This window comes from Streptomyces longispororuber (assembly GCF_014656095.1).
Classification (GTDB): Bacteria; Actinomycetota; Actinomycetes; order Streptomycetales; family Streptomycetaceae; genus Streptomyces; species Streptomyces longispororuber.
This window is the reverse complement of the sequence record NZ_BNBT01000028.1, coordinates 1-57671: the sequence shown is the minus strand read 5'-3', so window position 1 is coordinate 57671 and position 57671 is coordinate 1. Positions and strand designations below refer to the sequence as shown.

Annotated in this window: 53 protein-coding genes, 1 tRNA gene and 1 pseudogene (1 of these 55 running past the window's edge); 37 read left to right on the top strand and 18 right to left on the bottom strand. The window is 70.3% G+C overall.

Going from position 1 to position 57671, the window contains the following annotated elements; genetic code table 11:
• The 4 genes and pseudogenes from IE330_RS12330 to IE330_RS12315 all read right to left on the bottom strand — a co-directional run.
• Nucleotides 1-176, bottom strand: partial view of a replication initiator gene (locus IE330_RS12330; protein WP_190135981.1) — the 5' end (the start) only. 1198 nt of this gene lie to the left of the window's left edge; only the first 176 of its 1374 coding nucleotides appear in the window; the start codon lies at nt 174-176; the stop codon falls past the left edge of the window.
• 413 nt (nt 177-589) lie between these two features.
• Nucleotides 590-784: a hypothetical protein gene (locus tag IE330_RS12325; protein WP_190135980.1), complete on the bottom strand. Its 195-nt coding sequence runs from the start codon at nt 782-784 to the stop codon at nt 590-592.
• Between the two features lie 12 nt (nt 785-796).
• Nucleotides 797-1886, bottom strand: a pseudogene (locus IE330_RS12320) (FtsK/SpoIIIE domain-containing protein).
• 227 nt (nt 1887-2113) lie between these two features.
• Nucleotides 2114-2464, bottom strand: coding sequence for an SCO3933 family regulatory protein (locus tag IE330_RS12315; RefSeq protein ID WP_190135979.1), 351 nt, complete (start codon nt 2462-2464; stop codon nt 2114-2116).
• A gap of 206 nt (nt 2465-2670) precedes the next feature.
• Between IE330_RS12315 and IE330_RS12310 the strand changes: the two genes are divergently transcribed.
• Nucleotides 2671-3411 carry a GntR family transcriptional regulator gene (locus tag IE330_RS12310; protein WP_190135978.1) on the top strand — a complete coding sequence of 247 codons (741 nt, stop codon included), beginning with the start codon at nt 2671-2673 and terminating at the stop codon, nt 3409-3411.
• Nucleotides 3412-3876: 465 nt separating this feature from the next.
• Here the strand turns inward: IE330_RS12310 and IE330_RS12305 are convergent, their stop codons facing one another.
• The 4 genes from IE330_RS12305 to IE330_RS12290 form a co-directional block, all read right to left on the bottom strand.
• The gene (locus IE330_RS12305) at nt 3877-6735 is read right to left on the bottom strand and encodes a hypothetical protein (protein WP_190135977.1); all 2859 of its coding nucleotides are present in this window, start codon (nt 6733-6735) and stop codon (nt 3877-3879) included.
• A 533-nt stretch (nt 6736-7268) separates the two neighbouring features.
• Entirely contained in the window at nt 7269-7589 is a 321-nt protein-coding gene (locus tag IE330_RS12300) for a hypothetical protein (RefSeq protein ID WP_190135976.1), read from the bottom strand.
• A 4-nt stretch (nt 7590-7593) separates the two neighbouring features.
• Nucleotides 7594-7911: a hypothetical protein gene (locus tag IE330_RS12295; protein ID WP_190135975.1), complete on the bottom strand. Its 318-nt coding sequence runs from the start codon at nt 7909-7911 to the stop codon at nt 7594-7596.
• Nucleotides 7911-8450, bottom strand: coding sequence for a bifunctional DNA primase/polymerase (locus tag IE330_RS12290; RefSeq protein ID WP_190135994.1), 540 nt, complete (start codon nt 8448-8450; stop codon nt 7911-7913). Before IE330_RS12290 ends, IE330_RS12295 begins: the two co-directional genes overlap by 1 nt.
• A 272-nt stretch (nt 8451-8722) precedes the next feature.
• Between IE330_RS12290 and IE330_RS12285 the strand changes: the two genes are divergently transcribed.
• Nucleotides 8723-10108 (top strand): NsdA family TPR-like regulatory protein, encoded by a 1386-nt coding sequence (locus IE330_RS12285; protein ID WP_506005379.1) that lies wholly within the window; start codon nt 8723-8725, stop codon nt 10106-10108.
• 15 nt (nt 10109-10123) lie between these two features.
• Here the strand turns inward: IE330_RS12285 and IE330_RS12280 are convergent, their stop codons facing one another.
• Nucleotides 10124-11053, bottom strand: coding sequence for a phosphotransferase family protein (locus IE330_RS12280; protein ID WP_190135974.1), 930 nt, complete (start codon nt 11051-11053; stop codon nt 10124-10126).
• A gap of 109 nt (nt 11054-11162) precedes the next feature.
• On the opposite strand from IE330_RS12280, the gene IE330_RS12275 reads away from it, so the two are divergent.
• From IE330_RS12275 to IE330_RS12265, 3 genes are all read left to right on the top strand, one after another.
• Nucleotides 11163-11231, top strand: a tRNA-OTHER gene (locus IE330_RS12275).
• Between the two features lie 287 nt (nt 11232-11518).
• The gene (locus IE330_RS12270) at nt 11519-12163 is read left to right on the top strand and encodes a hypothetical protein (protein ID WP_190135973.1); all 645 of its coding nucleotides are present in this window, start codon (nt 11519-11521) and stop codon (nt 12161-12163) included.
• Nucleotides 12164-12746: 583 nt separating this feature from the next.
• Complete coding sequence (locus tag IE330_RS12265; RefSeq protein WP_190135972.1) at nt 12747-13214, top strand: hypothetical protein; 468 nt, start codon at nt 12747-12749, stop codon at nt 13212-13214.
• A gap of 111 nt (nt 13215-13325) precedes the next feature.
• Here IE330_RS12265 and IE330_RS12260 read toward each other — a convergent pair whose 3' ends face one another.
• Nucleotides 13326-14702: an MFS transporter gene (locus IE330_RS12260; protein WP_190135992.1), complete on the bottom strand. Its 1377-nt coding sequence runs from the start codon at nt 14700-14702 to the stop codon at nt 13326-13328.
• A 442-nt stretch (nt 14703-15144) separates the two neighbouring features.
• Between IE330_RS12260 and IE330_RS12255 the strand changes: the two genes are divergently transcribed.
• From IE330_RS12255 to IE330_RS12125, 27 genes are all read left to right on the top strand, one after another.
• On the top strand, nt 15145-15894 hold the full coding sequence (locus IE330_RS12255) for a TetR/AcrR family transcriptional regulator (RefSeq protein ID WP_190135971.1): 750 nt from the start codon (nt 15145-15147) through the stop codon (nt 15892-15894).
• Between the two features lie 44 nt (nt 15895-15938).
• Nucleotides 15939-16385 (top strand): response regulator, encoded by a 447-nt coding sequence (locus tag IE330_RS12250; RefSeq protein ID WP_229925582.1) that lies wholly within the window; start codon nt 15939-15941, stop codon nt 16383-16385.
• A 557-nt stretch (nt 16386-16942) separates the two neighbouring features.
• Nucleotides 16943-17995, top strand: a complete 1053-nt coding sequence (gene nrtL, locus IE330_RS12245; protein WP_190135970.1) for an ArgS-related anticodon-binding protein NrtL — start codon at nt 16943-16945, stop codon at nt 17993-17995.
• 22 nt (nt 17996-18017) lie between these two features.
• A complete protein-coding gene (lysA, locus tag IE330_RS12240) occupies nt 18018-19409 on the top strand; it encodes a diaminopimelate decarboxylase (RefSeq protein WP_190135969.1) in 1392 nt (463 codons plus the stop codon).
• 131 nt (nt 19410-19540) lie between these two features.
• A complete protein-coding gene (locus IE330_RS12235; protein WP_190135990.1) occupies nt 19541-20830 on the top strand; it encodes a homoserine dehydrogenase in 1290 nt (429 codons plus the stop codon).
• Between the two features lie 6 nt (nt 20831-20836).
• Entirely contained in the window at nt 20837-21895 is a 1059-nt protein-coding gene (gene thrC / locus IE330_RS12230) for a threonine synthase (RefSeq protein ID WP_190135968.1), read from the top strand.
• 378 nt (nt 21896-22273) lie between these two features.
• Nucleotides 22274-23191 carry a homoserine kinase gene (thrB, locus tag IE330_RS12225; RefSeq protein ID WP_190135967.1) on the top strand — a complete coding sequence of 306 codons (918 nt, stop codon included), beginning with the start codon at nt 22274-22276 and terminating at the stop codon, nt 23189-23191.
• 388 nt (nt 23192-23579) lie between these two features.
• On the top strand, nt 23580-25607 hold the full coding sequence (gene rho, locus IE330_RS12220; RefSeq protein ID WP_190135966.1) for a transcription termination factor Rho: 2028 nt from the start codon (nt 23580-23582) through the stop codon (nt 25605-25607).
• A gap of 375 nt (nt 25608-25982) precedes the next feature.
• The gene (locus IE330_RS12215) at nt 25983-27101 is read left to right on the top strand and encodes an LCP family protein (RefSeq protein WP_190135965.1); all 1119 of its coding nucleotides are present in this window, start codon (nt 25983-25985) and stop codon (nt 27099-27101) included.
• Between the two features lie 205 nt (nt 27102-27306).
• Entirely contained in the window at nt 27307-27531 is a 225-nt protein-coding gene (gene rpmE, locus IE330_RS12210; RefSeq protein ID WP_190135964.1) for a 50S ribosomal protein L31, read from the top strand.
• A gap of 161 nt (nt 27532-27692) precedes the next feature.
• Nucleotides 27693-28769, top strand: a complete 1077-nt coding sequence (gene prfA, locus IE330_RS12205; protein WP_190135963.1) for a peptide chain release factor 1 — start codon at nt 27693-27695, stop codon at nt 28767-28769.
• Nucleotides 28770-28811: 42 nt separating this feature from the next.
• On the top strand, nt 28812-29657 hold the full coding sequence (gene prmC, locus IE330_RS12200; RefSeq protein ID WP_190135962.1) for a peptide chain release factor N(5)-glutamine methyltransferase: 846 nt from the start codon (nt 28812-28814) through the stop codon (nt 29655-29657).
• The gene (locus IE330_RS12195; protein WP_190135961.1) at nt 29654-29860 is read left to right on the top strand and encodes a hypothetical protein; all 207 of its coding nucleotides are present in this window, start codon (nt 29654-29656) and stop codon (nt 29858-29860) included. Before prmC ends, IE330_RS12195 begins: the two co-directional genes overlap by 4 nt.
• Nucleotides 29861-30508, top strand: a complete 648-nt coding sequence (locus IE330_RS12190) for an L-threonylcarbamoyladenylate synthase (RefSeq protein ID WP_190135960.1) — start codon at nt 29861-29863, stop codon at nt 30506-30508. It begins immediately after the preceding gene.
• Complete coding sequence (locus IE330_RS12185; protein ID WP_373314629.1) at nt 30505-31227, top strand: arsenate reductase/protein-tyrosine-phosphatase family protein; 723 nt, start codon at nt 30505-30507, stop codon at nt 31225-31227. Before IE330_RS12190 ends, IE330_RS12185 begins: the two co-directional genes overlap by 4 nt.
• Before the next feature lie 317 nt (nt 31228-31544).
• Nucleotides 31545-32831 (top strand): serine hydroxymethyltransferase, encoded by a 1287-nt coding sequence (gene glyA / locus IE330_RS12180; RefSeq protein ID WP_190135959.1) that lies wholly within the window; start codon nt 31545-31547, stop codon nt 32829-32831.
• Nucleotides 32832-32933: 102 nt separating this feature from the next.
• On the top strand, nt 32934-34301 hold the full coding sequence (locus IE330_RS12175; protein WP_190135958.1) for an MraY family glycosyltransferase: 1368 nt from the start codon (nt 32934-32936) through the stop codon (nt 34299-34301).
• A 261-nt stretch (nt 34302-34562) separates the two neighbouring features.
• Complete coding sequence (locus tag IE330_RS12170; RefSeq protein ID WP_190135957.1) at nt 34563-35024, top strand: Cg1360 family ATP-synthase-associated protein; 462 nt, start codon at nt 34563-34565, stop codon at nt 35022-35024.
• 228 nt (nt 35025-35252) lie between these two features.
• A complete protein-coding gene (gene atpB, locus IE330_RS12165; RefSeq protein WP_506005378.1) occupies nt 35253-36071 on the top strand; it encodes a FoF1 ATP synthase subunit A in 819 nt (272 codons plus the stop codon).
• A 76-nt stretch (nt 36072-36147) separates the two neighbouring features.
• Nucleotides 36148-36384 (top strand): ATP synthase subunit C-like protein, encoded by a 237-nt coding sequence (locus IE330_RS12160; protein ID WP_190135955.1) that lies wholly within the window; start codon nt 36148-36150, stop codon nt 36382-36384.
• Between the two features lie 38 nt (nt 36385-36422).
• A complete protein-coding gene (locus tag IE330_RS12155; protein WP_190135954.1) occupies nt 36423-36980 on the top strand; it encodes a F0F1 ATP synthase subunit B in 558 nt (185 codons plus the stop codon).
• Nucleotides 36977-37798 carry a F0F1 ATP synthase subunit delta gene (locus tag IE330_RS12150; RefSeq protein WP_190135953.1) on the top strand — a complete coding sequence of 274 codons (822 nt, stop codon included), beginning with the start codon at nt 36977-36979 and terminating at the stop codon, nt 37796-37798. The genes IE330_RS12155 and IE330_RS12150 overlap by 4 nt, the downstream gene beginning before the upstream one ends.
• Nucleotides 37799-37918: 120 nt before the next feature.
• A complete protein-coding gene (gene atpA, locus IE330_RS12145) occupies nt 37919-39508 on the top strand; it encodes a F0F1 ATP synthase subunit alpha (RefSeq protein WP_190135952.1) in 1590 nt (529 codons plus the stop codon).
• A 21-nt stretch (nt 39509-39529) separates the two neighbouring features.
• Complete coding sequence (locus IE330_RS12140; RefSeq protein ID WP_190135951.1) at nt 39530-40447, top strand: F0F1 ATP synthase subunit gamma; 918 nt, start codon at nt 39530-39532, stop codon at nt 40445-40447.
• A complete protein-coding gene (gene atpD, locus IE330_RS12135; RefSeq protein ID WP_190135950.1) occupies nt 40447-41883 on the top strand; it encodes a F0F1 ATP synthase subunit beta in 1437 nt (478 codons plus the stop codon). Before IE330_RS12140 ends, atpD begins: the two co-directional genes overlap by 1 nt.
• Before the next feature lie 130 nt (nt 41884-42013).
• Nucleotides 42014-42388: a F0F1 ATP synthase subunit epsilon gene (locus IE330_RS12130; protein ID WP_190135949.1), complete on the top strand. Its 375-nt coding sequence runs from the start codon at nt 42014-42016 to the stop codon at nt 42386-42388.
• Nucleotides 42389-42562: 174 nt separating this feature from the next.
• Entirely contained in the window at nt 42563-43021 is a 459-nt protein-coding gene (locus IE330_RS12125; protein ID WP_190135948.1) for a DUF2550 domain-containing protein, read from the top strand.
• A 119-nt stretch (nt 43022-43140) separates the two neighbouring features.
• Here the strand turns inward: IE330_RS12125 and IE330_RS12120 are convergent, their stop codons facing one another.
• Both IE330_RS12120 and IE330_RS12115 read right to left on the bottom strand, forming a co-directional pair.
• Entirely contained in the window at nt 43141-43860 is a 720-nt protein-coding gene (locus IE330_RS12120; RefSeq protein ID WP_190135947.1) for a response regulator transcription factor, read from the bottom strand.
• Nucleotides 43857-45086 carry a sensor histidine kinase gene (locus IE330_RS12115; RefSeq protein WP_190135946.1) on the bottom strand — a complete coding sequence of 410 codons (1230 nt, stop codon included), beginning with the start codon at nt 45084-45086 and terminating at the stop codon, nt 43857-43859. The genes IE330_RS12120 and IE330_RS12115 overlap by 4 nt, the downstream gene beginning before the upstream one ends.
• 288 nt (nt 45087-45374) lie before the next feature.
• On the opposite strand from IE330_RS12115, the gene IE330_RS12110 reads away from it, so the two are divergent.
• Entirely contained in the window at nt 45375-47717 is a 2343-nt protein-coding gene (locus IE330_RS12110) for an MMPL family transporter (protein WP_190135945.1), read from the top strand.
• A 203-nt stretch (nt 47718-47920) separates the two neighbouring features.
• Here the strand turns inward: IE330_RS12110 and IE330_RS12105 are convergent, their stop codons facing one another.
• The 3 genes from IE330_RS12105 to IE330_RS12095 form a co-directional block, all read right to left on the bottom strand.
• Nucleotides 47921-49792: a glycoside hydrolase family 18 chitinase gene (locus IE330_RS12105; RefSeq protein WP_190135944.1), complete on the bottom strand. Its 1872-nt coding sequence runs from the start codon at nt 49790-49792 to the stop codon at nt 47921-47923.
• Between the two features lie 272 nt (nt 49793-50064).
• Entirely contained in the window at nt 50065-50712 is a 648-nt protein-coding gene (locus IE330_RS12100; protein ID WP_190135943.1) for a response regulator, read from the bottom strand.
• Nucleotides 50709-51929, bottom strand: coding sequence for a sensor histidine kinase (locus IE330_RS12095; protein WP_190135942.1), 1221 nt, complete (start codon nt 51927-51929; stop codon nt 50709-50711). The genes IE330_RS12100 and IE330_RS12095 overlap by 4 nt, the downstream gene beginning before the upstream one ends.
• Nucleotides 51930-52099: 170 nt before the next feature.
• Between IE330_RS12095 and IE330_RS12090 the strand changes: the two genes are divergently transcribed.
• A complete protein-coding gene (locus tag IE330_RS12090) occupies nt 52100-52681 on the top strand; it encodes a hypothetical protein (protein ID WP_190135941.1) in 582 nt (193 codons plus the stop codon).
• Between the two features lie 70 nt (nt 52682-52751).
• Here IE330_RS12090 and IE330_RS12085 read toward each other — a convergent pair whose 3' ends face one another.
• The 3 genes from IE330_RS12085 to IE330_RS12075 are packed head-to-tail and all read right to left on the bottom strand — an operon-like array spanning nt 52752 to nt 54953.
• Nucleotides 52752-53324, bottom strand: coding sequence for a cob(I)yrinic acid a,c-diamide adenosyltransferase (locus tag IE330_RS12085; protein WP_190135940.1), 573 nt, complete (start codon nt 53322-53324; stop codon nt 52752-52754).
• Between the two features lie 53 nt (nt 53325-53377).
• Nucleotides 53378-54127, bottom strand: coding sequence for an ABC transporter permease (locus IE330_RS12080; protein WP_190135939.1), 750 nt, complete (start codon nt 54125-54127; stop codon nt 53378-53380).
• 43 nt (nt 54128-54170) lie between these two features.
• The gene (locus IE330_RS12075; protein ID WP_190135938.1) at nt 54171-54953 is read right to left on the bottom strand and encodes an ABC transporter ATP-binding protein; all 783 of its coding nucleotides are present in this window, start codon (nt 54951-54953) and stop codon (nt 54171-54173) included.
• A gap of 84 nt (nt 54954-55037) precedes the next feature.
• Here IE330_RS12075 and IE330_RS12070 point away from each other — a divergent pair, with 84 nt between their 5' ends.
• The 3 genes from IE330_RS12070 to IE330_RS12060 all read left to right on the top strand — a co-directional run bounded on the left by IE330_RS12070 (nt 55038) and on the right by IE330_RS12060 (nt 57233).
• The gene (locus IE330_RS12070) at nt 55038-55673 is read left to right on the top strand and encodes a TetR/AcrR family transcriptional regulator (RefSeq protein ID WP_190135937.1); all 636 of its coding nucleotides are present in this window, start codon (nt 55038-55040) and stop codon (nt 55671-55673) included.
• A gap of 172 nt (nt 55674-55845) precedes the next feature.
• Nucleotides 55846-56694: a 3-hydroxyacyl-CoA dehydrogenase family protein gene (locus IE330_RS12065; RefSeq protein WP_190135936.1), complete on the top strand. Its 849-nt coding sequence runs from the start codon at nt 55846-55848 to the stop codon at nt 56692-56694.
• A gap of 215 nt (nt 56695-56909) precedes the next feature.
• The gene (locus IE330_RS12060) at nt 56910-57233 is read left to right on the top strand and encodes an STAS domain-containing protein (protein WP_190135935.1); all 324 of its coding nucleotides are present in this window, start codon (nt 56910-56912) and stop codon (nt 57231-57233) included.
• Nucleotides 57234-57671 lie beyond the last annotated feature (438 nt).

Here is a 57671-nt window from a genome sequence, read left to right as displayed (position 1 = left end):
CCGTACGAGAGCAGGGCCTCGCCGGTGGACGTGTCGTAGACGGTGGCCGCGCCGATCAGGTGGATCGGGTTGGCGCAGCCGCCGAGGCGGACGATGTTCCGGCGCCAGGCCGTGAACGTCGGCTCCGCTGCTCTGGCGACGAGTGTGGCGACATCTTTCGGAAAGGTAGTGGTCATCAGCGACCACCCCCGCTCCCGAACGCCTGCCCCATCACGGCCGAGATCCCTTCCAACCGGGTCTTGGCGCTGAAGCGGAGCGTCGGATCCGTGAGCCAGACGGCGGCGGCATGGGCGGGACACAGTCACTGCTCGGTCCCGTCGAGGCCGACGAGGACGATCTGCTCCCGTCCGTCGCAGGGCGAGCCCGGCGTGTCGTGCTGTCAAGTCACAGTCGGGCAGCGGGGATTTGCGCGAAGGATGCGCGTTGGACAAGGTGTGAGTACTCCCTTCACTACTTACGTGGCGGATGGAGTGGGTTCCTGACGGGGTCGGGTTTGGCGACTTCGCGCCCCGTCGGGAGCCCGTGATGTGAGTGATCTCTGAGGTTCCTGCGCAGGAGGTCTGCTCTGTGCGATGAGCGGCCAGGTGCTTCAGAGGCGGAGTTGGCCGAGGAAGCCGGTCACGCCGTCGAGGAAGGCCTGGACCGTCGGCGCGGCCGCCGTCTGGGAGAGCAGGAAGCCGAAGGCTCCGCAGAGCAGCACGCTGCCCCACCGCAGGTAGTGGATGTGCAGGAGAAACCAGATCAGCAGGCCGAGCAGGAACACGGCCGACATGGACACCAGCACGGCAGGCCCCTTTCATGGCGCTTCGACGTGGAGTTCGGACAGGACGGGAGCCAGGTGCGCGTACTCCGCGGCGACGGCTTCCGTCTCCGCTTCCGTGACCAGGTGGGACCGGGCGCGCTCCCAGCCGTCGCCGGAGGCCAGGACGGCCGTACCGGCCTGCTCCGGGGTGATGGCCTGCGCCGCCTTCAGCGCGTCGGGGTTGAGGTCTCCCAGGGCCATCTCGGCCGTGCCGGGGTCGGCGACGCGGTGGCACACCCGTCCGCCCAACTGCGCCCGCAGGGCGGTGACGCCGGGCCCCAGGTCGGAGCCGACGCGCTGGCCGGCCACGACTAGGAACACCCCCAGGGCCGTGCCGAGCTGGGCCAGCCGGATCAGCGCCGTATCGGCCGCATGTGCTTCGTCCTTCTCGCTGCGGCTCGCGACGAGGAACAGTTCCGCGATCTCGTCGACGATCACGACGACGGGGACGGGCCGCTCCTTATCCGACAGGCCCCAGATGTTTCGGACGTGAGCCGCCCGGCAGAGGCTCATCTGGTCGAGGGTCAGATCAACGAGCGCGGTCAGCAGACGGACCGCCTGCTCCCGATTCGTCGCGAGGGCGGACAACCTCGGCTCGTAGAGGGACAGCTCCATGCCGCCCTTGCAGTCGATCCCGACCAGGGCGACGGGTTGCGGTGCCAGGCCCGCAACGAGGGCATGGATCAGGGTCGACTTCCCGGAGCGGGTGGCACCGACGATTAGCCAGTGGGGCACGCGCCTCAGATCGATCACCCAGGCGACTCCGGTCTCCAGTACACCCACGGCCACGCGCAGCAGTTGGCCGGGCCCGCGCTGCTTCGGGATCTGGGGATAGGCCAGCGGGTCGGCCGCTGAGGCGACGATGCGTACGGTCGGGCTGCCAGGAGGTCACCCGCACTACGTGCACCTGCCAGTTCTCCGCCATGGCGGGCGCAGCCTTGACGAAGTCGTCGGGCACCTGCCCCGGCAGCAGCCGCACGTGCAGTACGAAGCCGCCGGTGGTCGGGCGGATGAGACCCCGGCGAGGCACCTGGGGTCGCGGCGGCGGAGCACCCTTGCCGACGAGCCCCGACACCACTGTCAGCGCGGGTCACCAGCTTACGGCGAGGCCGCAACCGGCCATCGGGGGCCGCCAGGTCCGCACGATGTGGAAGACTATGGCCGGGAAGCCACGTAACAGCCACCAAGCGGCGAGATAGCGGTGGCGCAGGGTCGGGCCCGCAAGGAGCAGACCCGACACCAGTACTGCGACCACCACCGGTAACCAGGTCGGCCAGCCCGTACCGGCCGACGCGGCGGAGGCCAGACGCATCACTGACCGGCCCCCTTACCCGCCGCCGTCGCGGGGCTGCTCAGGGGCCGGATCTCCGCCGCACGGAAGGCGATCCCGTGCCGCCCCTCGTTCTCCCACGGCGTGGCGACCAGGTCCCGCACGGCCACCGGCATGCCGAGCTGCACACCGGTCGGCTCCCCGGCCACGCTCACGTTCACGACGTCGGCCGACGCTCCGGCCATCAGGCAGAGACCGACCTGGTACACGGTCTTGCCCGTCTCGCGGTCAACGCGCAGCTGACCGGTCTCTCGGTTGGCGATCCGCGGAGCCGGGGGAACGGCGCAGATGATCCCCGTGAACTTCGCGGTATCGATCGGAAGGCTTGCCACTGTTCGGATCTCCTCAGCTCAGACACCCGCAGGCCCTTCCTGCGGGCTGCTATACAACCCGTAGTACGGGTTGTGCTGACAAGGTTGGCCACCCGTAGTACGGGTTGTCAACCGTCTTCGCGTGGGAGAAGCTATGTTCCGTCCACGGGCGGGCGCGTTCCGTCCATGGACGGACGATGCAGTGACCACGGCCGTGGAGGGCCCGAATGCCGCCGAAGAACACGCAGCCGAAGTACCGGCAGATCGCCGACTACCTGCGCGAAGGCATCTTGGGCGGCACCTTCCCCGCCGGTCAGCCGCTCCCCTCCGAGGAGTCGCTGGCGAAGCAGTTCGGCGTGACGCGCCCGACAGTCCGTCAGGGCCTGAGTGAGCTACGGGCGTCCGGTCTCGTCGAGGTCATCATGGGTCGCGGCACCTTCGCCCGTTCGCCCCACAACCGCCCCAGCCACACGCGCCCGCGCGGCGTACGGAGGACCCCGGAGGGTCGCTACGTCGAAGCGGACGGCATCCGCTGGACCGACGCCGAACCGCCGGTGGCCACCCGCACCGATGCCCCGCTGGCTCTCGCCGACTTGCTGCGCATCCCGCCGGGCGAGCCGATGTTCACGTACGACGCGCTGCAGACCGCGGACCACGGCCGCCTGCGCCAACTCCACCGGACGTACGTCCCGTTCTCGGTCCTCACCGACACCAAGTACGAGGAAGAGGCCCCACCGCCGGCGCCTGAGCTCTACGGGGCACTCGCCGACTTGGGCCACGAACTCCACTTCACGGAATACGTCCGCACGCGGATGCCCCTGCCGGACCAGGCGCAGGCGCTGCGACTCCCTGACGGGGTCCCGGTGCTGCACATCATCCGCGTGACGCTCGCGGACTCGGATAAGCCTCTGGCCCTGGAGGAGTTCCACCTCCCGGGCGACGAGCTGGAGCTCATGTTCCGCCTGTAGCCACCCCTGGCCGGTGAGGCCGGTGGCTCAGACTTTCTCTACGTCATCAAGGCGGCTCGCTCCGCTCCCCGCGCGCGGCCCGGCCCCCGGCCGGCGCCCGTGCCGCGCTCACAGCATGTAGCCGCCTTATGCCAGAAAAGGGGTACGTCGTGGCTGGGGCGGTCGGCTCCGCGGCTTTACGGAGCCACTTTGGCGCGAGCCTCGAAGATCATGGCCTCAACGTCGTGCTTTACCGGGCAGGTCCACAGACTGCCCGACGCGCCGGAAGCTTACGGGGCCATGATCACTCGCGCCAAGGCAGCTCCCGCCCAAGGCCTCTCCGTCGACCGCGTTGGCCCTTCATGTATGAGACGGCGTGGGGCGTGAGCTCTAAGGGCTGCTCGACTTTCACGGGAAGCAGTGCGCCTTCCGGGCCTGAGAACGAGCCCTCTGAGCCGCACTCAGGCGTTGGAGGGCCTCAACGTGCTAACCCAATTCCCTTTGGATATCTCGCCGGTAGTCATTGCGCAGCACATCAAGGACTGCTTCATAGCCAGCTTTACCCCTCAAGCCTCTCGCGAGCATCAATCGCACTCCCGGGTCCTTGTCAGTGCATAGCCGCTCACCGAGACTCGGCCATTTACCCGGATTGCGCGTCCAAGCTATCGCAGCAACACACCGGAGCCATGGGCTTTGATGATTCGCCAGCATCTCGACATCCATAGTCAACTCGCCCTCAGGCAAATCGCGAAGCATCCTCGCAATTGAACTGCATGTCGAGTTACTCGTTGAAGAAAGGAGGGGAACGGCAGCCCTCTGAACTTCAGCATAGTGTTCACTGGTATGCGCCAGTTTTCCCGCTACGAGGATTGCAATAGCGTCCAGGGGGAACTCGCCTACTGTGAACTTGAAGCGACTGAATGGATCGTCCCCGTGGCTCATCGAGGCAGTGCTTCCCGTTGGCTCTTGGGTGAAATCTATCATCAATTCGAATGCGGCACTCCTTGCCGCCTTAGACAGGGAGGGACCAGTAATCGCGATGGCTCCCATAGCACTAGCACGATTGACTTCGAGATCATGGACTTCCAGTGCGCGAGCAATCATCGAGTCGGTAAATGCTTGGCGGTCTGATTCGTCGAGAACTCGAACTAGCAGTGCAGCTTCCTCTTCGCCGACCCGTATCGTTGAAACGCCTGGCTGGATATTGAGTGGCTGAATGTACTGCTCTAACTTCTTGCGAGCTACTCCCAAAGCTGGAGTAACGTCGCAATCAGCTACAGCCAGCGCTAGGGCGGCATAGTAATTCGCACTGTACGCCGCCTCGCTCAATCGCTGCTCTACGCGTTGTGGATTCTCGCTTAGAATTATTTGACCCTCATAGACGGCTCGCTCGGCCACTTCATTGCAAAGCAAGATGGCGTCACACAGCATTTCGACCACTTGGTCATGCAATGGTTCGTGGCTCTCGTAAATTTTTACGAGAGCGTCGATGAGCGCTTCATCCGTGCGCCTGCGTGTGCCAGGTTCTCGACGCAAAGAATCAGCAGTGAGGTCGAGAAATTTTACAGAGGACTCCAAGGAAGCTTCGTCTGCGGTAGTCGAAAATGCAGTGAAGGCTGGAACCCAAGAGCTTGTCTGCGGGTGTCCTTCATATTCTGTAGAGATCTCTGTGCATGCACACTCTGACCACGCGCGTGCGATATCTTTAGGGAAAGCCTTGCCGGCGGAAGCGGCAAACTTATAGGCGGCGATTCTCTCCCAATTAGGGCTTTCCCTGCTAGGAGGTTCGAGAACAAGAGGTTGATCCGGCCACGCCTTAGCAAGTCTTTTTAGTTTCTTCGATGCGCCACTTCGGATGTAGTGAATGGGCGCTTCTTGCCACTTCTCGGCGGCTTCTAGGAGATCGCCAAAGCGCTCATGAGCTGTAAGCTCGGCACTCCAGCTTGCGGTCACGACAGAGTGCCTCAGATGTTGATGTAGGCACTGAAGAGCATCAGGCCACTTCTGGTCAAGCATTCGTGACAGAGCGCGTTCTGCAAGCGGGTACGGCTCCGAAAGTACTGACCCAGTTCCAGATGCTCTCAGAGATTGAGCAAGCCGATGCAGGTCATCAATTCCTACACCCATTTTCCAATACTGTACTTGTGTCGCGCGGAGTCCATACAGCCAATCAGCTGCAGAGTCATTAAGACGGGCGGAAACGGCTCCGTCTACAGCGTCCTGCCATCGTTCTATAGCTTGCTCTGATTGACCTGTAAGGGTGAGATACCTGGCATGTCGGGCTGCGATCCATGATGTAATGGCGGGAGGGTAGGTAAGGCGAGCGGCCTTGACTAGATTGCCCCAGTCATCATTGGCATCTGCCAGGCACATAAGGACGCGCGCCTTGGCGGTGAGCCCCGACTCGTCGCCAGCGACTCTCTTCACCATGCTCGACAAGATTGGCGTGCGAGAACGAATCAAATCCTGTCGACGCCATGCGATCGACTCTTCTGCAAGGACCATCGCAACATAAAGTGCACCCTGATCGGTATCCTCCATTGCGTCAAAGGCTTCAGCAAGATCTTCCAAGGTGACGTGTCGCTCATACCCATAAGCTGCGGAGTGACCCAGCCCATTAACCGACCTTAGAGCGCTCTCGGGCAGGTTCTCCTCATACTCCTCAACCTTCCCTATCTGCTGCCTGACAGCAAATACATCACCGCTGAAGTAGTGTCGCCACCCAAGATCAATTCTTATCTTTGCGGCTTCGCTGAAACTCTTCCCGATTTCCAAGGCTGCGCATTGGCGACTTCGGATGATGGCGGCATGGTGCACAAATGGAGTGGCCTCTAGTTGTGTAGCAACCTCGTCAAATAGGACTGCTGCCTCCAGCGGCTTCTCTTCAAGCCGATCGCTAGCCTGTTGCAGCCTTTCAGTCTGGCCGAGAGAGGCAATCGGGCCCCTCAGGACGGCATCCGATGTAATCGGGGCCTCTCTATTCAGAATTCGTTCGATGGCTGCAAGTTCTGCCCCTGCTACCTGACGCTCACCTTGCTGGGATTGCTGGCTCTTCCACTCAAGCAACTCATCAACTGAATAAGTCGATTCATGCCTGTCAACTGGAGGATGATGCTCTCCACACAGGAGTAGCAGGTTCTCAAAGCCGTTAATGCTTGCAGGCGGATAGCTGGCGTCATACCGGGGTCCGTTTGTTTTTTCGGATCTAATATGGGCAATCTGCGCTGTGGGCGTATATAGCTCACGATCTTTAAAGATCAGCCTGCTGTTGCATCCTGGATAGGCGCAGTGAGTAGCCGTTCCGAACAGTAGCTTGATCGTCTTCTCGGTGTAGCTTCGCCCCATAGTTACAGCCTAGCTGAACAGCGTGTTACGAGAGCTGTCAAAGAAGGGAATCTGCTGGGAACTGCGGTGGCGAGCAAGCACCGGGCAGCGAATGGGTCCTGGCTGTAGGACCTGATCACGACCGTTGAATCCACGGAGACTTGCACCGCAACCTCCTTCAAGATCACGCAGCCGCTACCGAGAGGTGAGTCGCGCGAAGCGGTCCGTGCCAGAGCGATGCCAGATCGTGCGAGTAGCCACGGATAGCACCAGAGAATCAGTCGACCGCCCACCAGATGACGAGACCGATTCGCCGCAGGTCAGAACCGTGGCTGGCACCAGATACCCTCAGCTTCCCAAGCTGATGGAGTGGCCTGCCGTTCGTCCGGGCTGCGGCGCTGGGGCGCCGGTCCCGGCCGAGCGGCAGGCCGGTTCGCACACCCGGGAAGCGGAAGGCCCCGTACGACAGCGCTGTGGAGCGGTGCCGTACGGGGCCGGGCCGGTGATCGCAGTAGCGGGGTCTGGGCGCGGTCAACCGGCGTTCGAGGGGCGGGTCAGGCCGCCGGTGTCTGCCGCTGTGCAAGCGCGGGCGTTTCGGCGTTCGTGCTGTGCAGCTCCGCTTGGAGTCCCGCTGTGATCAGCTTCGCCAGGCGCTCGGCCGCTTCAGGGCGGACCGTGCCCAGCTCGACCAAGCCGTCCCCGAAGATGTTCACGTTGGCCACTAAGCCCGGGAAATCGGAGTCCAGCCCGAGCAGCACGAGTTGATCGGCCAGAGTGCCGGCGCCTCGCCGAGCGAGGTTCCAGCCGCGGACGTAGGGGACACCGGGGACCAAGTCTTCCGCCCGCCTCGCTATCACTCCTCGCCGGTCGGTCATGACGTCAAGTCCTTCCCTGGTGTTCTTCGATGGTGGTGGGTGACGTGGGTTCCTCGTGGTCGCGGGCGAAGCCGTGGTCCAGTGCCAGGCGTAGGAGCTCAGCTAGGCGCTCCGCCGTGCCGGGGGAGACCCGGCCCAGCTCGACGAGGCCGTGGCCGAAGGCATTCAACTCCGCGCGGAGGTAGGGGAAGTCCTTCTCCAGGCCCGCGTTCACGAGGGCGTCTCGCAAGGCCGTCGTCGCGTTCCGGGCCGCGTACCAGCCGTCGCTGTCGAGAGGCGACCACTCGGCGGCGTCGCGGCCGTCGGGCGGATCGGTCGGCATCAGCGGTCCGTCTCGTCGGGAAGGTCGGCGACCGCGTAAGGAGCCGGGTACTGCTCGTCGAAGCGGTCGATCCTGGCGAGGAGCTCCGCGGAGGCGACCAGCGCCGTCGCCAGAGCCACCGGACGCAGCGGGTTGGCCTCCGGGCGGCGTGTCGGGGCGCGGAGCCACTGATAGCGGTCGTCCGACAAGGGGATGGGGCCAGGGACGACTACCGCGCACCCCTCGCCGAGGTAGCGGAACGGCGGTGGTGCTGTCGTCTCGCGCTGGAGTTGGAGCGTGAAGGGTTCGTGGCTGCCGGAGCCGAGGAAGAAGCCAACCCTCTGCGCCCGTCGGTCGATGACCGATGGACCGAAAGGCATGCCGCTCAGACGGAGGCGGTCGAACATCTCCGTGCCGAGGCGTTGATCCACGCTCACGACGTCGAAGAGGCGGCCGGTCTGAACCAGGACGGGCATGCGTGGGTCGTCCGCCCACACCTGTCGGCACTCACCCGGGTTGTCCGCCGCCGCGGCCAGCCACTCCACACCCCGCTTGGTCATCCTGTGCACGTCGTCCCACCCTCAGCCGGAGTTCCGTGCGGCGTCTGTGCCGCAGTGGCTCCAGACTCGTGGCCCGGCCCCTGGCCAGGGCAGATGACGAGAGATGACGGGGGATGACGCGTCCACTCAGGTCGCGTCATCCCCCGTCAGCCGCTGTTGGCGGACGATCTCTGGCTACTGACTGCGAGAGGTGGTCATCAGTGCGTACATTCGACCAGGCAGGTCGAGTTGCCACCGGCGCACGCGTACGGGAGTGAAGGAGCTGCGTCTCCATGAAGCCGACCAGTGACCGCTTACGTGAGGCTCGCGTCAGTCGGGGCTGGAGCCAGCCGCGACTGGTGAGGGAGCTGCGCAGTGCAGCCAACCAGCGTGGGCACCAGCTTCCGTCGGACAGCAGCGTGAAGCGCCGTATCGCCAGCTGGGAGAACGGACACAGCTCGCCCGATGACTTCTACGGCCCGCTTCTGTGCGATGCGTACGCTGCGAGCGCCGAGGAACTCGGTGTGAACGGCAGCGAGCTCAAGGATCCTGCGGTACTTGACGCCGCATATCCCGCCAGCCCGGACGATGCCATCCAGACGGTCAGCCAGTTGTGGCGCGCTGATCTCAATCAGTACGACCCGCTGCTCACCGCGGAGCCGTCCGAGCCGGCGTGGAGCGAGGCCTCACTGCGGTGGTTGGTCGCGCCGGAGCCCGGCACGCATAGTCCGCAGTCCGACGGAGTTCGCGTCGGTCTTGGCGACGTGGCTGCTATCAAGACCACGGCGGACATGTTCGCCCGCCTCGACGACCAGTTCGGCGGAGACCATGCGCGGCACTCGGTCATCCAGTACCTCAACAATGACGTGGCCCCGCTCCTGCGAGGCCACTACACCGAGCGGGTGGGCCGGGCTCTCTTCTCCACTGTCGCGGAAGCCACGCTCCTGGCCGGGTGGATGTCGTACGACGCCTGCCGTCACGGGCTTGCTCAGCGGTACTTCCTCCAGGCGCTTCGGCTCGCTCAGGACGCGAACGACCGCCGGCTCGCGGGCAGCATCCTGTCCGCGATGAGCCATCAGGCGACCTTCCTGGGGAAGTACACCCAGGCCGCCACCCTCGCCCGTGCGGCGCTCATGGGCATCTCGCCGGTGGCCACGCCCACGCTTCGGGCTCAGTTCCACGCCATGGAGGCCCGCGCTCTTGCCCGTACGGGGGACATCGCCGCTTGCGAGGCCGCTCTGGGCGCGGCCACCAAGGCCCTGGAGAGTCGGAACAGCGATGACGAGCCGGAGTGGATCAGCTATTTCGACGAGGCCGAGCTGGCCGCCGAGGCTGCCCACTGCTTCCGGGACGTCAACAGCGCTCGCCGAGCAGTGGCCCACGCCGAGAACGCCATGAGCGGCAGCCACGTACGAAGCGACTTCTTCGCGACCATGGTGCTTGCCGATGCTCACTTGCGTGCGGGCGATGTCGAGGAGGCGTGCTCCGTGGCTCTCGACGCCCTGGATCTCGGCGAACAGCTCAAGTCCGCGCGGTGCGTCAGCTACCTCGTCGAGTTCCGTCGGGACCTCAGCGCGATTGGGCCCACCGCTGTGGTGCACGACCTTGCCCAAGAGGTGCGAGAAAACAGATTGTGGGTCGCATCCGGAACGTACGACCAGGGGCGGGCAAGTCACTGAGCCGCACGGCTACTCTCAGAACGCACCCCAGGCATCGCGTCCCTCGCCCGTTCGCAGAGACGCCATGCGACGCGCGAACTCCGCCGCGGATCGCTCGCTCGCGCCCGCCTGGTGGCCGATCCACACGACCATCATCAGTTCGCGCAGGTCAGCCAAGGTCTCGTACCCGGGCCAGTTCATGAGGTCGAAGCCGTACCGGTGCACGAACTCCGCGTACTCCGCCTTGCTGTGCCAGCCGTACCGGTCGTAATAGAGAGCGGTCAGGATCAGGTCCCACTCGCGCGGGGCCAAGGCGAGACCGTCGAGGTCGATGAAGACGGCGTGGCCGTCCCGGTGGCGAAGGACGTTGCCGATGTTCGCGTCACCGTGGATCAGGCCGAAGGGGAGGACGAAGTCCAAGCGGTCGTAGTCCTTCGCAAGCTTCGCCGCCCGCGCCTCCAGGAAGGACCTGTCGTCCTCCGAGACCGCGGTCAGGTCGGTCAGCGCCGCCGACAGCTTGGCCAAGGGGTCGAAGTACGGGAGGCGCAGCGACTCGGGTTCCTCCAGCCAGTGGAAGCGGCGCAGCAGGTCGGCCAGCTCACCGACCGTTGCGAACTCCTCCTGCTCCTGGACGCTCTCCCAGAAGGTCACCACCCGGCCGCGTACGACGATGGGTTGAGCAGCATCAGCAAGTACCCGCGTGGCCGGGAAGTCGACCGCCTCCAGCCATCGGGCGACGCCAATGGCGCGTTCCATCTCGGAGAGAACGGTCGGGTCGCGAGCGATGCGGACTATGACCGGTAAGGACGCCAGCCGGTACACCGCGTTCGATCCCAGTCGCAGCAGCTCCGCCCCCGACGCGTCCAGGCCAGCCGTCTCGCACGCCTCGCGCAGAACGACCTCCACGCCCTCCGCCGTGAACTCCACGTCCCTGTCGCGCGAACCCTCGCCGCTACCCGAGATCATGCTTTCGACGATACGGGCCAGCCCACCCCCGGGACAGGGCACCCACGTAATGGGGACGTGATGATCTCGGCGGGGGAGGCGTACGAGCATCACTGCCCCGCAGGTCAGAGCCTCTGTCGGCGCCAGCACTCACCGGCCTCCGGAGCCGTGTGCGCAGGTTCGAATCCTGCCGGGGGCACCCTTGATGAGGTGCCTGTAGACCCCGCCACCAGCGAGTTCGTTGGGGACGGGGTCTTCGCGTATGTGGAGCGTGTTCAGTCCGCGCACAGTGCGGTCGAAGGCGTGGCGGTGTATGACGAATACGTTTACGTCTAGGCCGTCCTGTAGAGGCGCCGGCGTTGGCATAGGAAGTACTGGACTGGCGGCGAGAGGCGCCAGTTGAAAGCACTTCTGAAGTTCGTGTAGGCGGCAGAGCTTGGCTTGTGAGGATGGGCGACGGAGTTCTTGGGCGAGCAAGGAGATCTTTTGGCAGCTCTGTTGCGTGCGCCGAAAGAGTGCGGCTCGTGGTTCTGGGGCCTGGAGGAGGTTGCCGCGCCAGGGCTTGAGTGGGCGCTGGCCACGGCGGCCCGGATGGCTGGAGTGCTGGAGCGGTTCGAGCTGCTTTCTCCTGTCCGCCTCGAGTACGACTGGTACGTCTTCGGAGAGGGGTTCACAGGCGTCACCAGCACGGTGGCACTCACCACCTCATTGGCGGACCCCGATCTCGCCGATCGGCTCCGGGGAACTCGACCCGTCGCATTTCCTACCGCTGATATCGACGACGTACATGTGGTGGGGGCGGGTGCGTGGTTCGATGCGACAGGGGGACGTCGCCGGGAGTCGCGACTGATTGAGCTTTCTGTGTCTCCGCTCCCCATAGGCCTTTCGGCTGAGTTGTGCGTGCACCATGACATATGGAATTGGTTCGACTTTTCCGGGCATCCGCATCCCGAGATTTATAACGCTAATGCTCCGCGTCTTGCTCTTGCGCTGGCCGAGCTGAATTCTCTACTTGGAGTTGTTGCGGAACCTGGTGAACCCACCTGTTTCGGTGCCGCCACTCATGATGGCGTCGCGATTCCGGAAGCAGACGAGGACGGGCTCGGGCCGGACCTGACGGATCTGCTTTGACGTGGCGGGTGGTCTGGCGTTGCACGCGTGTGCGGTCCGGCGCTGTGTCAGTCGGTGGGTTCCGGGGGCACCGCGCTATTGATCAAGGCCACGGCTGCGCCTGTGTGCGCTGTGAGGTCGCACAGGGCACTTAGGTGTTCCGAGTTGATATGGCGGAAGTGAGGGCGAGGGCCCTCCGCATCCTGAGTCGTGTTTGTGCGGCTTCGTCTGTAGAGACGTCGCGGCCGGGGCGTGGGTTCGCTGACCTCGCCTACCTCGGTGTGAGCCAATGGCTGGGCATCGACTGCCAGTTTGGCCAGCGTCCCGGCCGTGTGCGCGAGCGCGGTACCTACGTCCGCAGGGCCTCGGCATTCGCGCCGTCCGCAGCGTAGCCCGTTAGCGTGTCGGCCGCGCTGCCCAGGACCTCGGCAGTGCGGGAGAGCCGCCCGCATGCGGGCGTTCGCGTCCAAGATGAGCTGCTGCCGGCCCGGCACCTTGGGGTCGAACGTTGTGGGTACGGCGTGCTGCGTCAGGGTGCGGCCGGCCGGCACCGTGTCGCGGTACGTACGGTACTCGTGGACGTGAAGTGACGACCGCTGATCGTGTGGACACCTTTCTCCGAGGCGGGGTCGTCATCCCCGCGGCGGTTGTTGTCGCGGCCGTGGCGGGTGCTCGCGTGGTGGCCGTCGCCCAGCCGCGCGACGCGGCGAACTGTGCGAGTTCGGCGCGGATACCGTGGTGGACCGTACCGCCGACGCCCCCACGGCCCGGCTGGCCCGCGCCCGCCCCGGTGGGCGTCAACGATCTGGACGCCGGGGTCAGCCCGTTGGCCTGGCGCGGATGCTTCGTGGTGCTCGCCGGGCTCCGCACCCCGCCGATGCTGCCCACCGGTGACCTGTACGTACGGGACGGGGCCGTCGTCGGCTTCACCATCACGCAGGGCCGTCAACTCCCCGCTGGCTGCGGGCCGTCTACCCCCGCGCGCTGGTCGCCCGTGCAGTTCACCGGTTCCCAGCATGCGGTAGGCCTTGGTGGTGGCGCCCTCGTGGCGTTGACCGTTTCCGTCACGTAGGTGCCCCGGTCGTTGTCCTCTCGGTCCGTGCCCTCGTTCCGTGAGTCCGCATCGCGGTCTCTTGGTTCCCGCCGCCGTTCGTCGGTCCCGGCCGCCGCCGCGCCGCGGTCCTCACCGTGACGCCGTGGAGCCGCGCCCCCGCCCGGCCGGCACCACCCCCGCCGCCCCCAGCGCCAGCGCTCCGAACGCCACCCACAGCGCCACCGTGTAACCGTGTACCGTCCCCGCGTCCACGGCCCGTCGGCCACCCTCGCCCGCGTGCTGCTTCAGGTACGACGTCGTCGCGCTCGTCGCCACCGAGTTCAGCAGGGCCGTGCCGAACGCAGCCCCCACCTGCTGCACCGTGTTGTACGCCGCCGAGGCCACGCCCGCGTCGGCGTGGTCGAGGCCGACCGTCGCCGTGTCGGTCGCCACCGCGAGCAGCGTGCCGAGGCCGATGCCGGTGAGCACCATGGAGGGGGTCAAATAGGCCCAGAACACGTGCGTGCTGTCCACGTCGAGCCGCGTGAGGATCAGCATGCCCGCGGCGGAGGACAGCAGGCTGCCCGTGATCAGGAGGTGCGCCGGGACCCGGCGACGCAGCCTCCCGGAGATCAGCATCGCGCCCACCGTGCTGCTCACGGCGTTCACCAGCAGCGTCAGGCCCGCCTTCACCGGCGAGTAGCCGAGGATCGTCTGCGTGTAGTAGCTGACGAAGAGGAAGAAGCCGAACATCGCCACGAACATCACGCACACCGATGCGAACGCCATGCCCCGTGCCCGGTGCGCCAGGATGCGCAGCGGCAGCAGTGCCCGCGCCGACCGCGCCTCCACCAGGACGAACAGCGCGAGCAGCAGCACCCCGCCGCCCAGCAGCACCAGCACTCTCGAGTCGCCCCAGCCGTACGGCTCCGCCTGCGTGAACCCGTAGACCAGGGCGACGAGCCCGCCCGCGCTGAGCAGGACGCCCGGCACGTCGAGCCCGCGCAAGTCGCCGCTCGGCCGGTCGCGCACCACCAGCGGGACGCCGGCGAGGGCGAGTGCGGCCAGGGGCACGTTGATGTAGAGGCACCAGCGCCAGTCGGCGTACTCGGTGAGCAGGCCGCCCGCCACGACGCCGAGCGCGGCGCCGGCCGCGCCCACCCCGGCGAAGACACCGAACGCCCTGGCCCGTTCGCGTCCGTCGGTGAACGTCAGGATCAGCAGCGACAGGGCCGCCGGCGCCAGGAGCGCGGCGAAGACGCCCTGCGCCGCGCGGGCGGCGAACAGCGTGCCCGCGCCGCCCGCCGCGCCCCCGAGCGCGGAGGCCAGCGCGAAGCCGAGCAGGCCCCACGAGAGCGCCCTGCGGTGGCCGAGCGCCCCGCTCACCCGGCCGCCCACCAGCAGCAGGCCGCCGAAGGCGAGCGCGTATGCCGTGATCACCCAGTGCCGGTCGGCGTCCGCCATCCCCAAGTCCCGCTGGGCGGACGGGAGAGCGATGTTCACGATGGTCGCGTCGAGTACGACCATGAGCTGCGCGAGGCTCACGACGGGGAGGGCCCACCAGCGCCTCGCCGACGGGGTTGCCGACTCTTCTAAGGCTGGTGGGGCTGGTGGGGCTGCTGAGGTCGCCGGGGGCGTCGCCGTTTTCCGGTGTGCCGTGTGGCCTCTCGCGTGTCGCTGTTCCGTGTGGCCTCCCGCGTGCCGCTGTTCCGTGTGGCCTCCCGCGTGCCGCTGCTCCGTGTGGCCTTCCGCGTCCCCTTGTCGCTTCACGTCCGCGTCGCTTCGCTTCATGTCCGCACCGCCCCGCTCCTCCGCCCGTACAGCGGTCGAGTCACTCGAACGTTGGTCTAGTGGGCCGGGACTCTACTACGGTCCCGCGCGGCGGTCGGCGTCTGCGGAAGCCTCGTGCCGACGCCAACTGCCTGGCTGAAGTGGGTAGTTGGGACCGCAAAAAATCTTGGCGCGGGGCGTGGCACACTCACCCGTGGAGGTGGGTGTCATCGCAGGCACAGAGCGCACGCACAGCGAACCCGGCGCGGGGACCAACGTCTGGCTGCGCCCCGCGCGCGAGAAGCGCGAGAAGGCGGAGCCACCGCTCACCCAGGCCCGGATCGTCCAGGCCGCCGTCGCGCTCCTGGACGAGGAGGGCATGGACCGGCTGACGATGCGGCGTCTGGCCGAGCGACTGGACGCCGGGGCCACGACGCTGTACTGGCACGTCAAGACGAAGGCCGACGTCGTCGACCTCGCCGTCGACGCGGTCTTCGGCGAGACGCCCCTGCCCGACCGGCACGAGGATGACCCGCGGCAGGACGTCACCGCCCTCGTCCACGACTGGCGCCGGACCGTCCTGCGGCACCCCTGGGTGGCCTCCGTGCCCGCCCGGCAGCGGCCGCTCATGGGGCCCGACTTCCTCGCCTGGATGGAGTTCCTGCAGTCCGCGCTGGCGCGCGCCGGGCTCACCGGCACCCGGCTCAACGCCGCGACCTGGGCGCTCTACAACCACGTCATGGGCGCCACGGCCGCCCAGTCCGGGCTGCGGCTCACCACGGAAGAGGCGCGCCTCGGGCAGGAGTACCTGGAGCGCCGGCGCGACCGGTACCCGACCGTGGCCGCGCACCGGTACCTCGCCGACGACGACTGGGACACGAGCTTCGCCATCGGGCTCGGGTTCCTCCTCGACGGGATGCTCGGCCTCCCTCGCGCGGGGCAGAAGTAGGTAAAACCCGGACGCGACGGCGGCTCTCGACCTACTCTCGAGTTGTGCCAGGCGTGTCCGGCCGTGTGCTTGTTGTGGACGACAACAAGGTCATCCGGCAACTGATCAGGGTCAATCTCGAGCTGGAGGGCTTCGAGGTCGTGACCGCGGCCGACGGTGCCGAGTGCCTGGACGTCGTGCACCAGGTGCGGCCCGACGTCGTGACCCTCGACGTGGTCATGCCCCGCCTCGACGGGCTGCGCGCCGCCGCGCGGCTGCGCGCCGACCCGCGTACCCGGCATCTGCCGCTGGTCGTCGTCAGCGCCTGTACGCAGTACGAGGTCGAGGCCGGGCTCGACGTGGGGGTCGACGCGTTCCTGGCGAAGCCCTTTGAGCCGAGCGAACTCGTTGAGGTGGTGCGGCAGTTGGTGGAGGCGCGTCGGCGCCGTGAGGGGGGTCCGCTGGGTAGCGGGTGCTCCGGTGGGGGCTCCGAGCGCGCGGGTCACCCCTGAGCGGGGCGCCGCCCCTGTTCCGTCGCCCGGCCCCCCTGCCCCGCCCGGCCCCCCCTGCCCCGCCGGGCGTCCCTGGGCGGGCTGCGCCCCTGTGGCGTGGGGGCCTCGCGGGTGCGCCCCAGTCCCGCCCCTTTCCCGAAACCATGGGGCTGCGCCCCCTGGACCCCCGCCCATTCGCCGCTCCGCGGCTCGTTCCCAAACGCCGGACGGGCTGAAACACACCCCCTGCCGCTTTGCGCACGTCCTCAAGCGCCGGTCGGGCTGAAGCACCCCCCCGGCGCCCCCTGCGGCTTCGCGGCTTGTCCTCAAGCGCCGGACGGGCTGAACACCCCCCCTGCCGCTTTGCGCACGTCCTCAAGCGCCGGTCGGGCTGAAGCACCCCCCCGGCGCCCCCTGCGGCTTCGCGGTTTGTCCTCAAGCACCGGACGGGCTGAACACCCCCCCTGCCGCTTTGCGCACGCCCTCAAGCACCGGACGGGCCGAAACACCCCCGCGCCCCCCGCCCCCACCGCCCCCTCACCTCAGCACCCCCGACCCACCTCCCCTACCCTTGTCCCGTGACCCCCGTCGAGCTCTCCCGGACCGTGCTGCGGGCGCTGCGTGCCGCCGTGGACGCCGGTGAGCTCGCCGTCGCCGTGCCCGAGCGGGCGCACGTGGAGCGGCCGCGGCCCGGGGGGCGGGGCGACTACGCCAGCAACCTCGCGCTGCGCCTCGCCCGCGAGGCCGGCGCGCCGCCGCTGCGCGTCGCCGGGATCCTCGCCGCGCAGCTCGCGGCCGAGCCCGGCGTCGCCCGCGCCGACGTCACCGGGCCCGGCTTCCTCAGCATCACCCTCGACGGCGAGCCCGGCGCCGGACTCGTCCGCGACGTCCTCGCGCGCGGCGAGCGGTACGGGCACGCCGAGGCCGACACCGGCGAGCGCGTCCAGTTGCACGTCCCGTACGAGCTGCGCGCCGTCGTCGTCGCCGACAGCGCGCGCCGCATCCTGCGCTCCCAGGGCGCCCTCGTCCGCGTCACCTGCGACGCGGCCCCCGACCCCGCCTGGGGAGAGGTCCTCGGCGTACGGGTGGACGGGCACGGGCCGCCGCCCACGCCGCTGCCCACCCTGCGCCCCGTGCCCGCCCCGGCCCACCCGGACCCCCTGCGCCTCGGCCGCGACGCCGCCCGCTGGGCGCTGCTCCACCCCGCCGCCCACGACCGCCCGGACACCGGCGACGGCCACCTCGCCCAGCGCGAGACGAATCCCCTGTTCCGCGTCCGCTACGCCCACGCCCGCACCCGGGCGCTCCTGCGCAACGCCGCCGACCTCGGCTTCGCCCCCGAGCCCGGGGACGTACCCGCGGAGGACGGCCCGCACCCGCTGCTCGGCGCCCTCGGCGACCACCCCGCCGTCCTCGCCGCCGCCGCCCGCCACCGCGCGCCCGACCGGCTCGCCCGGCACCTCGTCATCACCGCTGACGCGTTCCTCGCGGGGGCCCACACCGTGCTGCCGCGCGGTGACGAGAAACCCTCGGCCGCCCACCGCGCCCGGCTCGCGCTCGCCGAAGCCACCGGGACGGTGCTCGCCGGCGGCCTGTCCCTGCTCGGCATCAGCGCGCCCGCGTACCTGTGAGACGAGAAGAGTCGAAAGAGCCATGAGCCGTTCCGCCCACCCCGCAGGACCCCGGCACGGAGACGTCCTGCCCGAGGGGCACTACTCCCCGCCGCCCGCCGACCTCAACGCCCTCGACCCCAAGATCTGGTCGAGGACCGTCACCCGCGCCGCCGACGGCACCGTGCGCGTCGGCGGCGTCGACGTGCGACGGCTCGCCGAGGAGTTCGGCACCCCCGCCTACGTCCTCGACGAGGCCGACTTCCGCGCCCGCTGCCGGGCCTGGCGCGAGGCCTTCGGACCCGACGCCGACGTGTTCTACGCCGGGAAGGCCTTCCTGTCCCGCGCCGTCGTCCGCTGGCTGCACGAGGAGGGGCTCAACCTCGACGTGTGCTCCGGCGGCGAACTGGCCACCGCCCTGGACGCCGGCATGCCCGCCGACCGCATCGCCTTCCACGGCAACAACAAGAGCGCCGCCGAGATCGAGCGCGCCGTCCGCGCCGGCGTCGGCCGCATCGTGCTCGACTCCTTCCAGGAGATCGTGCGGGTCGCGCACATCGCCGACAGCCTCGGCACCCGCCAGCGCGTGCAGATCCGCGTGACCGTCGGCGTGGAGGCGCACACCCACGAGTTCATCGCCACCGCGCACGAGGACCAGAAGTTCGGCATCCCGCTCGCCGGCGGCCAGGCCGCGGAGGCCGTACGGCGCGCGCTCAAGCTCGACGGCCTCGACCTCGTCGGCATCCACAGCCACATCGGCTCGCAGATCTTCGACACCTCCGGCTTCGAGGTCGCCGCCCACCGGGTCGTCGGCCTGCTCAAGGACATCCGCGACGAGCACGGCGTCGAACTGCCCGAGATCGACCTCGGCGGCGGCCTCGGCATCGCGTACACCCCGGCCGACGACCCGCGCGAGCCGCACGAGATCGCCGCCGCCCTGCGCGAGATCGTCACCCGCGAGTGCGAGCGCGCCGGCCTGCGCGTCCCCCGGCTCTCCGTCGAGCCCGGCCGCGCCGTCGTCGGCCCCACCGCCCTCACGCTGTACGAGGTCGGCACCATCAAGCCGCTCGACGGCCTGCGCACCTACGTCTCCGTCGACGGCGGCATGTCCGACAACATCAGGACCGCGCTGTACGACGCCGAGTACAGCGTCGCGCTCGTCTCCCGCTCCTCCGACGCCGAGCCCATGCTCGCCCGCGTCGTCGGCAAGCACTGCGAGAGCGGCGACATCGTCGTGCGCGACGCCTTCCTGCCCGCCGACCTCGCCCCCGGCGACCTCATCGCCGTGCCCGCGACCGGCGCGTACTGCCGCTCGATGGCCAGCAACTACAACCACGCGCTGCGGCCCCCGGTCGTCGCCGTGCACGACGGCGCGGGCCGCGTCATCGTGCGCCGCGAGACCGAGGAGGACCTGCTGCGCCTCGACGTCGGCTGACCCCCGGCGGCGGAACCGGAACCCCCGGATCGTGACATACATGTCTCACGATCCGGACTTTGGTCAGAAACACCGTTCCGGTGGGTGAGACTGGACCCACCGTTGCTTGGAGAAGGAAACGAGGTCGGATGATGCGTACGCGTCCGCTGAAGGTGGCGCTGCTGGGCTGTGGGGTCGTCGGCTCAGAGGTGGCGCGCATCATGACGACGCACGCCGACGACCTCACAGCCAGGATCGGCGCCCCGGTGGAGCTCGCCGGGGTCGCCGTCCGGCGCCCCTCCAAGGTCCGCGCCGGCATCGACCCCGAGCTGGTCACCACGGACGCCACCGCGCTGGTCAAACGCGGCGACATCGACGTCGTGGTCGAGGTCATCGGCGGCATCGAGCCCGCCCGCACCCTGATCACCACCGCCTTCGAGCACGGCGCGTCCGTCGTCTCCGCGAACAAGGCCCTGATCGCCCAGGACGGCGCCGCGCTGCACGCCGCCGCCGAGCAGCAGGGCCGCGACCTCTACTACGAGGCCGCGGTCGCCGGGGCGATCCCGCTGATCAGGCCGCTGCGCGAGTCCCTGGCCGGGGACAAGGTCAACCGCGTCCTCGGCATCGTGAACGGCACCACCAACTTCATCCTCGACAAGATGGACACCACCGGCGCGGGCTACCAGGAGGCCCTGGACGAGGCCACCGCGCTCGGGTACGCGGAGGCCGACCCCACCGCCGACGTCGAGGGCTTCGACGCCGCCGCCAAGGCCGCGATCCTCGCCGGCATCGCCTTCCACACGCGGGTGCGCCTCGACGACGTCTACCGCGAGGGCATGACCGAGGTCACCGCCGCCGACTTCGCGTCCGCGAAGCGCATGGGCTGCACCATCAAGCTGCTCGCCATCTGCGAGCGGGCCGCCGACGGCGGCTCCGTCACCGCCCGCGTGCACCCGGCGATGATTCCGCTCAGCCACCCGCTGGCGAGCGTCCGCGAGGCGTACAACGCCGTCTTCGTGGAGGCCGAGGCCGCCGGCCAGCTCATGTTCTACGGGCCCGGCGCCGGCGGCGCGCCGACCGCCTCCGCCGTCCTCGGCGACCTGGTCGCCGTGTGCCGCAACAAGCTCGGCGAGGCCACCGGCCCCGGCGACTCCGCGTACACGCAGTTGCCCGTGGGCTCCATGGGCGAGGTCGTCACGCGGTACCACATCAGCCTCGACGTGGCCGACAAGCCGGGCGTGCTCGCCCAGGTCGCCACCGTCTTCGCCGAGCACGGGGTCTCCATCGACACCGTGCGCCAGACGGTCAAGGACGGCGAGGCATCCCTCGTCGTCGTCACCCACCGCGCGCCCGACGCCGCCCTCAGCGGCACCGTCGAGGCGCTGCGCAATCTCGACACCGTGCGTGGTGTCGCCAGCATCATGCGGGTTGAAGGGGAGTAAGCAGCAATGACCCACCAGTGGCGCGGAATCATCGAGGAGTACCGGGACCGCCTGCCCGTCTCCGCCACCACGCCGGTCGTGACGCTCCGCGAGGGCGGTACGCCGCTCGTGCCCGCGCAGGTGCTCTCCGAGCGCACGGGCTGCGAGGTCCACCTCAAGGTCGAGGGCGCGAACCCCACCGGGTCCTTCAAGGACCGCGGCATGACCATGGCCATCACCAAGGCGAAGGAGGAGGGCGCCAAGGCCGTCATCTGCGCCTCCACCGGCAACACCTCCGCCTCGGCCGCCGCCTACGCGGTGCGCGCGGGCATGGTCTGCGCGGTCCTGGTCCCACAGGGCAAGATCGCGCTCGGCAAGATGGGCCAGGCGCTGGTCTACGGCTCGAAGATCCTCCAGGTCGACGGCAACTTCGACGACTGCCTGAACCTGGCCCGGGGCCTGTCCGAGAACTACCCGGTCGCCCTGGTCAACTCCGTCAACCCGTTCCGCATCGAGGGCCAGAAGACCGCCTCCTTCGAGATCGTGGACGCCCTCGGCGACGCCCCGGACCTGCACGTCCTGCCGGTCGGCAACGCGGGCAACATCACGGCCTACTGGAAGGGCTACAAGGAGTACGCGGCCGAAGGACCGGCCACCCGTACGCCACGGATGTGGGGCTTCCAGGCCTCCGGTTCCGCGCCCATCGTGCGCGGCGAGGTCGTCAAGGACCCCTCGACGATCGCCACCGCGATTCGCATCGGCAACCCCGCGTCGTGGCAGCACGCGCTCGCCGCGCGTGACGAGTCGGGCGGCCTCATCGACGAGGTGACGGACCGTGAGATCCTGCGCGCCTACAAGCTGTTGGCGTCCCAGGAGGGCGTGTTCGTCGAGCCCGCGTCCGCCGCGTCCGTGGCCGGTCTGCTGAAGGCCGCCGAGCAGGGCAAGGTCGACCGGGGCCAGCGCATCGTCTGCACCGTCACCGGCAACGGCCTCAAGGACCCGGACTGGGCGGTCGCGGGCGCCCCGCAGCCGGTCACGGTCCCGGTCGACGCCGTCGCCGCGGCGGAGCGGCTGGGCCTGGCGTAACCGCCGGTGGCCCGGGTCCCGGGCCACCGGGCACGGCCGCGCCCGCCGCGGCGAGCTGTGCCGGGGCCGGGCCGGGCTGAGCAGCGGCCGGGCCGGGCTGGGCCGGGCAAACCTCTCAACTCCCCACAGGGGGTGCACAGGGGGCTCGCGACACGCATCGTGCGCCTCCTGTGCGCCCTATGTCGCCACAGAACCTTCCTTCGATAGGCTGTAGCGAACCCACCCCGCCGCATATGCCGCGCATATGCCGCGGTGCCGCTCGCGATGCGGCCTTCGGGTGCTGCCGTCCGTCCCTGGTCAAGGCTGGTGGAAGCCGGTCGAGACCGGCCGAGGCGGCAAGTCCTCCACAATTCGCAGCTCAAGGAGAGTCATCGAGCGATGGCCGGTCCCGCGTTCCGCGCCGCCGCCGTCAGGGTGCGCACCCCCGCCACCAGCGCCAACCTCGGCCCGGGCTTCGACGCCCTCGGCCTGGCGCTGGGGCTCTACGACGACGTGGTCGTGCGCGTCGCCGACTCCGGCCTGCACATCGACATCGCCGGCGAGGGCAGCGAGACCCTCCCGCGCGACGAGTCGCATCTGCTCGTACGCTCCCTGCGTACCGCCTTCGACCTGCTCGGCGGGCAGCCGCGCGGCCTGGAGGTCGTGTGCGCCAACCGCATCCCGCACGGCCGCGGCCTCGGCTCGTCGTCCGCCGCCATCTGCGCCGGGATCGTCGCCGCCCGGGCGGTGACCATAGGCGGCGAGGCCAAGCTGGACGACACCGCCCTGCTGGAGCTGGCCACCGAGATCGAAGGGCACCCCGACAACGTGGCCGCCTGCCTGCTCGGCGGCTTCACCGCCTCCTGGATGGACGGCTCCGTGGCCCGTGCCATCAGGATGGAGCCCGTCGATTCCATCGTTCCGGTGGTTTTCGTCCCCGGAAAGCCCGTGCTCACGGAAACCGCCCGCGGACTGCTCCCGCGCACCGTCCCGCACGTGGACGCGGCCGCCAACGCGGGCCGGGCCGCACTGCTCGTCGAGGCCCTGACCAGGCGCCCCGAGCTGCTGCTGCCCGCCACCGAGGACCGCCTGCACCAGGAGTACCGCGCCCCGGCCATGCCGGAGAGCGCCGCCCTGGTGGAGCGCCTGCGCGCCGACGGCGTGCCCGCGGTGATCTCCGGCGCAGGACCCACGGTCCTCGCGCTGGTCGACGACAGCGCGGCCGACAAGGTCGCGCGGCTCGCGGGCGAGGGGTGGGCGGCCAACCGCCTGGCGCTCGACGCCGCGGGCACGAGCGTGCTGCCGCTCGCTCCCTGACACGGGAGGGCAGCGCGTTCGGGGTGTCCGGATTTGGAGAGGGGGAATGTTTGTTGGATCCGGTAGTGTTAACCTCAAGTCTGCACCCGACCTCACCATGGCGAGGTGCTTTGTGTCCCCGTCCGGGACATCCATCCTTCCGGGAGCCTCCCAACCTGCTCTGTGCCCCGCACTGAGCAGTGCCGAGCACGCTCCGGAACCGGCGTGACCAAGCCGAGTAACCACCGCACATCAGTGGTCCGGCCCCGGGAAACGCCACATCTGTGAATTTCTTCCGCCGCGTAGGCGGACCACCGCCCCGGCATGGTCCACACACCAGGGACCGCCGGACAGCACAACCGGTCGCCGAGCCAGACAGGCCGACGTCCGCTCCAGGGAAGGACCCTTCGTGAGCGACACCACCGATCTGATGGGCGTGACTGCCGACACGCCCGCCACGGACGCCCCCGCGGCGCCTGCCACCGGTGCTTCGGCCGGATCCCGGCGGCGCCGCGGCACCGGCCTCGAGGCCATGGTGCTGGCGGAACTGCAGCAGGTCGCCTCGGGCCTCGGGATCAAGGGCACTGCGCGGATGCGCAAGAGCCAGTTGATCGAGGTCATCAAGGAGGCGCAGGCCGCCGGCGGAGCCCCGGCCAAGGCCGCCGACACCGCGGACGCCCCGGCCAAGCCCAAGCGCCGCGCCACCTCCAAGGCGCGCACCGGCGACACCGCCGAGAAGCCCGCCGCCAAGGCCGACGAGGCCCCGGCCGAGCAGCCCCCGGCCGCCCCGGCCCAGCAGCAGATCGACATCCCCGGCCAGCCGGCGAGCGACGACAAGCCGGGCCGCACCCGCCGTCGCGCCACCGCCGAGACCGGCAGCCCCGAGACCGTCCAGGCCGAGGCCAAGGCCCAGGCCGAGCAGCCGAAGGCCGAGGCCGCCAAGGGCGAGCAGCCCGAGGGCAGGAACGACCGGGCCGACAAGGGCGACGACCAGCAGGGCGAGGGCCGCCAGAGCCGCCGCGACCGCCAGGGCCGCGGCCGTGACCGCGACCGCGACCGCCGGAACAAGGGCGACGACCAGCAGGGCGGCGGCAACCGCAAGGACCAGCAGGGCGGCCGCCAGGACCGGCAGGACCGTCAGGACCGGCAGGACCGCCAGCAGCGCGACAACGGTCCGCAGGACGACTTCGACGACGAGGGCGGCGGCCGCCGCGGGCGCCGCGGGCGCTACCGCGACCGCCGTGGCCGCCGTGGCCGCGACGACTTCGCGAACGAGCCGCAGCTCTCCGACGACGACGTCCTGATCCCCGTCGCGGGCATCCTCGACATCCTCGACAACTACGCCTTCATCCGTACGTCGGGCTACCTGCCGGGCCCCAACGACGTGTACGTCTCCCTCGCCCAGGTCCGCAAGAACGGCCTGCGCAAGGGCGACCACGTCACCGGCGCGGTGCGCCAGCCCAAGGACGGCGAGCGCCGCGAGAAGTTCAACGCGCTCGTCCGCCTGGACTCCGTGAACGGCATGGCGCCCGAACACGGCCGCGGCCGCCCGGAGTTCGGCAAGCTGACGCCCCTGTACCCGCAGGACCGGCTCCGCCTGGAGACCGACCCGGGCGTCCTGACCACCCGCATCATCGACCTCGTCTCGCCCATCGGCAAGGGCCAGCGCGGTCTGATCGTGGCCCCGCCGAAGACCGGCAAGACCATGATCATGCAGGCGGTCGCGAACGCGATCACGCACAACAACCCCGAGTGCCACCTGATGGTCGTCCTGGTCGACGAGCGTCCGGAAGAGGTCACCGACATGCAGCGGTCGGTCAAGGGCGAGGTCATCTCCTCGACCTTCGACCGCCCGGCCGAGGACCACACCACCGTCGCCGAGCTCGCCATCGAGCGCGCCAAGCGGCTGGTGGAGCTCGGCCACGACGTGGTCGTGCTGCTCGACTCGATCACCCGCCTGGGCCGCGCGTACAACCTCGCCGCCCCGGCCTCCGGCCGCATCCTGTCCGGTGGTGTCGACTCGACCGCGCTCTACCCGCCGAAGAAGTTCTTCGGCGCCGCGCGCAACATCGAGGACGGCGGCTCGCTGACCATCCTGGCCACCGCGCTGGTCGAGACCGGCTCGCGGATGGACGAGGTGATCTTCGAGGAGTTCAAGGGCACCGGCAACATGGAGCTCAAGCTCGACCGGAAGCTCTCGGACAAGCGCATCTTCCCGGCGGTGGACGTCGACGCGTCCAGCACCCGCAAGGAGGAGATCCTGCTCGGCAGCGACGAGCTCTCCATCGTCTGGAAGCTCCGCCGGGTGCTGCACGCCCTCGACCAGCAGCAGGCCATCGAGCTGCTCCTGGACAAGATGAAGCAGACGAAGTCGAACGCCGAGTTCCTGCTCCAGATCCAGAAGACGACGCCGGCGCCGGGCAACGGCAACGACTGACCGGCGTGGTCGCCCCGAGCGGGTGAGCACGGAAGGGGGCTGATCCCGTCGCCGACGGGATCAGCCCCCTTCCGCATGCCCTGGCGCCGCAGGACAGCCCTGAGGGCCGCGTCGATGGTTTTCGGCCACGAGACCTTGGCCACACGGATAAGAGATTCTCACCGGGCCGCGCCAGCGCGTCGACTGCGGCGAAAGCCCAGGTGGAGGGGTGAAAGCAGGGGGCGCGGCGGACGCTCCGTAGCCGTCGGACCCCGGGGCGCGCACAGGGCGCTATGCAACCCTTCCATCGGTTTTGACGTCTGACAAGTGACGAAAAGCCACGCCTGGCCCTGAAAGCAGGGGGTAGCCGACCGCACGACGAGGACTGAGGAGCGCATGACGGACGACAGCAGGCCCGGCGACGCGAAGCCGAAGCAGCGCGGCAAGCGCGGCCGGCGCCGCAAGCCGCCCAGCAAGCGCAAGAAGGCCCTCGTCATATCGGCCTGGACCGCCGCCGGCGTGACCGTCCTCGGCGGCACGGGCCTCGGCTACGTCTACGTCAAGCTCAACGGCAACATCAAGGGCGTCGACATCAACGCCGCGCTCGGCACGGACCGCCCCGAGAACGTCGACAACGGCTCCCAGGACATCCTCGTCCTCGGCTCCGACTCGCGCTCGGGCAAGAACGCCAAGTACGGCAAGGACGAGGGCGTGGCCCGGTCCGACACCGCGATGATCGTCCACGTCTACCAGGGCCACAAGAAGGCCAGCGTCGTCTCCATCCCCCGCGACACCCTCATCACCCGCCCCGAGTGCCCCGCCAAGGACGGCGGCACCGACCCGGGCGGGCGGCGCCAGATGTTCAACACGGCGTACGAGGTCGGCGGCCCGGCGTGCGCGGTCAAGACGGTCGAGAAGATGTCCGGCATCCGCATGGACCACTACGTCGAGGTCGACTTCACGGGCTTCAAGAAGCTCATCGACACCCTCGGCGGCGTCGACATCACCACCAAGAAGCCGATCAAGGACAAGGACAGCCACCTCGACCTGCCGGCCGGCGAGCACACCCTCGACGGCGAGCAGGCCCTCGGCCTGGTCCGCACCCGGCACGGCGTCGGCGACGGCAGCGACCTCGGCCGCATCCAGCTCCAGCAGGCCTTCATCAAGGCCCTGATGGACCAGGTCAAGGACATCAACCTGTTCGGCAACCCGAAGAAGCTCTACGACCTCGCGGACTCCGCCACCAGCGCCATCACCACCGACTCCGAGCTGGACTCGGTCAAGGACCTGGCGGGCTTCGCGAACGGCCTCAAGGGCATCGGGTCCAAGGACATGAAGATGGTCACGCTGCCCATCCAGTACGACCCGGCCGACCCCAACCGCGTCCTGCCCCTGGAGAGAGCCGACCGGCAGGTCTGGGACGCCCTGCGGGCCGACGAGGACATCCCGAAGTCCGCCACCGACAAGTCCGCGGGCGACAAGGGCGCCGCCGGCAAGGTCGTGACCAGCGACTGAGCCCCCGCGAGGGGCCGGGGGCGGCTCCTCGGCCCGGCCCGGCCCCGGCCCCGGACGGGCCCTTCCGGCGGCCCGGGGAATACTTCGGGACCCACCCCGGTTTGGGCAGATGCGGCCGGTCCTGGCAAACTGGTCCGTCGGCCCCGGTTCACGCACCCGCACCCCGCGCGTGCGACCCGGCGCCCTCCCGAAACTAGGAGACACCTTGAAGCGCGACATTCACCCCGAGTACGTCGAGACGCAGGTCAGCTGCACCTGCGGCGCGTCGTTCACCACCCGCAGCACGATCCCCGGCGGCTCCATCCGCGCCGAGGTCTGCTCCGAGTGCCACCCGTTCTACACGGGCAAGCAGAAGATCCTCGACACCGGTGGCCGCGTGGCCCGCTTCGAGGCCCGCTTCGGCAAGGCTGCCGGCTCCGCCAAGAAGTAGCGAGCCACCAGCGCCGGTCTCCGACCGCCCTCGTCCACGGGGGCGGCCGGGACCGGCGTTTGCCGTCTGTCGCACCAGCGCCCACGTCAAGCCCCCGCGCGAGCCCCGCCCGCGCACCGACACGCGTACCGGAAGACGTACCGGAAGACCAGGAGCCCCCGATGTTCGAGGCGGTCGAGGAACTGATCGGCGAGCACGCCGATCTGGAGCAGAAGCTCGCCGACCCGTCGGTCCACGCCGACCAGGCCAACGCGCGCAAGCTCAACAAGCGCTACGCCGAGCTGACCCCGATCGTCGCCACGTACCGCACCTGGAAGCAGCTCGGCGACGACATCGAGACCGCGCGCGAGTTCGCGGCCGACGACCCCGACTTCGCCGCCGAGGTCAAGGAGCTGGCCGAGCGCCGCGAGGAGGTCACCGAGAAGCTGCGGCTGCTGCTCGTCCCGCGCGACCCCAGCGACGACAAGGACGTCATCCTGGAGATCAAGGCGGGCGCGGGCGGCGACGAGTCCGCCCTGTTCGCCGGTGACCTGCTGCGCATGTACCTGCGGTACGCCGAGCGCGTCGGCTGGAAGACCGAGATCATCGACGCCACCGAGTCCGAGCTCGGCGGCTACAAGGACGTCCAGGTCGCCGTGAAGACCAAGGGCGGCCAGGGTGCCACCGAGCCCGGCCAGGGCGTGTGGGCCCGGCTGAAGTACGAGGGCGGTGTGCACCGCGTGCAGCGCGTGCCCGCGACCGAGTCGCAGGGCCGCATCCACACCTCCGCCGCCGGTGTCCTGGTGACGCCCGAGGCCGAGGAGATCGACGTCGAGATCAACCCGAACGACCTGCGCATCGACGTCTACCGCTCCTCCGGGCCCGGCGGCCAGTCCGTGAACACCACCGACTCCGCGGTGCGCATCACGCACCTCCCCACCGGTGTCGTCGCCTCCTGCCAGAACGAGAAGAGCCAGCTCCAGAACAAGGAGCAGGCGCTGCGTATCCTGCGCTCCAGGCTGCTCGCCGCGGCGCAGGAGGAGGCGGAGAGCAAGGCCGCGGACGCCCGCCGCAGCCAGGTCCGCACCGTCGACCGCTCCGAGAAGATCCGCACGTACAACTTCCCGGAAAACCGCATCTCCGACCACCGCGTCGGCTTCAAGGCGTACAACTTGGACCAGGTGCTCGACGGCGACCTCGACGCGGTCATCCAGGCCTGCGTGGACGCGGACTCCGCCGCCAAGCTCGCCGCCGCGTAAGCCCGCCGACGTACGGACCGCTCAAGCCCCCGGAGGACCAGCGTGAACCTGCTGCTCGCGGAGGTGGCCCAGGCCACCCAGCGGCTGGCCGACGCCGGCGTGCCCTCGCCGCGCAACGACGCGGAGGAGCTCGCCGCCTTCGTGCACGGCGTGAAACGGGGCGAACTGCACTCCGTCAAGGACGCGGACTTCGACGCCCGCTACTGGGAGGTCATCGCCCGGCGCGAGGCGCGTGAGCCGCTCCAGCACATCACCGGCCGGGCGTTCTTCCGGTACCTGGAGCTCCAGGTCGGCCCCGGCGTGTTCGTGCCCCGCCCGGAGACGGAGTCCGTCGTCGGCTGGGCCATAGACGCCGTCCGCGCGATGGACGTCGTCGAGCCGCTCATCGTGGACCTGTGCACCGGCTCCGGGGCCATCGCGCTCGCCCTGGCCCAGGAGGTGCCGCGCTCGCGCGTGCACGCCGTGGAGCTGTCCGAGGACGCCCTGAAGTGGACCCGCAAGAACGTCGAGGGCTCCCGCGTCACCCTGCACGCGGGTGACGCCCGCACGGCCCTGCCGGAGCTCGACGGGCAGGTCGACCTGGTCGTCTCCAACCCCCCGTACATCCCGCTCACCGAATGGGAGTACGTTGCGCCGGAGGCCCGGGACTACGATCCCGAGCTCGCCCTGTTCTCCGGCGAGGACGGCCTGGACCTGATCCGCGGCATCGAGCGCACCGCGCACCGGCTGCTGCGGCCCGGCGGGGTCGTCGTCGTGGAGCACGCCGACACCCAGGGCGGCCAGGTGCCATGGATCTTCACCGAGGAGCGGGGCTGGGCCGACGCCGCCGACCACCCCGACCTGAACAACCGGCCGCGGTTCGCCACCGCCCGCAAGGCGATGCCGTGACGACGGCGGCGACGAGGAGGACGGCGGGCGCGACCGCCCCCGCCGGACCGGCCGCGCCCCGGCGCAGGCCCCGGCACGAGCACGACCAGCACCGGTACCAGCACCAGCACCGGTACCAGCACCGGAACGATCAGCACCGGTACGACCGGCACGACCAGCTTGACGAGTACGTGGACCAGTACGTGTACGAGGAGGCCCGCTAGATGGCACGGCGATACGACACCAACGACGCGACCGACCGTGCGACGGGTCTGCGAGAGGCCGCGTCCGCCGTCCGCCGCGGCGAGCTGGTCGTGCTGCCCACGGACACCGTGTACGGCGTCGGCGCGGACGCCTTCAGCCCCGAGGCCGTCGCCGACCTGCTCGACGCCAAGGGGCGCGGCCGCAACATGCCGACGCCCGTCCTCATCGGCTCCCCGAACACCCTGCACGGCCTCGTCACGGACTTCTCCGAGGCCGCCTGGGAGCTCGTCGACGCCTTCTGGCCCGGCGCGCTCACGCTCGTCGCCAAGCAGCAGCCGTCGCTCCAGTGGGACCTCGGGGACACCCGGGGCACCGTCGCCATCCGGATGCCGCTGCACCCGGTGGCCATCGAGCTCCTGACGGAGGTCGGCCCGATGGCCGTCTCCTCCGCCAACCTCACCGGGCACCCGGCGCCGGAGGACTGCGACGCGGCCCAGGAGATGCTCGGCGACTCCATCTCCGTCTACCTCGACGGCGGCCCGACGCCCGGCATCGTCCCGTCCTCCATCGTCGACGTCACCGGCAAGGTGCCCGTGCTGCTGCGCGCCGGCGCGCTGGACGCGGAGGAGCTCCGCAAGGTGGTACCCGACCTCGAGGTGGCCAATTGACAGCCCCTGGGACGGGGCGTGGCATAGCGGGTCTCCCGGCCCCCGCGGGGCCCCCGGAACACGCGGGCTTCCCCGGCCAGGCCGCGGACGACGCGGCCCGCCGGGCCCCCGGGACCTTCCGCATCCTCCACGTCAGCACCGGCAACGTCTGCCGCTCGCCGATCACCGAGCGGCTCACCCGGCACGCCCTCGCCGACCGCCTCGGCGACCCGGCCACCGGGGGGCTCGTCGTGGAGAGCGCGGGCACCTGGGGCCACGAGGGCGCGCCCATGGAGACGCACGCGGAGACCGTCCTCGCCGACTTCGGCGCGGACCCCTCCGGGTTCGTCGGGCGGGAGCTCCTCGACGACCACGTCATCCGGGCCGACCTGGTGCTCACCGCCACGCGCGACCACCGGGCGCAGGTCATCTCCATGGGGCACTCGGCCGGGCTGCGCACGTTCACCCTCAAGGAGTTCACCCGGCTGGTGCGGGCCATAGACCCGGCGACGCTGCCCGACCCCGACGGGGCGGACGGCGTGGTCGAGCGGGCCCGCGCCCTGGTGCGGGCGGCCGCCGCCCTGCGCGGGTGGCTGCTGGCCCCCAGCGTCGAGGCCGACGAGGTCTACGACCCCTACGGCGCGCCCCTGCCCTTCTTCCGCTCCGTCGGCGGCGAGATCCAGCAGGCCCTTGACCCGGTGGTTACGGCCCTGACGGGGGTCCCGGCCGCCCGTCTGTAGCCCTCGCGGGGGGCGCCCCAGTCCCGCCCCTTCCCGAACCAGGGGCTGCCGCCCCTGGACCCCGCTTTTTCGGCGCTCCGCGCCTCGTCCTCAAACGCCGGACGGGCTGGAACTTTCCGCCGAGCGCGGCTGAAATCTTCAGCCGTGGCCGCGCTTGAGATCTTTCAGCCCGTCCGGCGTTTGAGGACGAGCGCGTCAGCGCGATCTTCGGGGGTCCAGGGGGCGGAGCCCCTTGGTTTCGGGAAAGGGGCGGGACCGGGGCGCCCCCGCGAGGCCACCGCCGCGCGCGTCCGCGGGCCCGCGCCTACAGTGGAGAGATGACGACGGTGGGCCCCGCCAGAGCCGCCGCCCCGGCGGCGTACGCGGCGCTGCGCCGCCAGGACCCCGAGCTCGCCGAGGTCCTGCTCGGCGAGACCGCGCGCCAGGCCACCTCGCTCCAGCTCATCGCCGCCGAGAACTTCACCTCGGAGGCCGTCCTGACGGCCCTGGGCTCCCCGCTGGCGAACAAGTACGCCGAGGGCTACCCCGGAGCCCGCCACCACGGCGGCTGCGAGCTCGTGGACGTCGCCGAGCGCCTCGCCACCGACCGCGCCACGGCCCTCTTCGGCGCCGACCACGCCAACGTCCAGGCCCACTCCGGCTCCTCCGCCGTGCTCGCCGCGTACGCCGCGCTCCTGCGTCCGGGGGACACGGTCCTCGCGATGGGCCTCCCGTACGGAGGACACCTCACGCACGGCTCGCCCGCGAACTTCTCGGGCCGCTGGTTCACGTTCGTCGGCTACGGCCTGGACCCGGCCAGCGGGCTCGTCGACCACGAGCAGGTGCGCGCCCTGGCCCGCGCGCACCGGCCGAAAGCCATCGTCTGCGGCTCCATCGCCTACCCGCGCCACCTCGACTACGCCGCCTTCCGCGAGGTGGCCGACGACGTGGGTGCCTACCTGATCGCCGACGCCGCCCACCCCATCGGCCTGGTCGCGGGCGGTGCCGCCCCCAACCCGGTGCCGTACGCGGACATCGTCTGCGCCACCACCCACAAGGTGCTGCGCGGCCCGCGCGGTGGCCTGATCCTGTGCGGTGCCGACCTCGCCGAGCGGGTCGACCGGGCGGTGTTCCCGTTCACGCAGGGCGGCGCGCAGATGCACACCATCGCCGCCAAGGCGGTGGCCTTCGGCGAGGCGGCGACCCCCGCCTTCACCGCGTACGCCCACCAAGTCGTCGCCAACGCCCGGACGTTGGCGCAGGCGCTGGCGGGGGAGGGGTTCGCCGTCAGCACCGGCGGCACGGACACGCACCTGGTCCTCGTCGACCCGTCCCCGCTCGGCGTCACCGCCCGCACGGCCCGCGGCCGCCTCGCCGCGGCCGGCCTGGTCCTGGACACCTGCGCCCTGCCCCACGCCGCCACCGCCACCGAGGCCCGCGGCCTCCGCCTCGGCACGGCCGCCGTCACCACCCAGGGCATGCGCGAGGGGGAGATGGCCCGGGTGGCGGCGCTGTTCGCCGCCGCCGTCCGGGAGGAGCGGCACGTCAGGGAGGAAGTGCGTGACCTGGCGGTGCGGTTTCCGCCCTACCCCGCCCGCACCGGGGGCGAGATCACGTCGTCGTAGCGGAGTTGTGCAACGATCGTCGCTACCCGGAAGTGCCCACCCTTATGCGCGCGAAGCTAGGGTGTGGTGCTGAGATGGCCAGCGATACCTGTGGGGAAGCCCGTGCGTGAATATCTGCTGACGCTCTGCATCACGGCCGCGGTGACCTATCTGCTGACCGGCCCGGTGCGGAAGTTCGCGATCGTGGCCGGCGCCATGCCGGAGATCCGCGCGCGCGACGTGCACCGGGAACCGACACCCCGGCTCGGCGGTATCGCGATGTTCTTCGGCCTCTGCGCGGGCCTGCTGGTCGCCGACCACCTGCCCAACCTCAACGAGGTGTTCACCAAGTCCAACGAGCCGCGCGCGCTGCTCTCCGGCGCCGCCCTGATCTGGCTGATCGGCGTCCTCGACGACAAGTTCGAGATCGACGCGCTCATCAAGCTCGGCGGCCAGATGATCGCCGCGGGCGTCATGGTCATGCAGGGTCTGACGATCCTGTGGCTGCCCATCCCCGGGGTCGGCACGGTCTCGCTCACCCAGTGGCAGGGCACGCTCCTCACCGTCGCCCTCGTCGTCATCACCATCAACGCCGTGAACTTCGTCGACGGCCTCGACGGCCTCGCGGCCGGAATGGTGTGCATCGCCGCCGCGGCGTTCTTCATGTACGCGTACCGCATCTGGTACGGCTACGGCATCGAGGCCGCCGCCCCCGCGACCCTCTTCGCGGCCATCCTGATGGGCATGTGCCTGGGCTTCCTGCCGCACAACATGCACCCGGCCAGGATCTTCATGGGCGACTCGGGCTCGATGCTCATCGGGCTCGTGCTCGCCGCGGGCGCCATCTCCATCACCGGGCAGGTCGACCCGGACGCGATGAAGCTGAACCTCGGCGGCAGCTCCCGCGACGCCACCCACGCGATGCTCCCGGTCTTCATCCCGCTGCTGATGCCGCTGACGATCATCGCCATCCCGTTCGCCGACCTGGTGCTCGCCATCGTGCGCCGCACCTGGAAGGGGCAGTCGCCGTTCGCCGCCGACCGCGGCCATCTGCACCACCGCCTCCTGGAGGTCGGCCACTCGCACAGCCGCGCGGTGCTGATCATGTACTTCTGGTCGGCCCTCATCGCCTTCGGCACCGTGGCGTACTCGGTCCACTCGACCAACATGTGGATCCTGCTGCTCATCGTCGCCCTCAGCGCCGTGGGCCTCGTGCTGCTCCTGCTGCCCCGCTTCACACCGCACGCGCCCCGCTGGGCGGAGGGCTTCGTCCCGCCGCGCTACCGCCGCAGGAGGGCCGCCCTGGCCGCCGCCGCGGCGGACGCCTCCGCGGAGGCCGGCCAGGAGGGGACGTACGAGACGCGGGAGGCAGGCGGGGACGGTGGGGCCCCGACGGACCGGCGGGCCGTGGGCGCGGGCGTCAACGGCGCTACGGCCCTGGGCACCCGCCCGCGCTTCCTGGACCGGCTCAAGGCGGGTTCGTCGCGTTGACGGCCCGCGGCAAAACGCCCCTTTACCAGACAAAGCAGCCGCGTGGATGCACAGACGCGCGGATTGCTTCTCATGTGTGACACCGAGCACACCGAGCAGGTAAAGACCTCATCAAATAGTTTGTGATACGGTTCACGAGACCCGGCGACAGAGCCGAGGGACCGTAGTGCGACGGTCCGTCGGCCGGAGGATGCCGCTCGGCCCGGGTCTACGCTCGTCCATGACGACACCCTGCCCCCATCTGTAAGCGGAGTTGCCGCCATGCCGTCTCAAGACACCCGGACTCTCCTGCAGTCCGCCGTCCCCACCGCTGCCGTCGGCGCGATCGTCGCCGTGGTCAGCGGCGTGGTCGCCGGCGGTAAGGGAGTGCTCGGTGCCGTCGTGGGCACGCTGGTGACCGTCGTCTTCATGGGAATCGGCCTGTTCGTCCTGCAGCGCACGGCAAAATCGCTTCCGCAGCTCTTCCAGGCGATGGGGCTGATGCTCTACGTCGCCCAGCTCCTGCTGCTTCTCATTTTCGTGGGCCTGTTCAAGGACACGACCGCGTTCAACCCGAAGTCCTTCGCGCTCGCTCTCGTCATCTCCACCGTGGTGTGGATGGCGGCACAGGCTCGTGCGCACATGAAGGCCAAGATCCTCTACGTCGAACCCGAACCCGAACCTTCCTCGGCTTCCTCCTCCCAGAAGAGTGGCAAGCCGGAGAAGCCGGGGTCGGAGACGTGAGAGGTAGGGCCGGGATAAATGCCCGTTCGAGATGCTGCTATCGTCCGGTGCCAACTGCGGCACTGCGGGCGCGGGCATCTGAGCTGACGCCTGCACCATCGCGAGGCTCGCTGCCTGACCGCCGCCCCCACATCCGTAACACCAGTCCGGTGCCGTTCCGCGGCTGCGTGCCGCGCCGACACGACAACGAGGTTGCCGTACCCATGCTTCACGCCGAAGGAGCCCGCGGTGAGTGCTGAACAAACTGAGCTCGCCTTTGACTGGAGCTGTCGGATCATGTCCGACAACGGCTGTGGCTTCCCGGCCCCGGGCCTGCACTCGTTCCTCTTCAAGCCGATCTTCGAGGTCGGCGGGTTCGAGTTCAACAAGGTGATGCTGCTGGCCCTGGTCACGACGCTGATCGTGATCACCTTCTTCTACGCCGCCTTCGGCAAGGCCAAGGTCGTGCCGGGCAAGCTCCAGATGATCGGCGAGGCGGGCTACGACTTCGTCCGCCGCGGGATCGTCTACGAGACGCTCGGCAAGAAGGAGGGCGAGAAGTACGTCCCCCTCATGGTCTCGATGTTCTTCTTCATCTGGATCATGAACATCTGGTCCGTGATCCCGCTGGCCCAGTTCCCGGTCTCGTCGGTGTTCGCGTACCCCGTCGTGCTGGCGCTCATCACCTACCTGATCTGGGTGCCGCTGACCTTCAAGCGCCACGGGTTCGTGGGCGGTTGGAAGAACATCACCGGTTACGACGCATCGCTCGGCCCGGTCAAGTGGCTGGTCTCGGGTATCGAGTTCTTCTCGAACCTGCTCGTGCGTCCCTTCACGCACTCCGTGCGACTGTTCGCCAACATGTTCGCGGGTCACCTGATGCTGGTGATGTTCACCGTCGCCTCCTGGTACCTGCTGAACAGCTGGATGATCCCGGCCGCCGGCGTCTCCTTCGTGATGACCATGGCGATGATCTGCTTCGAACTCTTCGTGCAGGCCGTCCAGGCGTACGTCTTCGTGCTCCTCGCCTGCTCGTACATCCAGGGTGCTGTCGCAGAGCACCACTGACACCATCCGCCCCGCAAACCCCCAGATGCCCGGTGGCCAACCCCCACCGGTCCATGAAAGAGAAGGAAGAGACAGCATGTCCGCTGTTGAGCTCGCCGCAGGTGTTTCCGGCTCCCTCGGTTCGATCGGCTACGGCCTCTCCGCCATCGGCCCCGGCATCGGTGTCGGCATTGTCTTCGGCAACGGCACCCAGGCCCTGGCCCGCCAGCCCGAGGCCGCCGGTCTGATCCGTGCCAACCAGATCCTCGGCTTCGCCTTCTGTGAGGCGCTCGCCCTCATCGGCATCGTTATGCCGTTCGTGTTCGGTAAGTAATCGCTTCTTACTGACACCTTTCGACGAAAGGCACTGATGTGATCGCCAACCTGGTTCAGCTGGCGGCCGAGGAAGAGCAGAACCCGCTCATCCCGCCGGGCCCCGAGCTGCTTGTCGGCGCCATCGCCTTCGCCATCGTTTTCTTCTTCTTCTGGAAGAAGCTCATCCCGAACATCAACAAGGTTCTGGAAGAGCGCCGGGAGGCGATCGAAGGCGGTATCGAGAAGGCCGAGGCCGCCCAGACCGAAGCCCAGAGCGTCCTCGAGCAGTACAAGGCTCAGCTCGCCGAGGCCCGGCACGAGGCCGCGCGTCTGCGCCAGGAGGCGCAGGAGCAGGGCGCCCAGCTCATCGCCGAGATGCGGGCCGAGGGCCAGCGGCAGCGCGAGGAGATCGTCGCCGCCGGTCACGCCCAGATCGAGGCCGACCGCAAGGCCGCCGCGCAGGCGCTGCGCCAGGACGTGGGCCTGCTGGCCACCGAACTGGCCGGCAAGCTCGTCGGTGAGTCCCTGGACGACCACGCGCGCCAGAGCCGCACCATCGACCGCTTCCTCGACGAGCTCGACGAGAAGGCGACGAAGGCCGAGGCGACTCGATGACAGCGCATGGAGCGAGCCGCGAGGCGCTGGCCGCCGCGCGCGAGCGCCTCGACGCGCTGACCGACAACACCGCGGTCGACGCCCGGCAGCTCGCGGACGAGCTGGCCGCCGTCACCGCGCTGCTCGACCGGGAGGTCTCGCTGCGTCGGGTCCTGACCGACCCGGCGCAGGCCGGCGAGGCCAAGGCCGCGCTGGCCGGGCGCCTGCTCGGCGGCAAGGTCGGCGGCGAGACCGCGGACCTGGTCGCGGGCATGGTCCGCTCCCGCTGGTCCGCCTCGCGCGACCTGGTGGACGCCCTGGAGGAGCTGGCGAACGTCGCCGACCTGACCGCCGCGCAGAAGTCGGGCGCGCTGGACACGGTCGAGGACGAGCTGTTCCGCTTCGGCCGGATCGTCGCCTCCAGCACCGAGCTGCGGGCCGCGCTGACCGACCGGGCCGCCGGCGCCACGGCGAAGAGCGCGCTGCTGGGCAACCTGCTCGGCGGCAAGGCGGAGGCCGTCACGGGGCGTCTCGTCGAGCGCCTTGTGACCGCGCCGCGGGGACGTAGCCTGGAAGCGGGACTGGAGTCCCTCTCCAAGCTGGCCGCGGACCGCCGGGAGCGCATGGTCGCCGTCGTCACGTCCGCCGTTCCGCTGTCGGACCGGCAGAAGCAGCGCCTGGGCGCGGCGCTCGCCAAGATCTACGGGCGTCAGATGCACCTGAACCTCGACGTGGCCCCCGAGGTCGTCGGCGGGATCCGGGTGCAGGTCGGCGACGAGGTCATCAACGGTTCCATCGCGGACCGGATCGAGGACGCGCGCCGCCGCATGGCGGGCTAGTAACTCGACAAGCTAGACAACGGCCCGAGTTGGGCCGTGCAGAGTATGCAAAGTTTCTGGGGGGAGCCCCCAGATCCCCCAAAGAAACTTCGGGCCCAACAAGGAGAGCAGGGAACCCAGATGGCGGAGCTCACGATCCGGCCGGAGGAGATCCGGGACGCGCTGGAGAACTTTGTCCAGGCGTACAAGCCGGACGCGGCCTCGCGCGAGGAGGTCGGTACGGTCACCCTGGCCGGCGATGGCATCGCGAAGGTCGAGGGCCTGCCCTCGGCCATGGCCAACGAACTGCTGAAGTTCGAGGACGGGACCCTCGGTCTCGCGCTGAACCTGGAAGAGCGCGAGATCGGTTCGATCATCCTCGGTGAGTTCAGCGGCATCGAGGAGGGCCAGTCGGTGCAGCGCACCGGCGAGGTCCTGTCGGTCGCGGTGGGCGAGGGCTACCTCGGCCGCGTCGTCGACCCGCTCGGCAACCCGATCGACGGCCTCGGCGAGATCGAGACGTCCGGCCGCCGCGCCCTCGAGCTGCAGGCCCCCACGGTCATGCAGCGCAAGTCGGTGCACGAGCCGATGGAGACGGGCTACAAGGCCGTCGACGCGATGACCCCGATCGGCCGCGGCCAGCGCCAGCTCATCATCGGTGACCGCCAGACCGGCAAGACCGCCCTGGCCGTCGACACCATCATCAACCAGCGCGACAACTGGCGCTCGGGCGACGTGAACAAGCAGGTCCGCTGCATCTACGTCGCCATCGGTCAGAAGGGTTCCACCATCGCCTCCGTGCGTGGTGCGCTCGAAGAGGCCGGCGCCCTGGAGTACACGACCATCGTCGCCGCCCCGGCGTCGGACCCGGCGGGCTTCAAGTACCTGGCCCCCTACACCGGTTCCGCCATCGGCCAGCACTGGATGTACGAGGGCAAGCACGTCCTCATCATCTTCGACGACCTGTCGAAGCAGGCCGACGCCTACCGTGCCGTCTCCCTGCTCCTGCGCCGCCCGCCGGGGCGCGAGGCCTACCCGGGTGACGTCTTCTACCTGCACTCCCGTCTGCTCGAGCGCTGCGCGAAGCTCTCGGACGAGATGGGCAAGGGCTCGATGACCGGTCTGCCGATCGTCGAGACCAAGGCGAACGACGTGTCGGCGTTCATCCCGACCAACGTCATCTCCATCACCGACGGCCAGTGCTTCCTGGAGTCGGACCTGTTCAACGCCGGTCAGCGCCCCGCCCTGAACGTCGGTATCTCCGTGTCCCGAGTCGGTGGCTCGGCGCAGCACAAGGCGATGAAGCAGGTCTCCGGCCGACTGCGCGTGGACCTCGCCCAGTTCCGTGAGCTGGAGGCGTTCGCCGCCTTCGGTTCGGACCTGGACGCCGCGTCCAAGGCCCAGCTCGAGCGCGGCCAGCGCATGGTCGAGCTGCTGAAGCAGGCCCAGTACCAGCCGATGTCGACCGAGGACCAGGTCGTCTCCGTGTGGGCCGGTACCACCGGCAAGATGGACGACGTCCCCGTCGCCGACATCCGCCGCTTCGAGAAGGAGCTCCTGGAGTACCTGCACCGCAAGGAGCAGGGCCTCATGACCTCCATCAAGGAGGGCGGCAAGATGTCGGACGACACCCTCACGGCCGTCGCCGACGCCATCGCGGACTTCAAGAAGCAGTTCGAGACCTCGGACGGGAAGCTTCTCGGCGAGGACGCTCCGGCCGCCGCCAAGTGACGTAGGGAAGGGACCTGACTCATGGGAGCCCAGCTCCGGGTCTACAAGCGTCGCATCCGATCCGTCACCGCGACCAAGAAGATCACCAAGGCGATGGAGATGATCGCCGCCTCGCGCGTCGTCAAGGCGCAGCGCAAGGTGGCGGCCTCCACGCCGTACGCGACCGAGCTCACCCGCGCGGTCACGGCGGTGGGCACCGGCTCGAACACCAAGCACCCGCTGACGACGGAGGCGGAGACGGCGACGCGAGCCGCCGTGCTCCTGCTCACCAGCGACCGCGGTCTGGCCGGCGCGTTCAACGCCAACGCCATCAAGGCCGCGGAGCAGCTCACCGCGCGCCTCGAGGCGCAGGGCAAGGAGGTCGACGCGTACATCGTCGGCCGCCGCGGTGTCGCCCACTACAACTTCCGCGAGCGCAAGATCGCGAAGCAGTGGACGGGCTTCACCGACCAGCCGGAGTACGCGGACGCCAAGGCGGTCGCGGGCCCGCTGATCGAGGCCATCGAGAAGGACACGGCCGAGGGCGGCGTGGACGAGCTCCACATCGTCTACACCGAGTTCGTCTCGATGATGACGCAGACGGCCATCGACAGCCGGCTGCTGCCGCTGAGCCTCGACGAGGTGGCCGAGGAGTCGCCGGCGAAGGGTGAGATCCCGCCGCTGTACGACTTCGAGCCGTCGGCGGAGGACGTCCTCGACGCCCTGCTGCCGCGCTATGTCGAGAGCCGTATCTACAACGCGCTGCTGCAGTCGGCCGCTTCCAAGCACGCCGCCACCCGCCGCGCGATGAAGTCGGCGACCGACAACGCCGGTGACTTGATCAACAACCTGTCCCGGCTTGCCAACGCGGCCCGCCAGGCCGAAATCACCCAGGAAATCAGCGAGATCGTTGGTGGCGCTTCCGCGCTGGCCGACGCGACCGCGGGGAGTGACAAGTAATGACGACCACTGTTGAGACGGCCGTTGCCACGGGCCGCGTCGCCCGGGTCATCGGCCCGGTCGTCGACGTGGAGTTCCCCGTCGACGCGATGCCGGACATCTACAACGCCCTGCACGTCGAGGTCGCCGACCCGGCGCAGGACGGCGCGAAGAAGACCCTGACGCTCGAGGTCGCCCAGCACCTCGGCGACGGCCTGGTCCGCGCGATCTCCATGCAGCCCACCGACGGCCTGGTCCGCCAGGCCCCGGTGACCGACACCGGCGACGGCATCACCGTCCCGGTCGGCGACTTCACCAAGGGCAAGGTGTTCAACACCCTCGGCGAGGTGCTGAACGTCGACGAGCAGTACTCGGGCGAGCGCTGGTCCATCCACCGCAAGGCCCCGAACTTCGACGAGCTCGAGTCGAAGACCGAGATGTTCGAGACCGGCGTCAAGGTCATCGACCTCCTCACCCCGTACGTCAAGGGTGGAAAGATCGGTCTGTTCGGCGGCGCCGGCGTCGGCAAGACGGTGCTCATCCAGGAGATGATCTACCGCGTCGCCAACAACCACGACGGTGTCTCCGTGTTCGCCGGTGTCGGCGAGCGCACCCGTGAGGGCAACGACCTCATCGAGGAGATGTCGGACTCGGGCGTCATCGACAAGACCGCCCTGGTCTTCGGCCAGATGGACGAGCCCCCGGGCACCCGTCTGCGCGTGGCCCTCGCCGGTCTGACCATGGCGGAGTACTTCCGCGATGTGCAGAAGCAGGACGTGCTGTTCTTCATCGACAACATCTTCCGCTTCACCCAGGCCGGCTCCGAGGTGTCGACCCTGCTCGGCCGCATGCCCTCCGCGGTGGGCTACCAGCCGAACCTGGCCGACGAGATGGGTCTCCTCCAGGAGCGCATCACCTCGACCCGTGGTCACTCGATCACCTCGATGCAGGCGATCTACGTCCCCGCGGACGACCTGACCGACCCGGCCCCGGCCACCACCTTCGCCCACCTCGACGCGACGACGGTGCTCTCCCGTCCGATCTCGGAGAAGGGCATCTACCCGGCCGTGGACCCGCTGGACTCCACGTCCCGCATCCTGGACCCGCGGTACATCGCGCAGGACCACTACGACACCGCCATGCGGGTCAAGAACATCCTGCAGAAGTACAAGGACCTCCAGGACATCATCGCCATCCTCGGCATCGACGAGCTCGGCGAGGAGGACAAGCTGGTCGTCTCCCGCGCCCGCCGCGTGGAGCGCTTCCTGTCCCAGAACACCCACGTCGCCAAGCAGTTCACCGGCGTCGACGGTTCGGACGTGTCCCTCGACGAGTCGATCGCGGCCTTCAACGCGATCTGCGACGGCGAGTACGACCACTTCCCCGAGCAGGCGTTCTTCATGTGCGGTGGCCTCGACGACCTCAAGGCCAACGCCAAGGAGCTCGGCGTCTCCTGAGTCCCGTGACTCTCGGCGGAGGGGCGGGCACGGCCCTCGCGGGGACCGTGTCCCGCCCCTCCCCCCACGCCCCGTAGAATTTGACCCAACACCCGGCTGAACCGCCGGGTGGTGACCCGAGGAGCCACCCTTGGCTGCTGAGCTGCATGTCGAGCTGGTCGCCGCGGACCGCAGCGTCTGGTCCGGCGAGGCCACCCTGGTCGTCGCGCGCACCACGTCCGGCGACATCGGCGTCATGCCCGGTCACCAGCCGCTGCTCGGTGTGCTGGAGTCGGGCCCGGTGACCATTCGGACGAGCGACGGCAACACCGTCGTCGCCGCGGTGCACGGCGGATTCATCTCGTTCGCGGACAACAAGCTGTCGTTGCTCGCCGAGGTCGCCGAGCTCTCCGACGAGATCGACGTCCAGCGTGCGGAGCGGGCGCTCGAGCGTGCCAAGTCGGAGGCCGACGCCTCCGCCGAGCGGCGCGCCGACGTCCGACTGCGTGCGGTGGCGGCGCGCTGACCCCAGCGCGCGGCGTAACGCGACTCAGCCGCGGCCAGGTCCGGAATACACCGGACCGGGTCGCGGCTGAGGCGATGCAGGTGCTTTTTCGGGTGCGGTTGCGGTTGTTCGGTCCGTGTCGGAAGTCTTGTTCGAAGCGTTCGAGACTGTGGTGAGGCGAGGAGGTCGGTGCCGATGATCCTCGTTCTGCTCGTGTGCGGACTTGCGTTGATCGCGCTGGTGTTGCTGGGACTCTTCGTCTTCGGGCTGCGCCGCAGACTCATCCAGCGCTCCGGCGGCACCTTCGACTGCAGCCTGCGCTGGCACGCCCCGGGGCCGGACGAGGCCCCGGACACCTCCGGCAAGGGCTGGGGGTACGGCGTCGCCCGCTACAACGGGGACCGGATCGAGTGGTTCCGGGTGTTCTCGTACGCGCCCCGGCCGCGGCGCGTCCTGGAGCGGGCCTCCATCGAGGTCGTCGACCGGCGCGCGCCGGACGGCGAGGAGGAGCTGGCGCTGCTGTCCGACGCGGTCGTGCTGGGGTGTCTGCACCGGGGGGTGCGGCTGGAGCTGGCCATGAGCGAGGACGCGTTGACCGGCTTCCTGGCGTGGCTGGAGGCCGCGCCGCCGGGGCAGCGGGTCAACGTGGCGTAGGCCTCGCGGGGCCCCAGGCCCGCCCCTTTCCCGTCACCGGGGGCTGCGGCCCCTGGTCCCGTCCTTTCTTCTGTGGGGGCTTCGCCCCTTTCCCCCTTTCGGCGCTGCGCGCCTCGTCCTCACACGCCGGACGGGCTGGGATCTTCCGCCGGGCCCGCCGCTTCGCCTGGCCGGACCAGGCCCGTTTCGTAGGCCGCTATCACCGCTTGGGCGCGGTCGCGGGTGCCGAGTTTGGCGAAGAGCGCTGTGACGTGGTTCTTCACCGTGGAGGGGCTGATCCTCAGCGCCTCGGAGATCTCCGTGTTGTCGTAACCCCTGGCCATGAGGGTCCAGACGTCCGTCTCGCGGGCGGTCAGGTCCGGGCGCGTCCGCGGGGCGGGGCCGGCCTGCCGGGGCGGGGGCGTGGTGACGTACGCGGAGATCAGGCGGGTCAGGAGGCGGGGGGCCACCGCCGCCTCGCCCGCGTCGACGGTCCGCACCGCGGCCACCAGCTCCTCCGGCGAGACGTCCTTGGGCAGGAAGCCCGCGGCGCCCGCGCGCAGCGCGCCGACGACGTACTCGTCCATGTCGAAGGTGCTCAGGGCCAGGACCCGGCACTCGGGGAGCTCCGCGGTGAGCTGGGCGGTGGCCTCGACGCCGTCGAGGTGCGGCATGCGGATGTCCATGAGCACCACGTCGGGGCGCAGCTTCCGCGCCAGGTCGACGGCCTCGCGGCCGTCCCCGGCCTCGCCGACGACGCGTACGCCGGGGTCGGCGTGGAAGATCAGGGCGAGCCCGCGGCGGACCAAGGGCTGGTCGTCGGCGATCAGGACGGTCAGGGGGCTGTTCGGTTCGGTCAACGCAGTGCCGTTCTGTGCTCGTGGTCCGCGGGGGTCTCGTCCTCGTGGCCGGTGCCGGCGGCCGCGGGCCCGTGGTGCGCGGGCCGTGCCGTGTCGGCGGGCAACGGCAGTGTCGCGAGGACACGGAAGCCGCCCTCGGGCCGGGAGCCCGTCTCCAGGGTGCCGCCGTGCAGGGCCACGCGTTCGCGCATGCCGACGAGGCCGTGGCCGGAGCGGCCCCCGCGGACGGGGGCGGAGCCGGAGCCGTCGTTGCGGACCTCCACGGTGAGCCGCTCGCCCCCGTAGTCGAGGCGCACCGTGGCGCGGGCGCCGCCGGCGTGCTTGCGTACGTTGGTCAGGGCCTCCTGGACGATGCGGAAGACGGTGAGGCCGAGGGTGGGCGGAAGCTCCCGCGGTGCGCCGTCGACGCGCAGGTCCGTGGCCACGCCCGCCTGGCGGGACTCGGCGACGACCCGGGGGATGTCGTCGGCGTCGGGCTGGGGGGCGGCCGGGCGGCCCTCGGGGGCGTCGTCGGCGCGCAGGACGTCGAGGAGCTGGCGCATCTCGGCGAGCGCGAGGCGGCCGGAGTCCTCCAGCGACTGCAGGGCGTCCTGGGCCAGGTCCGCGTCGTGGCGCAGGACCTTCCTGGCGCCGCCCGCCATGAGCTGCATGGCGGTGATGTGGTGGGCGACGACGTCGTGCAGCTCGCGGGCGATGCGGCGGCGCTCGGCGGCGACCGCGTGGTCGGCGAGCAGCTCGCGGTGGACGACGAGCTGGCGCTGCCACTGGCGGACGGCGCAGCCCGCGGCGATCGTCATGCCGACGCCCACCACGTCCGCGCAGACCGCCTGCGCCAGCTCCTCCTGTTCGCTGATGCCGGGGAGCTGGAGCACCAGGAGGGCCCCGGCCGCCGCCGCGGCGGTGACCCGCGCGGAGCGCAGCCGCGCCACGGAGAAGACGGCGACGACCAGGCAGATGGGCAGCCGGTAGGCGACGACGGTGACGGAGGCGAGAGCCACCTGGCCGACCAGGACGGCGGCCAGGGCGCCGACCGGGAAGCGCCGGTGCCAGACCACGGGGGCCGCGCACACGAGGAACAGCGTGACGACGCCCACGCTGAACGACCCGCCGTCGGTCGGGATGCTCAGCGCGTAGCCGGTGAGGTCGAGGACCAGGGCGGCGAGGGCCACCAGGACGTCCCGGCTGTTGGGCCCCGGGCCGTCGGGCCGGGGCGGGTGGGCGAGCATGGCGGGTTCTCCTTAGGCGCCGGACGGACCGGACGGCTGCCTCGGCGCCGGTCGGACCGGTCCAGCTTCGTCCGGCCGGTCGGTCCTGTCCATTCCAGCCGGTGCACCGCGCGGGAACGTCCTCCTCCGGTCGGACTTCGCGTCTGGGAGCAGGGTCCTGGCCGGCGGCGGAGCCACGGCCCTGCTCCCGGGCCGGTTTCGTCGCCGAGGCCGAGGAGAGGGCGGGGTCGGCGGTGATCTGCTGGAAGGGCCCGGTGGGACCGGGCACGACCCACCGCAGGAGGAACCGTGATCAGATCACTCACCGCAGGCGCCGCCCGGCACGCCTGGAAAGTCATCCTGCTGTGGGTGATGCTCGGCGTGGCGCTCACCCTCGTCGGCCAGGCCAAGATCTTCGGCGTCACCGAGCCCGCCGTCGGCAACTTCCTGCCGAAGAGCTACGACTCCGCTGCCGCCCTGCAGGTCGCCGAGGACAAGTTCGGCGAGAAGCCCGACGACAACGCCGTCACCGTCCTCGTGGCCCGGAAGGACGGGCACGACCTCACCGCGGGCGACCGCAAGCGCGTCGACCGGGTCGCGGCGGTGCTCGGCAAGCGCCCGCTGAAGGCCGAGAACACCGAGGACACGCCGTCGTTCCTGTGGAAGGACCACTCCCAGACGCCGAAGGTGGCGCCCCTGACGGACGCGCCCGACGGCTCCTTCCGGCTGCTGTCCGTCTCGCTCACCGGCAACATCAACGACCCGGAGCTCCAGGAGCTGTACCGCGACTTCCGCGACGACGCCCGCAAGGAGTTCGCCGGGGCCGGGCTGCGCACCGGCTTCACCGGCGGCATCGCGGACATGGCCGACACCGCGGACGACCAGGAGTCCACCGAGATGCTCGTCGGCATCCTCACCATGGGGCTCATCGTGCTGCTGAACGTCCTGGCGTTCCGCAGCGTGCTCGCGGCGCTGCTGCCGCTGATCGCGGTGGTGCTCGTCGGGGGCGCCGCGACCGGCGCGGTGGTCGGCGCGGCCCTGCTGTTCGACTTCAAGATCGACCCGTCGACGCCGTCCCTGATCACCGTGGTGCTGCTCGGCATCGGCATCGACTACTTCCTGTTCCTGCTGTTCCGGTTCCGCGAGATGCTGCGGGCCGACCCCGCCGGGCACCGGCGGGACGTCGCGGGGGCCTGCGCGGGGCGCGTCGGCGCCGCCGTCGCCTCGGCCGCGCTCACCATCGTGGCCGCCTTCGCCACCCTGGGGATCGCCAGCTTCGGACAGTTCAAGGTGCTCGGCCCGGCCATCGCCGTGTGCGTCCTGGTGATGCTGGCCGCCAGCCTCACGCTGATGCCCGCGCTGCTCGCGGTGACCGGGCGCGCCATGTTCTGGCCGTCCAAGGCGCTGCGCAAGGAGCCCCGGGCCGGGCTGAGCGCGCGGCTCGGGGAGCGGGTGGCCCGCCGCCCGCTGCTCTTCGTGGTGGCGAGCGTCGGACTGCTGGTGGCGCTCAGCGCGGGCGCCTTCGGGATGCGGATGGACTACGGCACGGACGCCGGGACGGACGACACCCCGGCCGTGGCGACCGCGAAGGAGATCTCCCGCTCGCTGCCCGCCGGGGTCTCGCACCCGCACACCGTGTACGTGGCGGCCGAGGGCTCCGACGCCCGCGGCGTCCGGCTCGACGCGCCGAAGCTCACCGGCCTCACCGAGAAGCTGAAGGCCGTCGAGGGCGTCGGCAGGGTGGCCGAGCCGGTCCTCAACCGCGACCGGACGGCCGCGAAGGTCGACTTCTACCTCAGCGTCGACGTGCAGTCGCAGCGCGCCCGGGACCTGATCTCCGGCGAGGTGCGGTCCGTGGTGGCGGGGCAGGCGCCGCGCGGCACCGAGGCCCACGTGTCCGGCGAGGCGGCCATCTTCGCCGACGTGTCGGAGGCGGTGCGCAAGGACCTGCGGGTGGTGTTCCCGGTGGCGGCGGCGCTGATCGCCCTGATCCTGGTGCTCCTGCTGCGCAGCCTGCTCGCGCCCCTGGTCCTGATGCTGGCCATCGGGCTCGGCTTCACGGCGACGCTCGGCTCCGGCGTCCTGGTGTTCCAGCACCTCCTGGACCGGCCGGGGGTCTCCTTCACGCTGCCCCTGGTGCTGTTCCTGTTCGTCGTCGCCCTCGGCACCGACTACAACATCCTGATCAGCGACCGCATCCGGGAGGAGATGGGCCGCCCCGGCAGCACCCGGCAGGCGGTGGCCGCCGCGGTGCGGCACACGGCCCCGGCCATCGTCACCGCGGGCGCCGTCCTCGCGGGCTCCTTCGCGAGCCTCGCCGTCAACCCGTCCCCGGCCACCCAGGAGATCGGCCTCGTCACCGCGCTCGGCATCGGGCTGTCCTCGCTGGTCCTGTCCATCGTGCTGGTGCCCGCCGTGATGGCGCTGCTCGGCCGCGCGACCTGGTGGCCCGCGCGCTCCGGCCGCCGCCGGGCCGCCGCGCACGGCGCCGGCCCTGCCGCGCCCGTGCCCGCGCAGCAGCCGCCGTACGGGACGTACGCGGGGCAGGACGGCCGGTCGTACGGGACGTACGCGGGGCAGGACGGCCGGTCGTACGGGACCTACGCGGAGCAGGAGGGCCAGTCGTCCGCGCGCGGGCGGTCCCCGCGCTGACCGCGGACCTGCCGCCCGGCGCGCGGCGGGAAGAAGCCGGGGAGACGGGGGGCGTTCCCGTCTCCCCGGCTTCGTCGGGGTCCCGGCCGTGTCAGGGGGCGGGAGCACGGCCGGGGGTGCCCGCGGCGGCCACCGGGGTGCCGGGTGCGGCCGCCGCGGCTCCGGCGGTGGTCACCGCGGTGCGCGCGGTGACCACCGGGGCCCTACTTCAGGCCCTCGTGGATGGCGGTGACCAGCTCGCCGTTGGCGGTGTCGCCGCTGAACTCCCAGAAGAAGGCGCCGCCGAGCCCCTGCTCCTTGGCCCAGGCCATCTTGGCCCGGACGGTCGCGGGGGTGTCGTACGACCACCAGTTGGTGCCGCAGTGCGCGTAGGCCGTGCCCGCCACGGTGCCGTTGGACGGGCAGGAGTTCTTCAGGACCTTGTAGTCCTCGATGCCCTGCTCGTAGGCGCCCTGCGCGGGGCCGGTGGCGGTGCCGCCGGGCTCCTTCTGCGTGACGCCGGTCCAGCCGCGGCCGTAGAAGCCGATGCCGAGCAGCAGCTTCTTGGCCGGTACGCCCTTGGCCTTGAGCTTGTCGATCGCGGCGGCCGAGGTGAAGCCCTGCTTCGGGATGCCCGGGTAGTCGGTGAGCGGGGAGTGCGGGGCGGTCGGGCCCTTGGCGTCCCAGGCGCCGAAGAAGTCGTACGTCATCACGTTGTACCAGTCGGTGTACTGCGCGGCGCCGCCGTAGTCGGCGGAGTCGATCTTGCCGCCGGGGGAGGCGTCGGCGGTGATGGCGGCGGTGACGAGGTTGTTGGCGCCGAACTTGCTCCGGAACGCCTGCATCATCGTCTTCATCACGGCCGGGCCCGAGGTGTCACAGGTCAGGCCGCACGCGTTCGGGTACTCCCAGTCCAGGTCGATGCCGTCGAAGACGTCGGCCCAGCGCGGGTCCTCGACCAGCTTGTAGCAGGAGTCGGCGAACGCCTGCGGGTTCTTCATGGCGTCGGTGAAGCCGCCGGACCAGGTCCAGCCGCCGAACGACCACAGCACCTTGATGTGCGGGTACTTGGCCTTCAGCTTGCGGAGCTGGTTGAAGTTGCCGCGCAGCGGCTGGTCCCAGGTGTCGGCCACGCCGTCCACGGACTGGTCGGCGGTGTAGGCCTTCTCGTAGTCGGCGTAGGAGTCGCCGATGGTGCAGCGGCCGTTCTGGACGTTGCCGAAGGCGTAGTTGATGTGCGTGATCTTCTCGGCGGAGCCGGAGGTCACGATGTTCTTCACGTGGTAGTTGCGCTGGTAGACGCCCCAGTTGGTGAAGTAGCCGAGCTTCACCTTGTCACCGGGGTCGGGGTCCGGGCCGCCGCCCTTGGTGCGCACCTTCACCGAGGCGCTGGCGGGACCGGTCTGGTCGGCGGTGTCGCGGGCCTGGACGGCGTAGGAGTAGTCGGTGCCCTTGGTGAGCCCGGAGTCGGCGTACGAGGTGCCGGTCACGGTGGCGACCTTGGCGCCGTCGCGCAGCACGTCGTAATTCTTGACGCCCTTGTCGTCGGTGGCGGCCTTCCAGTCCAGCTTCACCGAGGTCTCGGTGACGTCGGAGGCGGTCGGGGCACCGGGCGCGGAGGGCGGCTTGTCGCCGGGCTGGCCGCCGCCGTCGCAGCTCTCGCCGTTGAGCGTGCAGTTGTCCGGGTTGCCGGTGCCGGAGCCGTTGAACCCGAAGGTGACGGACGCGCCGGGGGCGAGCGTGCCGTTCCAGCCGAGGTTCTTGGCGGTCCAGCGGTTGCCGGAGTTGGTGACGGTGGCGTCCCAGGCGGAGGTGACCCGGGTCCCGGAGGGGAAGTCCCACTCGACGGTCCAGGAGCTGAGGGCGGCGGTGCCGGTGTTCTTGACGGTCCACTTGCCCTCGAAGCCGCTGCCCCAGTCCTGGGTCTTGGCGTACGTGGCGGTGGCCTCCGCGGCGGCCTCGGCGGCGGCCTTCGGCGGGGCGTCCGGGGCGGCCTCGGCGCTTCCCGAGAGCGCGACGAGGGTGGCGAAGGGCAGCAGCAGGGTGGTGAGCCCCGCCACCAGCCGGTGTCTTGACCTGTGACTACTGACGCGCAAGGTGTGCTCCTCGGTCGAGTTCCGGGGGTGGGGGTGGAACCCTGCGACGCCCGTGAGCACCGTGTGGATGTCGTGTACATCTCCTGTGCTCACCGCAGTGCGGCGAGAATAGAAAGGTCTGGACCAACGGTCAAGGGTGCGGGTCCGCGGCCGGGAGGGGCCGCGGGGACGGAACCCGCGGCCAGAGTCCCGGCCACGCGCCGGACGGTCTTGGCCACGCACTGGAGGGTTCAGGTCACGCGCCGGCCGCGACCGCCCGGCGCGAGGAGCCGTCAGGCGCCCAACTCCTGGGCGAGCACCGCCGCCTGCACCCGGCTGCGCAGCTCCAGCTTGGCCAGCAGCCGGCTCACGTGGGTCTTCACCGTGGCCTCCGCCATGTCCAGACGCCGGGCGATCTCCGCGTTGGACAGGCCCTCACCGAGGCAGGACAGCACCTCGCGCTCGCGCCGCGTCAGCCGGTCGAGGATCGCCGGGTCCGGCGCGTTCGGTCCGCGCACCGGGCGGGGCGTGGCGAACTCGGCGATGAGGCGGCGGGTCACGGCGGGCGCGATCAGGCCCTCGCCGCGCGCCACCGTGCGGACCGCGTCGAGCAGCGCCTTCGCCTCCGTGTTCTTGAGCAGGAACCCCGACGCCCCGGCGCGCAGCGCCCCGAAGACGTACTCGTCCAGGTCGAACGTCGTCAGGACGAGCACGTCCGCCAGCTCCTCGGCGACGACCTGGCGGGTGGCGGAGACGCCGTCGAGGCGCGGCATCTGTATGTCCATCAGGACGAGGTCCGGCCGCAGCTCGCGGGCGAGCGCCACGGCCTGTTCGCCGTCCGCGGCCTCGCCGACGACCTCGATGTCGGGCGCGCTGCGCAGGATCAGCACCAGGCCCGCCCGGACGGCGGACTGGTCCTCGGCGACGAGCACGCGGATCATTCGGTCACCTCTCTGTCTGCGGGGTCGACGGGCAGCCGGGCGGCCACCTGCCACACCTTGGCCCCACGGTCCTGGAGCGCGTCCGGGCCGGGCGCGGTGAGCGCCTCGGGGCCCGCCGTGAACGTGCCGCCCAGCAGCGCGGCCCGCTCCCGCATGCCGACGAGCCCGGCGCCGGAGCCGGGCGCGCGGGGGCCGGGGGTGTCGCCAAACGGGCTGGTCACGCGGACGCACAGGGCGTCCGGGGCGCGGGTAAGGGCCACGGTGACCCGGCCGGGAGCGGCGTGCTTGAGCGCGTTCGTGAGGGACTCCTGCACGATGCGGTAGGCGGCCAGCTCGACCGGCGCGGGCAGGGGGGAGTCGTCCGGGGCGCGGGCGTCGTCGAGGGTGACGTCGAGGCCGTTGGCGCGCGCGTGGTCGACCAGCGCGCCGAGGCCGTCCAGGGTGGGCGCGGCCGCCGGCTCGGTGTCGCCGCTGGAGTCCCGCAGGATGCCGATGAGACGGCGCATCTCGGCCAGGCCCGCCACGCTGTTCTGGCGGATGACGGCGAGCGCGTCGCGGGTGGTGCGCTCGTCGTCGAGGGAGAGCGCGGCCGTGGAGTGGATGGCGATCGCCGACAGGTGGTTGGCGACCATGTCGTGCAGCTCGCGGGCCATCCGGGCGCGCTCGGCGGTGACGGCCTGGACCCGGTCCATCTCGGCGAGCAGCGCGGTCTGCTCGGCGCGCAGCCGGGCCATCTCGGCGGCCTCCCGGTGATTGCGCACCAGCACCCCGGTCGTCGCGGGCGCGAACGAGACCAGGGCGGTGACCGCGCCGATGAGCAGCGCCTCGGCCTCCCGGAACCAGGCCAGGAAGCCGATCGTCATGGCCACCGTGATCAGGCCGGTGGTGACGGGGATGCGCCGGGCCGCGGCCGGGGTGCCGTACAGCACGGCGGCGTAGACGAGGTCGGTGAACATCACGACCGTCGCCAGGTTCCCGGGCGTGAACTGGTCGGCGACGAGTGCGAGGGTGCCCGCGGCCAGGGCGAACTGGGGCGCGGTCCGGCGCAGCAGCTCCAGGGCCGCCATGACCACGAGGGGCAGCAGCATCCAGGCGTTGCCGAACGGCCGGTCCGTCTGCATGTGCAGCCCGAGCGCCCAGAAGAGCACGCCGCTGGCCAGGCTGGCGACGGCGATGCGGACGTCGACGACGTCGGGGCGGGCGAGCGGCAGCGGCATGCCTCCATCCAACACGGCGGGCGCGGCCGCGGCCTCCCTACGCCGGGTGAAGCGCGAGTACATCGAAGGATGCAGCCCCGCTTCGTCACTGGCGACGACGATCCCGGGCCGCCGGGGGGCGAGCCTGGAGGAGTGAGCCGAAGGACCAGCGGGCCCGGGAGGAACGAGCCGTGATCGTCACACTGATCATCATCTGCGAGGTGGGTTTCTGGGTGATCCTGGCCGCCGGCCTCGCGCTGCGGTACGGGGCGAAGATGCCCCGGACGAGTGTCGCCGTGCTGCTGTGCGAGCCGCTGCTCGAAGTCGTCCTGCTCGTCGTCACCGCGATCGACCTGAAGAACGGCGCCGAGCCGGACTGGAAGCACGGCCTGGCCGCCGTCTACATCGGCTACTCGGTCGCGCTCGGCCACTACACGGTCAGGTGGGTCGACGTCCGGGTCGCGCACCGCTTCGCGGGCGGGCCGAAGCCGCGCACACCGAAGTACGGCCGGGCGCGGACCGTGCACGAGTGGAAGCTCGCCGCCCGCTGGGTGCTCGCCGCGGCGATCGCCATGGCCCTGCTCCAGGGCGCGATCTGGTACGTCGGCACGGACGGGGAGACCGGCTCGCTGCGGGCCTGGCAGCAGCGGATGCTCTGGGTGATCGGCATCAACGTGATCATCGCGGGGAGCTACACGCTGTTCCCCAAGCGGGTCCCCGCGCCGGACCCCGAGGAGCCCTCCGACGACCGGCGCCCGCTCACCAGGGTGTGAACCCCGAGGCGGCTCCCGGAGGCTCCCGGCGGCTGTCCGGAACGGGCCTGTCCGGTGCCCCGGGCGGGCCCTAGCGCTCGCCCCCGGGCACCCACAGCACGTCCCCGTTCTCCTTGTTCGCGGTCCGCGCCAGGATGAACAGCAGGTCGGAGAGGCGGTTGAGGTACGTGGCGGTGAGCGGGTTCATGGTCTCGCCGTGCGCCTCCAGCGCGGCCCAGGTGGAGCGCTCGGCCCGCCGCACCACGGTGCACGCCTGGTGCAGCAGCGCCGCCCCCGGCGTACCGCCCGGCAGGATGAAGCTGCGCAGCTTCTCCAGGCGCTCGTTGAACCGGTCGCAGTCCGCCTCCAGCCTGTCGACGTAGAACTGCTCGACCCGCAGCGGCGGGTACTCGGGGTTCTCGACCACGGGCGTGGACAGGTCCGCGCCCACGTCGAAGAGGTCGTTCTGGACCCGGGTGAGGACCGCCGCGACCTCGGCGTCGAGGCCGCCGAGCGCGAGGGCCGTGCCGATGACGGCGTTGGCCTCGTTCGCGTCGGCGTACGCGGCGATCCGCAGGTCGGTCTTGGCGGTCCTGCTCATGTCGCCGAGGGCGGTGGTGCCCTGGTCGCCGGTACGGGTGTAGATGCGCGTCAGGTTGACCATGCCGTCAGCCTAGTGAGGTCCCGGCGCGCGTCCCGTACCGCCCGCGGGGGCGCTCAGGCCCCGGCGCCGCGCACGACGCGGGTGCCGACCGCCACGGCCGCGAGCGCGAAGCCGACCGCGACCAGGGCGCCGTACAGCATGTGCGCGGTGGCGTACTCGCCGACGTACGCGTCGCGGACCGCGTCCACCAGGTACCGGAACGGCGTGAAGTGCGAGAGCACGTCGAGCCAGCCGGGCCCCAGCGACATCGGCAGCATCAGGCCGGACAGCAGCATCGCGGGCATGGCGAGTCCGTTCACGGTCGGGCCGAACTCCTGCGGGGTGCGCACCTTCAAGGCGAGGGCGTACGACAGGGCGGCGAGGGCCACGGTCAGCAGGGCCACGAAGGCGAAGCCGATGAGGATCCCGGCGAGCGGCGCCCGCAACCCCATCACCAGGGCGGCGAGCACCAGCAGCACCGCCTGGAAGACGAAGAGCGCGGCGTCCCTGAGCAGCCGGCCGAGCAGCAGCGCGAGCCTGCTGGCCGGGGTGACGCGCATCCGCTCGACCACGCCCCAGTTGTTCTCCAGGATCAGCGCGAAGCCGCTGAACGAGGCACCGAACAGGCTGAGCTGCAGCAGCAGCCCCGGCACCAGGACCTGCCAGGAGTCGCCGTCGGCCGCGAGCGGCAGGTCGGTGAGGAGCGGGCCGAAGAACAGCAGGTACAGCAGCGGCATCAGGACGCCGAAGAGCATCTGGAACCGGGAGCGCAGGGTCTGGCGGGCGTAGCGCCCGAAGAGCAGCGCGGTGTCGTGCAGGAGCATGGCGAAAGTCCGGAGGTCGAAGGGACGGGCGGGGGAGCGGGCCTCAGACGGCGACGGGCGTGGTGTCGGCGGGGGCGGGGCCGCGCCCGGTGATGGCGAGGAACGCGTCCTGGAGCGTGGCGTCGGGCGCACCGGCGTACCGCTCCTTGAGCGCGGCGGGCGTGCCCTCGGCGACGACCACGCCCTCGTCCACGACGACGATCCGGTCGGCCAGGGCGTCGGCCTCGTCCAGGTAGTGCGTGGTGAGGAAGACCGTGGTGCCGTACGTGTCCCGCAGGCGGCGCACCAGGTCCCACAGGTCGGCGCGGCTGCCCGGGTCGAGGCCGGTGGTCGGCTCGTCGAGGAACAGCACGGCCGGGCGGTGGGTGAGCCCGAGCGCGAGGTCGAGCCTGCGCCGCTGGCCGCCGGAGAGCGCGGCGGTCCTGCGGTGCAGCAGCCCGGTCAGGCCGAGGACGTCCGCCAGCTCCTCGGCGCGGGCGGCGGCCTCGGCCTGCGGCAGGTGGTAGAGCCGCCCCTGGAGGACGAGTTCGTCGCGCACCGTCTCCTGCGGGTCGACGCCGCCCGCCTGGGCGACGTACCCGATCCTCGTGCGGACGCCCGCGGGGTCGCGCAGCAGGTCGTGGCCCGCGACGGTGGCGGCGCCCCCGGTGGGCGGCAGAAGCGTGGTGAGCATCCGCAGGGTGGTGGTCTTGCCCGCGCCGTTCGGCCCGAGGAAGCCGAGGATCTCCCCGGGCTCGACGGTCAGGTCGATGCCGCGCACGGCGTGCACCGGGCCGCTCTTGGTGGTGAAGGTCCGGCTGAGCCCGGCCGTACTGATGATTGCCATAGAGACCACAAAAACAGATCCACTGAAACTTTGCAATGCCTCCAAGTTTTAAGTGGCCATAGGAAGGGGGCCTAGGATGGGCGCATGGCTGAGGGACTGAGGGAGCGCAAGAAGCGGCAGACCAGGCAGCGGATCTCGGACATCGCGACCGGGCTCTTCCTGGAGCGCGGCTTCGCCGCCGTGACGGTCGCCGACGTCGCGGAAGCGGCCGACGTCTCGGTCAACACCGTCTACAACTACTTCCCGGCCAAGGAGGACCTGTTCCTCGACCGCGGCGAGGACATGGTCGACCGGCTCTCGCGGTGGGTGCGCGGCCGGCGCGCCGGCGAGTCCGCCGCCGACGCCGTGCTGCGCGAGCTGCGGGTGCTCGTCGAAGGGGTCTCGCCCACCGTCGGACTCTTCGCGGGCTACGCCGACTTCATGCGGGTCATCGCCGACTCGCCCGCGCTGCGCTCCCGGCTCTGGGCCCTGCAGCAGGAGAGCCTGCGCGGCCTGGCGGCCACCCTGCGCGAGGAGGCGGGCCCCGAGGGCCATCTGCCCGACCTCGTCGCGGGCCAGCTCGCCTGGCTGCACGCCACCGTCATGGGCTGGATCGGCGCCGAGATGATCGAGCGCCGCGACCCCGCCGAGGTCTCCCGCGAGGCGCTCGTCCTCATCGACGAGACGGAGGAGCTGCTGAGCGAACGGGTCCTCAACTACGCCGTCCGCGAGCCCTCCTGACCCCCTGAGGCCCCCCTCGCCCCGCGCCCCGGTGTGATGTCCGTCAAAGGGGACGTGGCGTGCGTCTCTTCGCTGTCACACGGCGGCCCCCGGCCGCTAGTGTCCGAGTTCCGAGCGATACAGCAACAGCGTGTAAGCGCTCCGTCATACGCCAGGCAAGGGGAGTCGTAACGTGGCACGAAAGCTCGCCGTCATCGGAGCCGGACTCATGGGGTCCGGCATCGCCCAGGTCTCCGCCCAGGCGGGCTGGGACGTGGTCCTGCGCGACGTCACCGACGAGGCGCTGACCCGGGGCACCGACGGCATCAAGGCCTCGTACGAGAAGTTCGTGAGCAAGGGCAAGCTCGACGCCGCGGACGCGGAGGCGGCCCTTCGCCGCATCACGACCACCACCGACCTGGACGCCGCCGCCGACGCGGACGTCGTCGTCGAGGCCGTCTTCGAGAAGCTGGAGGTCAAGCACGAGATCTTCCGCACCCTCGACAAGCTGGTGCGGGACGAGACCGTGCTCGCCTCCAACACCTCCGCCATCCCCATCACCAAGATCGCGGCCGTCACGGAGCGCCCCGAGCGCGTCGTCGGCGCCCACTTCTTCTCGCCGGTGCCCATGATGCAGCTCTGCGAGCTGGTCCGGGGCCACAAGACCAGCGACGAAACCCTCGCCACCACCCGGGAGTTCGCCGAGTCCGTCGGCAAGACCTGCATCGTCGTCAACCGCGACGTCGCGGGCTTCGTGACCACCCGCCTCATCGCCGCCCTCGTCGTCGAGGCCGCCAAGCTCCACGAGTCGGGCGTCGCCACCGCCGAGGACATCGACACCGCCTGCAAGCTCGGCTTCGGCCACGCCATGGGCCCGCTCGCCACCGCGGACCTCACCGGCGTCGACATCCTGCTGCACGCCACCGACAACATCTACACGGAGTCGCAGGACGAGAAGTTCGCCGCCCCGGAGCTGATGCGCCGGATGGTGGACGCCGGCGACATCGGCCGCAAGAGCGGCCAGGGCTTCTACCGGTACTGAGGCAGACGGGTGCGGTGCGCGTACGCGTGCTGAGCGCGCACGGGGGACGGACACGGACGCGGAATCACTCCGAGGATCACCCCTCGGAGTGATTTCGGTATCGGTTCGCTTACAGACGGCAACTTCCTCACCCACGTGACAGTCAGTTGCTGTGACATACACAGACGCCTGGCGGCACGGGCGTCACACACGACACCGCACTCTTGGGAGCGCATATGCACATCAGGGGCGACCAGGCCCGGCTGGTCGTCGGGGGACGCCTCGACGTACGCAGCGCGGCGGACGCCCGTACGGTCCTGCACTCGGCCGTCGACGACGGCGCCGGCGACCTGGTGCTCGACCTCTCCGAACTCGACTCGTGGGACGCCACGGGACTCGGCGTCATCATGGGCGCGCACCGGCGCGCCGGGCGGTGCGGACGCAGGCTCGTCCTGCGCGGTGTGCCGCCGCAGATGCAGCGCCTCCTCGTGGCCACCCGGCTGCACCGCATCCTCGCCATCGAGGGCGGCATCGGAGTCGAATCCCTCCCTCGCGTGTGACGCCCGGTTTCCGCGCGCCGGCCGGCGGCACGCGGGCCAAGGGGCGCAAGCGGTGCGGGACGTGATCTTCACCCGCAATCCTCACGAGACTGTGACGTCTCGGGCGGGGCGGTACCCCGCCCTCCGCGGAGATACTGAAGACGGTTTAGGGTTCGGTCGCCCGACGAATATCGACGAACCCGCACGGGGGCACCGGATCGGAAGCGACAGCGCGGTGTGCCCAAGGCCGGAGGGGGCTTCGCACACGACGCATCTGGGGGGCTTGGACCATGGACCCGACGACCCGGGGACCGGAGGAGTACGGCCGTGACGGCCACGGCGCCGCCCGGCCCGACGCCCACGACACCCACGACGGCACCGGGCGCGGAAGCCGCCCGCCGCGGCAGGACCCCCCGCCGGGCCCCGCGGGCGGGCACAGCACGCCCCGCCTCGGCATCG

What these genes read in the sequence shown, in the direction of transcription:
- IE330_RS12310 (WP_190135978.1), top strand. Translation starts at nt 2,671, where the DNA reads ATGCCGCCGAAGAACACGCAGCCGAAGTACCGGCAGATCGCCGACTAC.
- IE330_RS12305 (WP_190135977.1), bottom strand. Translation starts at nt 6,735, where the DNA reads ATGGGGCGAAGCTACACCGAGAAGACGATCAAGCTACTGTTCGGAACG.
- IE330_RS12300 (WP_190135976.1), bottom strand. Translation starts at nt 7,589, where the DNA reads ATGACCGACCGGCGAGGAGTGATAGCGAGGCGGGCGGAAGACTTGGTC.
- IE330_RS12295 (WP_190135975.1), bottom strand. Translation starts at nt 7,911, where the DNA reads ATGCCGACCGATCCGCCCGACGGCCGCGACGCCGCCGAGTGGTCGCCT.
- IE330_RS12290 (WP_190135994.1), bottom strand. Translation starts at nt 8,450, where the DNA reads ATGACCAAGCGGGGTGTGGAGTGGCTGGCCGCGGCGGCGGACAACCCG.
- IE330_RS12285 (WP_506005379.1), top strand. Translation starts at nt 8,723, where the DNA reads ATGAAGCCGACCAGTGACCGCTTACGTGAGGCTCGCGTCAGTCGGGGC.
- IE330_RS12280 (WP_190135974.1), bottom strand. Translation starts at nt 11,053, where the DNA reads ATGATCTCGGGTAGCGGCGAGGGTTCGCGCGACAGGGACGTGGAGTTC.
- IE330_RS12260 (WP_190135992.1), bottom strand. Translation starts at nt 14,702, where the DNA reads ATGGTCGTACTCGACGCGACCATCGTGAACATCGCTCTCCCGTCCGCC.
- lysA (WP_190135969.1), top strand. Translation starts at nt 18,018, where the DNA reads ATGAGCCGTTCCGCCCACCCCGCAGGACCCCGGCACGGAGACGTCCTG.
- IE330_RS12235 (WP_190135990.1), top strand. Translation starts at nt 19,541, where the DNA reads ATGCGTACGCGTCCGCTGAAGGTGGCGCTGCTGGGCTGTGGGGTCGTC.
- thrC (WP_190135968.1), top strand. Translation starts at nt 20,837, where the DNA reads ATGACCCACCAGTGGCGCGGAATCATCGAGGAGTACCGGGACCGCCTG.
- thrB (WP_190135967.1), top strand. Translation starts at nt 22,274, where the DNA reads ATGGCCGGTCCCGCGTTCCGCGCCGCCGCCGTCAGGGTGCGCACCCCC.
- IE330_RS12215 (WP_190135965.1), top strand. Translation starts at nt 25,983, where the DNA reads ATGACGGACGACAGCAGGCCCGGCGACGCGAAGCCGAAGCAGCGCGGC.
- prfA (WP_190135963.1), top strand. Translation starts at nt 27,693, where the DNA reads ATGTTCGAGGCGGTCGAGGAACTGATCGGCGAGCACGCCGATCTGGAG.
- IE330_RS12190 (WP_190135960.1), top strand. Translation starts at nt 29,861, where the DNA reads ATGGCACGGCGATACGACACCAACGACGCGACCGACCGTGCGACGGGT.
- glyA (WP_190135959.1), top strand. Translation starts at nt 31,545, where the DNA reads ATGACGACGGTGGGCCCCGCCAGAGCCGCCGCCCCGGCGGCGTACGCG.
- IE330_RS12170 (WP_190135957.1), top strand. Translation starts at nt 34,563, where the DNA reads ATGCCGTCTCAAGACACCCGGACTCTCCTGCAGTCCGCCGTCCCCACC.
- IE330_RS12160 (WP_190135955.1), top strand. Translation starts at nt 36,148, where the DNA reads ATGTCCGCTGTTGAGCTCGCCGCAGGTGTTTCCGGCTCCCTCGGTTCG.
- IE330_RS12150 (WP_190135953.1), top strand. Translation starts at nt 36,977, where the DNA reads ATGACAGCGCATGGAGCGAGCCGCGAGGCGCTGGCCGCCGCGCGCGAG.
- atpA (WP_190135952.1), top strand. Translation starts at nt 37,919, where the DNA reads ATGGCGGAGCTCACGATCCGGCCGGAGGAGATCCGGGACGCGCTGGAG.
- IE330_RS12140 (WP_190135951.1), top strand. Translation starts at nt 39,530, where the DNA reads ATGGGAGCCCAGCTCCGGGTCTACAAGCGTCGCATCCGATCCGTCACC.
- atpD (WP_190135950.1), top strand. Translation starts at nt 40,447, where the DNA reads ATGACGACCACTGTTGAGACGGCCGTTGCCACGGGCCGCGTCGCCCGG.
- IE330_RS12125 (WP_190135948.1), top strand. Translation starts at nt 42,563, where the DNA reads ATGATCCTCGTTCTGCTCGTGTGCGGACTTGCGTTGATCGCGCTGGTG.
- IE330_RS12115 (WP_190135946.1), bottom strand. Translation starts at nt 45,086, where the DNA reads ATGCTCGCCCACCCGCCCCGGCCCGACGGCCCGGGGCCCAACAGCCGG.
- IE330_RS12100 (WP_190135943.1), bottom strand. Translation starts at nt 50,712, where the DNA reads ATGATCCGCGTGCTCGTCGCCGAGGACCAGTCCGCCGTCCGGGCGGGC.
- IE330_RS12095 (WP_190135942.1), bottom strand. Translation starts at nt 51,929, where the DNA reads ATGCCGCTGCCGCTCGCCCGCCCCGACGTCGTCGACGTCCGCATCGCC.
- IE330_RS12085 (WP_190135940.1), bottom strand. Translation starts at nt 53,324, where the DNA reads ATGGTCAACCTGACGCGCATCTACACCCGTACCGGCGACCAGGGCACC.
- IE330_RS12080 (WP_190135939.1), bottom strand. Translation starts at nt 54,127, where the DNA reads ATGCTCCTGCACGACACCGCGCTGCTCTTCGGGCGCTACGCCCGCCAG.
- IE330_RS12075 (WP_190135938.1), bottom strand. Translation starts at nt 54,953, where the DNA reads ATGGCAATCATCAGTACGGCCGGGCTCAGCCGGACCTTCACCACCAAG.
- IE330_RS12070 (WP_190135937.1), top strand. Translation starts at nt 55,038, where the DNA reads ATGGCTGAGGGACTGAGGGAGCGCAAGAAGCGGCAGACCAGGCAGCGG.
- IE330_RS12060 (WP_190135935.1), top strand. Translation starts at nt 56,910, where the DNA reads ATGCACATCAGGGGCGACCAGGCCCGGCTGGTCGTCGGGGGACGCCTC.